The sequence below is a fragment of the Streptomyces sp. RKAG293 genome (assembly GCF_023701745.1).
Lineage (GTDB): Bacteria > Actinomycetota > Actinomycetes > Streptomycetales > Streptomycetaceae > Actinacidiphila.
In genome coordinates this window covers 5,908,328-5,965,343 of the sequence record NZ_JAJOZB010000001.1, presented here as the reverse complement: position 1 = coordinate 5,965,343, position 57,016 = coordinate 5,908,328, and the positions used below count along the sequence as shown (strand labels likewise).

49 protein-coding genes and 1 pseudogene (1 of these 50 only partly in view) are annotated in these 57,016 nt (G+C 71.6%); 27 read left to right on the top strand and 23 right to left on the bottom strand.

Features of this window, described 5'->3' with window-relative positions:
- Both LNW72_RS26770 and LNW72_RS26765 read left to right on the top strand, forming a co-directional pair.
- A protein-coding gene (locus tag LNW72_RS26770) for an FtsW/RodA/SpoVE family cell cycle protein (RefSeq protein WP_250977686.1) crosses the window boundary here: on the top strand, positions 1-97 show its final stretch. 1,253 nt of this gene lie to the left of the window's left edge; 97 of the gene's 1,350 nt are visible here — the last part of the coding sequence; the start codon falls outside the window, past its left edge; the stop codon is at positions 95-97.
- Positions 94-1,545 carry a penicillin-binding transpeptidase domain-containing protein gene (locus LNW72_RS26765; RefSeq protein ID WP_250977685.1) on the top strand — a complete coding sequence of 484 codons (1,452 nt, stop codon included), beginning with the start codon at positions 94-96 and terminating at the stop codon, positions 1,543-1,545. The genes LNW72_RS26770 and LNW72_RS26765 overlap by 4 nt, the downstream gene beginning before the upstream one ends.
- A 31-nt stretch (positions 1,546-1,576) precedes the next feature.
- Here the strand turns inward: LNW72_RS26765 and LNW72_RS26760 are convergent, their stop codons facing one another.
- The 3 genes from LNW72_RS26760 to LNW72_RS26750 form a co-directional block, all read right to left on the bottom strand.
- Positions 1,577-2,347, bottom strand: a complete 771-nt coding sequence (locus LNW72_RS26760) for a polysaccharide deacetylase family protein (RefSeq protein ID WP_250977684.1) — start codon at positions 2,345-2,347, stop codon at positions 1,577-1,579.
- 106 nt (positions 2,348-2,453) lie between these two features.
- Positions 2,454-3,593: a CapA family protein gene (locus tag LNW72_RS26755; RefSeq protein WP_250977683.1), complete on the bottom strand. Its 1,140-nt coding sequence runs from the start codon at positions 3,591-3,593 to the stop codon at positions 2,454-2,456.
- A gap of 60 nt (positions 3,594-3,653) precedes the next feature.
- Entirely contained in the window at positions 3,654-4,769 is a 1,116-nt protein-coding gene (locus tag LNW72_RS26750; protein ID WP_250977682.1) for a ferritin-like domain-containing protein, read from the bottom strand.
- 172 nt (positions 4,770-4,941) lie between these two features.
- Between LNW72_RS26750 and LNW72_RS26745 the strand changes: the two genes are divergently transcribed.
- The 6 genes from LNW72_RS26745 to LNW72_RS26720 all read left to right on the top strand — a co-directional run bounded on the left by LNW72_RS26745 (position 4,942) and on the right by LNW72_RS26720 (position 11,391).
- The gene (locus LNW72_RS26745; RefSeq protein ID WP_250977681.1) at positions 4,942-5,832 is read left to right on the top strand and encodes a diiron oxygenase; all 891 of its coding nucleotides are present in this window, start codon (positions 4,942-4,944) and stop codon (positions 5,830-5,832) included.
- Positions 5,833-5,902: 70 nt separating this feature from the next.
- Positions 5,903-6,658: a TetR/AcrR family transcriptional regulator gene (locus LNW72_RS26740; protein ID WP_250977680.1), complete on the top strand. Its 756-nt coding sequence runs from the start codon at positions 5,903-5,905 to the stop codon at positions 6,656-6,658.
- A complete protein-coding gene (locus LNW72_RS26735; protein ID WP_138350875.1) occupies positions 6,655-6,951 on the top strand; it encodes a hypothetical protein in 297 nt (98 codons plus the stop codon). Before LNW72_RS26740 ends, LNW72_RS26735 begins: the two co-directional genes overlap by 4 nt.
- A gap of 162 nt (positions 6,952-7,113) precedes the next feature.
- Positions 7,114-8,751: a chitinase gene (locus LNW72_RS26730; RefSeq protein ID WP_374117332.1), complete on the top strand. Its 1,638-nt coding sequence runs from the start codon at positions 7,114-7,116 to the stop codon at positions 8,749-8,751.
- Between the two features lie 114 nt (positions 8,752-8,865).
- Positions 8,866-10,095 (top strand): PQQ-binding-like beta-propeller repeat protein, encoded by a 1,230-nt coding sequence (locus LNW72_RS26725; RefSeq protein ID WP_250977679.1) that lies wholly within the window; start codon positions 8,866-8,868, stop codon positions 10,093-10,095.
- A 177-nt stretch (positions 10,096-10,272) separates the two neighbouring features.
- Positions 10,273-11,391: a C40 family peptidase gene (locus LNW72_RS26720; RefSeq protein WP_250977678.1), complete on the top strand. Its 1,119-nt coding sequence runs from the start codon at positions 10,273-10,275 to the stop codon at positions 11,389-11,391.
- A gap of 63 nt (positions 11,392-11,454) precedes the next feature.
- Here LNW72_RS26720 and LNW72_RS26715 read toward each other — a convergent pair whose 3' ends face one another.
- From LNW72_RS26715 to LNW72_RS26695, 5 genes are read right to left on the bottom strand one after another with little or no spacing between them, the layout of a single operon-like run.
- Positions 11,455-12,735: a styrene monooxygenase/indole monooxygenase family protein gene (locus LNW72_RS26715; RefSeq protein WP_250977677.1), complete on the bottom strand. Its 1,281-nt coding sequence runs from the start codon at positions 12,733-12,735 to the stop codon at positions 11,455-11,457.
- Between the two features lie 43 nt (positions 12,736-12,778).
- Positions 12,779-13,387 (bottom strand): ATP/GTP-binding protein, encoded by a 609-nt coding sequence (locus LNW72_RS26710; RefSeq protein WP_138350878.1) that lies wholly within the window; start codon positions 13,385-13,387, stop codon positions 12,779-12,781.
- The gene (locus LNW72_RS26705; protein WP_138350879.1) at positions 13,368-13,763 is read right to left on the bottom strand and encodes a DUF742 domain-containing protein; all 396 of its coding nucleotides are present in this window, start codon (positions 13,761-13,763) and stop codon (positions 13,368-13,370) included. The genes LNW72_RS26710 and LNW72_RS26705 overlap by 20 nt, the downstream gene beginning before the upstream one ends.
- Complete coding sequence (locus LNW72_RS26700) at positions 13,763-14,275, bottom strand: roadblock/LC7 domain-containing protein (RefSeq protein ID WP_250977676.1); 513 nt, start codon at positions 14,273-14,275, stop codon at positions 13,763-13,765. The genes LNW72_RS26705 and LNW72_RS26700 overlap by 1 nt, the downstream gene beginning before the upstream one ends.
- The gene (locus LNW72_RS26695; RefSeq protein ID WP_250977675.1) at positions 14,272-16,647 is read right to left on the bottom strand and encodes a nitrate- and nitrite sensing domain-containing protein; all 2,376 of its coding nucleotides are present in this window, start codon (positions 16,645-16,647) and stop codon (positions 14,272-14,274) included. Before LNW72_RS26695 ends, LNW72_RS26700 begins: the two co-directional genes overlap by 4 nt.
- Positions 16,648-17,015: 368 nt before the next feature.
- On the opposite strand from LNW72_RS26695, the gene LNW72_RS26690 reads away from it, so the two are divergent.
- Complete coding sequence (locus LNW72_RS26690; protein ID WP_250977674.1) at positions 17,016-17,786, top strand: hypothetical protein; 771 nt, start codon at positions 17,016-17,018, stop codon at positions 17,784-17,786.
- Positions 17,787-17,819: 33 nt separating this feature from the next.
- Here the strand turns inward: LNW72_RS26690 and LNW72_RS26685 are convergent, their stop codons facing one another.
- Complete coding sequence (locus LNW72_RS26685; RefSeq protein WP_250980326.1) at positions 17,820-18,245, bottom strand: MarR family transcriptional regulator; 426 nt, start codon at positions 18,243-18,245, stop codon at positions 17,820-17,822.
- A gap of 211 nt (positions 18,246-18,456) precedes the next feature.
- On the opposite strand from LNW72_RS26685, the gene LNW72_RS26680 reads away from it, so the two are divergent.
- Positions 18,457-19,314 carry a lysozyme gene (locus LNW72_RS26680; protein ID WP_250977673.1) on the top strand — a complete coding sequence of 286 codons (858 nt, stop codon included), beginning with the start codon at positions 18,457-18,459 and terminating at the stop codon, positions 19,312-19,314.
- A 150-nt stretch (positions 19,315-19,464) separates the two neighbouring features.
- On the opposite strand, the gene lon is transcribed toward LNW72_RS26680, so the two are convergent.
- The gene (lon, locus tag LNW72_RS26675) at positions 19,465-21,882 is read right to left on the bottom strand and encodes an endopeptidase La (RefSeq protein WP_250977672.1); all 2,418 of its coding nucleotides are present in this window, start codon (positions 21,880-21,882) and stop codon (positions 19,465-19,467) included.
- 202 nt (positions 21,883-22,084) lie between these two features.
- Here lon and LNW72_RS26670 point away from each other — a divergent pair, with 202 nt between their 5' ends.
- The 3 genes from LNW72_RS26670 to LNW72_RS26660 all read left to right on the top strand — a co-directional run bounded on the left by LNW72_RS26670 (position 22,085) and on the right by LNW72_RS26660 (position 27,887).
- Positions 22,085-22,801, top strand: coding sequence for a response regulator transcription factor (locus LNW72_RS26670; protein WP_250977671.1), 717 nt, complete (start codon positions 22,085-22,087; stop codon positions 22,799-22,801).
- Positions 22,798-23,874: an ATP-binding protein gene (locus tag LNW72_RS26665; RefSeq protein ID WP_250977670.1), complete on the top strand. Its 1,077-nt coding sequence runs from the start codon at positions 22,798-22,800 to the stop codon at positions 23,872-23,874. The genes LNW72_RS26670 and LNW72_RS26665 overlap by 4 nt, the downstream gene beginning before the upstream one ends.
- Before the next feature lie 230 nt (positions 23,875-24,104).
- Positions 24,105-27,887 carry a multifunctional oxoglutarate decarboxylase/oxoglutarate dehydrogenase thiamine pyrophosphate-binding subunit/dihydrolipoyllysine-residue succinyltransferase subunit gene (locus tag LNW72_RS26660; RefSeq protein ID WP_250977669.1) on the top strand — a complete coding sequence of 1,261 codons (3,783 nt, stop codon included), beginning with the start codon at positions 24,105-24,107 and terminating at the stop codon, positions 27,885-27,887.
- A 91-nt stretch (positions 27,888-27,978) separates the two neighbouring features.
- Here the strand turns inward: LNW72_RS26660 and fxsT are convergent, their stop codons facing one another.
- The 7 genes from fxsT to LNW72_RS26625 form a co-directional block, all read right to left on the bottom strand.
- Positions 27,979-30,975 (bottom strand): FxSxx-COOH system tetratricopeptide repeat protein, encoded by a 2,997-nt coding sequence (gene fxsT / locus LNW72_RS26655; RefSeq protein ID WP_250977668.1) that lies wholly within the window; start codon positions 30,973-30,975, stop codon positions 27,979-27,981.
- A 58-nt stretch (positions 30,976-31,033) separates the two neighbouring features.
- Complete coding sequence (locus tag LNW72_RS26650) at positions 31,034-32,476, bottom strand: HEXXH motif-containing putative peptide modification protein (protein ID WP_250977667.1); 1,443 nt, start codon at positions 32,474-32,476, stop codon at positions 31,034-31,036.
- Complete coding sequence (locus LNW72_RS26645) at positions 32,473-33,573, bottom strand: FxsB family cyclophane-forming radical SAM/SPASM peptide maturase (protein WP_250980325.1); 1,101 nt, start codon at positions 33,571-33,573, stop codon at positions 32,473-32,475. The genes LNW72_RS26650 and LNW72_RS26645 overlap by 4 nt, the downstream gene beginning before the upstream one ends.
- 256 nt (positions 33,574-33,829) lie before the next feature.
- Positions 33,830-34,021, bottom strand: a complete 192-nt coding sequence (gene fxsA, locus LNW72_RS26640; protein ID WP_250977666.1) for an FxSxx-COOH cyclophane-containing RiPP peptide — start codon at positions 34,019-34,021, stop codon at positions 33,830-33,832.
- A gap of 99 nt (positions 34,022-34,120) precedes the next feature.
- Complete coding sequence (locus LNW72_RS26635) at positions 34,121-37,522, bottom strand: SAV_2336 N-terminal domain-related protein (protein WP_250977665.1); 3,402 nt, start codon at positions 37,520-37,522, stop codon at positions 34,121-34,123.
- A gap of 4 nt (positions 37,523-37,526) precedes the next feature.
- Entirely contained in the window at positions 37,527-38,576 is a 1,050-nt protein-coding gene (locus LNW72_RS26630; protein ID WP_250977664.1) for a MoxR family ATPase, read from the bottom strand.
- 100 nt (positions 38,577-38,676) lie between these two features.
- Entirely contained in the window at positions 38,677-40,953 is a 2,277-nt protein-coding gene (locus tag LNW72_RS26625; protein WP_250977663.1) for a trypsin-like peptidase domain-containing protein, read from the bottom strand.
- Positions 40,954-40,956: 3 nt separating this feature from the next.
- Here LNW72_RS26625 and LNW72_RS26620 point away from each other — a divergent pair, with 3 nt between their 5' ends.
- The 3 genes from LNW72_RS26620 to LNW72_RS26610 all read left to right on the top strand — a co-directional run bounded on the left by LNW72_RS26620 (position 40,957) and on the right by LNW72_RS26610 (position 43,187).
- The gene (locus LNW72_RS26620) at positions 40,957-41,142 is read left to right on the top strand and encodes a DUF6104 family protein (protein WP_250977662.1); all 186 of its coding nucleotides are present in this window, start codon (positions 40,957-40,959) and stop codon (positions 41,140-41,142) included.
- Between the two features lie 169 nt (positions 41,143-41,311).
- The gene (locus tag LNW72_RS26615) at positions 41,312-42,193 is read left to right on the top strand and encodes a DUF4097 family beta strand repeat-containing protein (RefSeq protein WP_250977661.1); all 882 of its coding nucleotides are present in this window, start codon (positions 41,312-41,314) and stop codon (positions 42,191-42,193) included.
- 1 nt (position 42,194) lies between these two features.
- Positions 42,195-43,187, top strand: coding sequence for a PadR family transcriptional regulator (locus tag LNW72_RS26610; RefSeq protein ID WP_250977660.1), 993 nt, complete (start codon positions 42,195-42,197; stop codon positions 43,185-43,187).
- 80 nt (positions 43,188-43,267) lie between these two features.
- Here LNW72_RS26610 and LNW72_RS26605 read toward each other — a convergent pair whose 3' ends face one another.
- Positions 43,268-44,233 (bottom strand): zinc-binding dehydrogenase, encoded by a 966-nt coding sequence (locus LNW72_RS26605; protein ID WP_250977659.1) that lies wholly within the window; start codon positions 44,231-44,233, stop codon positions 43,268-43,270.
- A gap of 182 nt (positions 44,234-44,415) precedes the next feature.
- Here LNW72_RS26605 and LNW72_RS26600 point away from each other — a divergent pair, with 182 nt between their 5' ends.
- Together LNW72_RS26600 and LNW72_RS26595 are read left to right on the top strand one after the other, a co-directional pair.
- Complete coding sequence (locus LNW72_RS26600; protein WP_250977658.1) at positions 44,416-44,922, top strand: SigE family RNA polymerase sigma factor; 507 nt, start codon at positions 44,416-44,418, stop codon at positions 44,920-44,922.
- Positions 44,919-45,662, top strand: coding sequence for a hypothetical protein (locus LNW72_RS26595; protein ID WP_250977657.1), 744 nt, complete (start codon positions 44,919-44,921; stop codon positions 45,660-45,662). Before LNW72_RS26600 ends, LNW72_RS26595 begins: the two co-directional genes overlap by 4 nt.
- Positions 45,663-45,743: 81 nt before the next feature.
- Here the strand turns inward: LNW72_RS26595 and LNW72_RS26590 are convergent, their stop codons facing one another.
- Entirely contained in the window at positions 45,744-46,940 is a 1,197-nt protein-coding gene (locus LNW72_RS26590; protein ID WP_250977656.1) for an NADP-dependent malic enzyme, read from the bottom strand.
- Between the two features lie 505 nt (positions 46,941-47,445).
- On the opposite strand from LNW72_RS26590, the gene LNW72_RS26585 reads away from it, so the two are divergent.
- Genes LNW72_RS26585 through LNW72_RS26575 form a run of 3 tightly spaced genes read left to right on the top strand, consistent with a single transcriptional unit; the run spans position 47,446 to position 50,153 of the window.
- Positions 47,446-48,402, top strand: coding sequence for an ABC transporter substrate-binding protein (locus LNW72_RS26585; RefSeq protein ID WP_250977655.1), 957 nt, complete (start codon positions 47,446-47,448; stop codon positions 48,400-48,402).
- A 30-nt stretch (positions 48,403-48,432) separates the two neighbouring features.
- Complete coding sequence (locus LNW72_RS26580; protein ID WP_250977654.1) at positions 48,433-49,389, top strand: amino acid ABC transporter permease; 957 nt, start codon at positions 48,433-48,435, stop codon at positions 49,387-49,389.
- Complete coding sequence (locus LNW72_RS26575) at positions 49,386-50,153, top strand: amino acid ABC transporter ATP-binding protein (protein ID WP_285369757.1); 768 nt, start codon at positions 49,386-49,388, stop codon at positions 50,151-50,153. The genes LNW72_RS26580 and LNW72_RS26575 overlap by 4 nt, the downstream gene beginning before the upstream one ends.
- A gap of 194 nt (positions 50,154-50,347) precedes the next feature.
- On the opposite strand, the pseudogene LNW72_RS26570 reads toward LNW72_RS26575, so the two are convergent.
- A pseudogene (locus tag LNW72_RS26570) lies at positions 50,348-50,557 on the bottom strand (SAM-dependent methyltransferase); the annotation flags it as partial.
- A 154-nt stretch (positions 50,558-50,711) separates the two neighbouring features.
- Between LNW72_RS26570 and LNW72_RS26565 the strand changes: the two are divergent.
- Entirely contained in the window at positions 50,712-51,341 is a 630-nt protein-coding gene (locus LNW72_RS26565; RefSeq protein ID WP_250977653.1) for a CGNR zinc finger domain-containing protein, read from the top strand.
- On the opposite strand, the gene sodX is transcribed toward LNW72_RS26565, so the two are convergent.
- Positions 51,245-51,667, bottom strand: a complete 423-nt coding sequence (gene sodX / locus LNW72_RS26560) for a nickel-type superoxide dismutase maturation protease (RefSeq protein WP_250977652.1) — start codon at positions 51,665-51,667, stop codon at positions 51,245-51,247. The genes LNW72_RS26565 and sodX overlap by 97 nt on opposite strands.
- A 140-nt stretch (positions 51,668-51,807) precedes the next feature.
- On the opposite strand from sodX, the gene sodN reads away from it, so the two are divergent.
- Positions 51,808-52,203 (top strand): superoxide dismutase, Ni, encoded by a 396-nt coding sequence (sodN, locus tag LNW72_RS26555; protein WP_138350904.1) that lies wholly within the window; start codon positions 51,808-51,810, stop codon positions 52,201-52,203.
- Positions 52,204-52,331: 128 nt separating this feature from the next.
- Here the strand turns inward: sodN and LNW72_RS26550 are convergent, their stop codons facing one another.
- Positions 52,332-52,727, bottom strand: coding sequence for a helix-turn-helix domain-containing protein (locus LNW72_RS26550; RefSeq protein WP_250977651.1), 396 nt, complete (start codon positions 52,725-52,727; stop codon positions 52,332-52,334).
- 93 nt (positions 52,728-52,820) lie between these two features.
- Here LNW72_RS26550 and LNW72_RS26545 point away from each other — a divergent pair, with 93 nt between their 5' ends.
- The gene (locus LNW72_RS26545; protein ID WP_250977650.1) at positions 52,821-53,660 is read left to right on the top strand and encodes an NAD(P)H-binding protein; all 840 of its coding nucleotides are present in this window, start codon (positions 52,821-52,823) and stop codon (positions 53,658-53,660) included.
- A gap of 56 nt (positions 53,661-53,716) precedes the next feature.
- Here LNW72_RS26545 and LNW72_RS41745 read toward each other — a convergent pair whose 3' ends face one another.
- Entirely contained in the window at positions 53,717-54,637 is a 921-nt protein-coding gene (locus LNW72_RS41745) for a MurR/RpiR family transcriptional regulator (protein ID WP_250977649.1), read from the bottom strand.
- Positions 54,638-54,766: 129 nt separating this feature from the next.
- Between LNW72_RS41745 and LNW72_RS26535 the strand changes: the two genes are divergently transcribed.
- Genes LNW72_RS26535 through LNW72_RS26525 form a run of 3 tightly spaced genes read left to right on the top strand, consistent with a single transcriptional unit; the run spans position 54,767 to position 56,996 of the window.
- Entirely contained in the window at positions 54,767-55,666 is a 900-nt protein-coding gene (locus LNW72_RS26535; RefSeq protein WP_374117331.1) for a 1-aminocyclopropane-1-carboxylate deaminase/D-cysteine desulfhydrase, read from the top strand.
- A gap of 28 nt (positions 55,667-55,694) precedes the next feature.
- Positions 55,695-56,417: an AAA family ATPase gene (locus LNW72_RS26530; RefSeq protein WP_250977648.1), complete on the top strand. Its 723-nt coding sequence runs from the start codon at positions 55,695-55,697 to the stop codon at positions 56,415-56,417.
- Between the two features lie 9 nt (positions 56,418-56,426).
- Entirely contained in the window at positions 56,427-56,996 is a 570-nt protein-coding gene (locus LNW72_RS26525; RefSeq protein WP_250977647.1) for a GNAT family N-acetyltransferase, read from the top strand.
- Positions 56,997-57,016: the final 20 nt, after the last annotated feature.

Below are 57,016 nucleotides of genomic sequence, written 5' to 3'. Positions count from 1 at the left end.
CGGTTCGTCCGTCGTCACCAACTGGATCATCGTCGCGCTGCTGATCCGGCTCAGCGACAGCGCGCGCCGCCCGCTGCCGGACGCGGGTGCCTGGTGATCCGCTACATCCGGCGGGCCGCCGCCTGCTGTCTGGTCCTGCTGGTCGCGCTGCTGATCAACACCAGCCGGGTGCAGATCTTCCAGGCCGACTCGTTCAACGCCAATCCGGCCAACCGCCGCGCGCTGATCGCCCGCTACGACCAGCCGCGCGGCGACATCCTCGTCGCGGGGAGGTCCGTCACCGGCTCGCTCGCGACCGACGACCAGCTGACGTATCTGCGCACCTACACCCAGGGGCCGCTGTACGCGCCCGTCACGGGCTATGTGTCGCAGCTGTACGGCACGAGGATGCTGGAGGGCACCGAGGACGCCGTGCTGTCCGGCACCGACCCGCAGCTGGCCTCGCTCCCGCTGTGGAACGAGATCACCCGCGCCCGGCAGAAGGGCGGCGACGTCCACACCACGATCAACCCGGCCGCCCAGGAGGCCGCCTTCACCGGGCTCGGCGACCGCACGGGCGCCGTCGCGGCGCTCGACCCGGCCACCGGGCGGGTCCTGGCGCTGGTCTCCACGCCCTCCTACGACCCCTCGGGGATCGCGGGGACCGGCCGCGACGTCAACGCCGAGTGGGCCCGGCTCACCGCCGATCCCGAGCAGCCGATGCTGGACCGGGCGATCCGCCAGACGTACCCGCCGGGTTCCACCTTCAAGGTCGTCACCGCCGCCGCGGCCCTGGAGAGCGGCAAGGTCGCCGATCCGAAGGCCCCGACGAAGACCCCCGAGCCCTACACGCTGCCCGGCACCACCACCCAGCTGGAGAACGAGGCGGCGGGCTGCGCCGACGCCAGCCTGCTCGTCGCCTTCACCGTCTCGTGCAACACCGTCTTCGCGAAGCTCGGCGTGGACGTCGGGCTGAAGGGGATGGTGCAGCAGGCGCAGGCGTTCGGCTTCAACGACCGCCGGCTGCGGATCCCGCCGAGCGTCGCACCGAGCAACTTCGACACCAGGATGGGCCCCGACCAGGTCGCCCTGTCCTCCATCGGCCAGTTCGACACCACCGCGACACCGCTGCAGATGGCGATGGTCGCGGCGGCGGTCGTCAACGGCGGCGAGCTGATGTCCCCGTACCTCGTGGACCGGATCACCAACTCCAACGGCGTCACGGTCGCCGCTGCCGCCGGCCGCCCCCTGCACCAGGCCGTCAGCTCCGGCACCGCCGTGCGGCTCCAGCAGATGATGGAGGCCGTCGTCACCAAGGGCACCGGCACCAACGCGGCGATCCCCGGCATCACGGTCGGCGGCAAGACCGGCACCGCGCAGCACGGAGTCGGCAACAAGGGCATGCCCTATGCCTGGTTCATCTCCTACGCCAAATCCGCCGCCGGCCAGCCGGCCGTCGCGGTGGCCGTCGTCGTCGAGGACGCCGAGGCGGTCCGTGCCGACATCTCCGGCGGCGGCAGCGCGGCCCCCATCGCCCGCGACGTCATGCGGGCCGTCCTGGGCTGACCGGCGCCACCGGCGAACAGGGCGCCTGGGCCTAGTAGACCTTCGGGAAGCTGAACGCGTAGCCCTGCTGCTTCAGCCACGGGAGCACCTTCTCCAGGGCCGCGACCGTCTGGTCGCGCTTGCCGCCACCGTCGTGGAAGAGGAGGGTCGGGCCGCCCGCCACCTCCTTCTTGACGGTGCTCACGATGGTGCTGACACCGGGCTTCTCGAAGTCCTTGGAGTCCACGTTCCAGCCCAGCGGGCGCATTCCGTGCGCCGCGGCGAGCTTGCGGTTGAAGGGGGTGAACGCACCGCCCGGGGCCCGCCAGTACTGCACCTTCACACCGCCGGAGGCCTCCTCGATCATCCGCTGCGCGTCGAGGATCTCCTGGCTCTGGTACGCCTCGGGCTTCTTGTCCATGCCCGTGTCGTGGGTCATGGAGTGGTCACAGAGCCGGTGGCCGGCCGCCACGATCTGCCGGATGAGGTCGGGGTGGGCCTTCGCCTGCGGACCGATCACGCAGAAGACGGCCTTCACATCGTTCTGCTTCAGCACCTCGAGCACCCTCGGCGTCCAGGTGGGGTCGGGGCCGTCGTCGATGGTGATGTTGACGGCCTTGCCGCCGCTCTCCGGCATGTGCACGATCTCGATCGGCACCGGCCGGGCGGGCTTCGCGTCCACCGCGGGCTTGGATTCCTTCGCCTCGGCCTGTGCCTTGTTGTATCCGGACACCGCCAGGGCGCCGGCTATCGCGGCTATCAGGGCGATGACCGAGGCCACGGTTATCGCTATGTTCCGCTGGCTCGCGGTGAGTCGCGCCATGGGTTGAGTCCCCTTCTCTCGTCGCGTCGCAGCACGGCAGGACTGAACACACAGCCAAACCCCCGCACATCTGCAGTGATAGATGCCGGTGACAGCGCGGCGGTTCCTACTTCTTCGGCGCCGCTGACAATCCCGTGCAGCCGCGCAGCCCGGCGCGGCGGTCGTTGATGCGTTTCGCCCCGGCGTCCTCCTGGGGCATGGGCACACCGCGGTTGTCGACGAAGGCCGGCGTGAAGCGCTCGCCCGCGACCTTGCCCTTGGCGATGGTCAGGGTGGTGACGCCGGTGTCGTTGGAGTTCGGGTAGGGCGAGGTGCCGTACCAGAGCAGATTGCCCATGCCGTAGGCGACATAGGTCTGCCGCAGCATCCCGGAGCCCAGCATCACGTGCGCGTGCGTGCCGACGACCGCGGTGGCCCCGGCCGCCGCCAGCTTCGCCGCGATGGACTTCTGCTCGGGCCCCGGGCAGGACTGCCCCTCGGTGCCCCAGTGCAGATAGACGACCACGACGTCGGCCTTCTTCTTCGCCGCCTTGACCGCCGCCACCAGCTTGGTCTGCTCCAGCGCCGAGGCGATGCCCGGCTTGGTCGCCGTGGCGCGCCAGTTCTGGTTGGTGATGTCCTGCACCTGGCTGGCCGCGAGGACGGCGAGCTTCACCCCGCGGATCGTCTTCAGATACGGACGGTAGGCCTGGGCCTCGTTCGCACCGATGCCGACGACCGGGATCGGCGCGTCCTTGACCGCATCGAGGGTGTCCGTCAGCCCCTGCGCGCCGTAGTCGACGGCGTGGTTGTTCGCCATCGAGACCGCGTCCACGCCCGACTTCTTGAGGACGTCGAGCGCGGTGGCGGGCGTCCTGAAGTGGTACGTCTTGGGCTGCGGGGTGCCCCGCGTGGTGATCGCCGTCTCCAGGTTGACCATGGAGAAGTCGGCCGCCGCGAGGGTCTTGGAGAGCGGACCGATCGCCGGCTCCGTCATCCCGTTGACCAGCCGGGGCTGCGTACGCTCCGTGAAGTGCACATCACCGCCGAACGCGAGAGTGATCGTCCCCGGTGCGGCCGGTGCCGTCGCCTCCGGCGCCACCGAACCCTCCGGCAGGCCGTCCACCTGTGCGGTGGGCGCGCCGGACACCGGCGCGAGTACCTCGGGCGACGGCGTCGAGCCGGATCCACAGGCGGCGCTGAGGGTCAGCAGTGCGAGCCCCAGCGCCATGCGTACGCGCCGTCGCGCTCTCGGTCCTTCAAGCATCGAGCAAGCGTACGACTCCCGAGCGGATGTTTTCGACGTCCTGGGAACTCTCCCCGGGATTCAGCCGGTCTCCGTTCCCGAGCCGAGGGTGATCGCGTCGGCGACCTCCGCGACGCGGGCCGACTCCTCGGCGGCGAAGCGTTCGGCGTCGAGCTTCTCGGCGATCTCCTCGTCCTCGGCCATGAGCAGATCGAGATTGGAGTCGCCCATGTCGAAGACGCCCATATCGACATAGGCCTGTTGCAGCCGGGGGCCCCACAGACCGATGTCCTTCACGCAGGGCACGATCCGGCTGAAGAGCAGCTTCCGGAACAGGTGCAGGTACTCGGAGTTCTCGCTGAGTTCCTCGGCGTCCTTTCGCGGAATTCCGAAGTTCTCCAGCACCTCGACCCCGCGCAGCCGGTCGCGCATCAGATAGCAGCCCTCGATGACGAATTCCTCGCGCTCCCGGAGTTCACCTTCGCTGAGCTGCTGGTAGTAGTCCCGCAGTGCCATCCGCCCGAAAGCGACGTGCCGGGCCTCGTCCTGCATGATGTAGGCCAGGATCTGCTTGGGCAGCGGTTTGTCCGTGGTGTCGCGGAGCATGCCGAACGCGGCGAGGGCGAGTCCTTCGATGAGGACCTGCATTCCGAGATAGGGCATGTCCCAGCGGGAATCGCGCAGGGTGTCGCCGAGCAGTCCCTGCAGGGAGTCATTGATCGGATACAGCATCCCGACCTTTTCCTGCAGGAACCGGGCGTATATCTCGGCGTGCCGGGCCTCGTCCATGGTCTGGGTCGCGGAGTAGAACTTGGCGTCCAGATCGGGGACGGATTCGACGATGCGGGCCGCGCAGACCATGGCGCCCTGTTCACCGTGCAGGAACTGGCTGAACTGCCAGGACGCGTAGTGCCGTCGCAGGTCCTTCTTGTTCTGTTCGTCCATCTTGTCCCAGTAACGGGTCCCGTAGACGGTGAGCGCCTCGTCCGGGACGCCGAGCGGGTCGTAGGGATCGACCTCCAGGTCCCAGTCGATCCGCCGGACGGCGTCCCACTGCTTGTCCTTGCCCTTCTGGTAGAGGGCCAGCAGCCGGTCGCGCCCGTCGTCGTACTCCCAGGAGAAGCGGGCCGCGCCGCTCGCCGTGACCTCCCAGAGAGCTTCGGTCGGTGCTGTCGTGTAGAGCTCGTGCGTCGACACTGACGCCTCCTCGTGGCTCGCCCGAAATGCGTTACGGGGTCCGGTCGTTGGCCGTGCTGTCGTTGGCGGTCGTTGGCAGACTCACACGCCGGTTACCGCCGGGTCAACAAGTTCTGCGCGAGGGATTGACGTCCTTGCTGACACGCAGTCTCATAAGCGTATGGCCCCCATCATGACCAAAATCACGGAGCGCGAGAAGGTCGCGGAGCGGCTGCTCGACGCCTCCGCCAAGCACTCCTTCGACCCCGACACCGAGCTGGACTGGGACGCCCCGTTCGAGGACGGCAAGTGGTTCTGGCCCCCGGAGCTGTGCTCCCTCTACGACACCCCGCTGTGGAAGCACATGTCGCAGGAGCAGCGGATCGAGCTGAGCCGGCATGAGGGCGCGAGCATCGCCTCGATGGGCATCTGGTTCGAGATCATCCTGATGCAGCTGCTCGCCCGGCACATCTACGCCCTCGACCCGACCAGCCAGCACGTCCGGTACGCGCTGACCGAGGTCGCCGACGAGTGCCGGCACTCGATGATGTTCGGCCGGCTGGTCAAGAAGTCCGGCACCCCGGTCTACCGGCCGCGCAAGCTCCATCTGCACCTCGGCCGGATCCTGAAGACGTACTCGACGACGCCCGGCGCCTTCACCGGGACGCTGCTCGTCGAGGAGATCCTCGACTGGATGCAGCGGCTGACCTTCCCGGACGAGCGCGTCCAGCCGCTGGTGCGCGGGGTGACCCGCATCCATGTGATCGAGGAGGCCCGGCACGTGCGGTACGCCCGTGAGGAGCTGACCCGCCAGATGGCCACCGCCCCGCGCTGGGAGCGCGAGCTCACCCGGCTGACCTCCGGGGAGACCGCGAGGATCGTGGCGGGCTCGCTGGTCAGCCCGAAGGTGTACGAGGCCGTCGGGCTCAATCCGGCCTACGCCATGGAGCAGGTGCGGGCCAGCGGCCACCGCCGGGACGTCATGCTGCAGTCCTCGAAGCGGCTCGTCGAGTTCCTGGAGGAGATCGATGTGCTGCGCGGCCCCGGCCGCCGGCTGTGGCGCGCCTCGGGCCTGCTCGCCTGAACGACCCGTTACGGTCTGGCGCGCGGCCGTCACCGGACCCGCGCCGGGCCCCACCGGTTAGGCTGCGCCCATGAACGGCAGCGCGGCGCCCGCATACCGCCGACTCAGCGTCGAGCAACGCCGCACGCAGTTGCTCGCGGCAGCGGTGGACCTCTTCGGGCACCACCGCCCCGAGGACGTGTCGGTCGACGACGTCGCGGCCGCCGCCGGGGTGTCACGGCCGCTGGTCTACCGGTACTTCCCCGGTGGCAAACAGCAGTTGTACGAGGCCGCGATGCACAATGCCGCCGATGAGCTGCGGAAATGCTTCGTCGAACCGTCACAGGGCGCACCGACGCAGCGGCTGGCGCACGCCCTGGACCGTTATCTCTCGTTCGTCGACGAGCACGACGCCGCCTACTCGGCACTGCTGCGCGGCGGCAGCGTCGCCGAGACCAGCCGGACGGGCGCGATCGTCGACGGGGTGCGGCGGAGCGCGGCCGAGCAGGTGCTGCTGCACCTGGGGGCGCCGGATCCGGGCCCGCGGCTGGCGATGATGGTCCGCTCCTGGATCGCCTCGGTGGAGGCGGTGTCGCTGACCTGGCTGGACGAGGGCAAGCAGCCGCCGCTGCCGGAGCTGCGCGGCTGGCTCGTCGACCATCTCACCGGTCTGCTGGTGATCACCGCGACGACCGACCCGGAGACCGCCGGGATCGCCGCGGCGGCGCTGGCCCTGGAGACCCCGGACAGCCCGGCCGGTGAACTGGCCCGGCGGCTTGCCCCGATCGTGGAGGCCGTCGCGCATCTGCTCCCCGACGACGACGGCCGTGGGATGCTGGGCGCGTGAGAAGCGAGAACACGGAGTTCGTCGGCGGCCCGCTGGACGGGCGCCTGATGGGCGTCCTGGTCGGGGCGACCGGACAGCCGCCGAAGGTGTACACCGTGCCGGTGCCGGACGCCGACGGGGGCAAGCCCGTGGTGCACGTGTACCACCGCGAGCCGAGCCCCGGCCCGCGCGCGGCGCGGCAGACCCGGTGGGTCTTCGTGTACGACCCCGAAGGGACCGTGCCGGACACCCGGCTGAAGTGGCCGTGGTCGAAGAGCGTACGGAACAAGGGGACGCGTCCGCCCGGGGATTGACGGCACAACGGCAGGTGACGGCCGCGCGGGGGCGCGGTGGCCACCGGACGTCGCACGGGTGTTGGTTCAGACCATTGACAGGATTGGTCCAGACCTGTTTGCTGCGCCTTGTCATGCGCACTGCGTCATGCGCACTCCTTGAAGCAGAAGGAGCATCCCCCCGTGCTCACATCCCCCTTCCGCGGCCGGTCGCGATCCGCCATCGCCGGCGCAGCCACCCTGGCCTGCGCGGCCACCCTCGGCGGCCTGGTCGCGCTCGCCCCCTCCGCCTCCGCCGGTGAGTTCCTGACCAACGGCGGCTTCGAGACCGGATCCCTGTCCGGCTGGACCTGCGACGCGAGCGCCAAGGCCGTCACCGGCCAGGCCAAGAGCGGGAGTTACGCGCTCGCCGGCACCCCCGGCGCGAGCGACACCGCCCAGTGCAAGCAGACCGTCGCCGTCGCGCCGAACACCGCCTACACCTTCTCCGCCCAGGTCAAGGGCTCGTACGTGTACATCGGCGTGGACGGCGGCACCAGCACCTGGACGCCGGGCACCGGCGGCGCGTACCAGCAGCTGAGCGTCAACTTCACGACCGGCGCGAGCCAGACCAGCGCCACGGTCTATCTGCACGGCTGGTACGGCCAGCCGGTCTACTACGCCGACGACGCCTCGCTCAGCGGGCCCGGCGGCCCGACCAACCCGCCCACGACACCGCCGACCACCCCGCCGACGACGCCCCCCACCACGCCGCCGACGACCCCTCCCACCACGCCGCCCACCACCCCGCCGCCCTCCGGCGGACTGCCCACCCACGCGCTGGTCGGCTATCTGCACGCGAGCTTCGCCAACGGGGCGGGCTACACGCGCATGGCCGACGTTCCCAGCACCTGGAACGTCATCGACCTCGCCTTCGGTGAGCCGACCTCCGTCACCTCCGGGGACATCCGCTTCAACCGCTGCCCCGCGACCGAGTGCGCCGGCGTCGAGTCCGACGCCGAGTTCAAGGCCGCCATCCAGGCCAAGCAGGCCCAGGGCAAGAAGGTCGTCATCTCCATCGGCGGCCAGAACGGCCAGGTGCAGCTGACCACCGCGGCGGCCCGCGACACCTTCGTCTCCTCGGTGAGCGCGATCATCGACAAGTGGGGGCTCAACGGCCTCGACATCGACTTCGAGGGCCACTCGCTCTCCCTCAACACCGGCGACACCGACTTCAAGAACCCGACGACACCGGTCGTGGTGAACCTGATATCCGCGCTGAAGACCCTCAAGGCCAAGTACGGCAGCGGCTTCGTCCTGACGATGGCCCCGGAGACCTTCTTCGTCCAGCTCGGCTACCAGTACTACGGGTCCGGCCCGTGGGGCGGCCAGGACCCGCGCGCGGGCGCCTATCTGCCGGTGATCTACGCGATGCGCGGCGATCTGACCCTGCTGCACGTCCAGGACTACAACTCGGGCTCGATCATGGGCCTGGACAACCAGTACCACTCCATGGGCGGCGCGGACTTCCACATCGCCATGACCGACATGCTGCTCACCGGCTTCCCCGTCGCGGGCAACACCGCCAACATGTTCCCGCCGCTGGCGCCCTCCCAGATCGCCATCGGCCTGCCCGCGAGCACCAACGCCGGCAACGGCTACACCGCCCCGGCCGAGGTGAACAAGGCACTGGACTGCCTCACCAGGAAGACGAACTGCGGCAGCTACTCCACCCACGGCACCTGGCCGGCGCTGCGCGGCCTGATGACCTGGTCGGTGAACTGGGACAAGTACAGCAACTGGGAGTTCTCCAACAATTTCCGCTCGTACTTCGGAAGCTGAGATCAATCAGGAGCAACCAGAAGTAACCACGCACCGCCCCCGGCCGGACTGGATTCCGGCCGGGGGCGGTCGTAGTCTCCGTCGACAGGTCCAGGCCGGAGGGGGCACGCACGCATGTCGGACCAGCCCGCCGGGATGTCGCGCCGGGCTCTGCTGACGGTGTCCTTCGGCGGTGCCGCGATGGCGAGCGCGGCCGGGATCACCTGGCTGCGCAACGCCCCCGGCGGCCCCCGCGGGGACGCCGGCCCCTCCCCCTCCGGCAGCCCGTCCTCGCAGCCCCGCCCCAGGCGATCCCGCCCGCCCGGCAGCGCGCCGCCCCCGCTGTGGACGTACGACGGGCCCGAACTGGTGGACGTCGCGCCGGTGGCGGTGAGCGACACCCTCCTCGTCCTCAAGGGCTACGACGGCCTGATCGGCCTCGACACCCGCACCGGGCGCCCGCTGTGGACCGCCGGCGGCTTCGAACCCGACGGCGCTCCGGTGCCCACCGGCGACGGACTGCTGGCGGACGTGGCCTACACCGTGGGCGCCGCGGCGCCGCGCGCGGTCGACCCGGCCGCCAAGGGCCGGGTCCGCTGGACCCTGGAGCCCGCGGCCGGTCTGCGGTTCGCCCAGGACGCGCTGCTGGCCTCCGACGGCGGCGCGCTGTACCTGACGGCGTCCCAGGGCAGCCCGCTCGACGACGACTACGCCGCTCTGCTGCTCGCCTACGACCTCAAGGACCGCCGCGAACTGTGGCGGGCCACCGCCGGGCACATCCCCTCCGAGGCGCCGACGGCGGTGCTGCCCGGAGACCGGTTGCTGTACTGCGACGGCGACGCCCTGACCTCCCTCGACCGGCGGACCGGCGAACGGCAGTGGACGCGCGCCCTGCGGGGCACCGGCAACGGCCGCCCGGCGGTCGCCGGTCCGCGCGCCTACGTGGCGGGCGGCGGGGTCACCGCGGTCGCGCTGGACGACGGCACCGTCGCCTGGCGGCACGCTCCCCGTGACCGGACGTACAGCGATCCGGTGATCGCCGACGGCGTCCTGTACGCCACCGGGTCCGCCGCGGGCGTCCTCGCCCTCGACGCCCGCACCGGCGGCCCGCTGTGGGAGAGCGGCCCCGCGACACCGCTGGGCACGCAGTGCGCGCCGGTGGTGCACGGCGGGGTGCTGCACGCACCCACCGCCGGCGGCCGGCCGTGCGTCGCGGCGTTCGACCTCCGCACCCGCAAGGCGGTGTGGAGCTACCGGGTTCCGGGAGCGGGGACCGGCGCCGCCACCGGCATACGGCTCGCCGCCCGGGGTAGCGTCCTGTTCGTCCAGAACGGAAACACGGTGACGGCCCTGCCGATGGGCTGAGCAGGCGAGGGGAAGGCACCCGCGGGGGTGACCGGATTGAGCGGAATCGCCTATTCCCACTGTCGAAGATACGACAATCCGTGACAGGATCTTGGCGCAGCAGGTGATCACCTCTGTGCAACCGAAGGTGAGGGGATGTCAGTGGCCCGACGGAACCGTGGGTGGATCCATCGAGCGGTGATATGCGGTGCGCTCCTCGCGGCCGCCGCACTCTCGCTCCCCGCCCAGCAAGCGGCCGCCGCGCCCCATGACCCCCCGTCACAGCCGCTGCCCCAGCTGCTGACCCAGCTCCAGACGCTCTATCTGCAGACCGAGCAGGCGACCGAGGCCTTCAACAAGGCCAAGGAAGCCGCCGCCAAGCAGCGGACCACGGCCGTTCTGCTGGACAAGCAGCTGGCCGACCAGCGGGTCGCGGTCGCCGAGGCCCGCGACCAGATCGGGATGCTCGCCCGCCGGCAGTACCAGGACGGCGGAGTCTCGCCGTACCTCAACCTCCTGGTCGGCGACGACCCGCAGCAGCTCTTCTCCCAGAAGCACCTGCTGCAGCGGGCCGCCGGGAGCGAGGCCGACGTCCTGGAGCAGCTGAAGACCGGCGAGGCGCGGATCGCGGTGCTGAACGCCGGCGCCCAGAGCGCGCTCGGCCAGGCGCAGCTGCTGCAGACCCAGCAGGGCGCCGCGAAGGTCCAGGTCGAGGAGCACCTCAAGCGCGTCGAGACGATCATCGCGGGTCTGACAGGCGTTCAGCTCGACGAGCTCCAGAAGCTCGAGGAGCAGGGCATCAACCAGGCCCAGAGCGACTTCCTGGACTCCAAGGCCCTCGGTGCGGGCAGCCGGACGCCGTCCGAGGCCGGCAACCGTGCGGTCGGCTATGCGTTCCTGCAGCTCAGCAAGCCGTATGTCTGGGGCGCCGAAGGGCCGGACGCGTACGACTGCTCGGGCCTCACGTCGCAGGCCTGGCTGCACGCCGGGAGGGCGATCCCGCGCACCAGCCAGGAGCAGTGGGCGCAGCTGCCCAAGGTGCCGTTGAGCCTGCTGCGCCCCGGTGACCTCGTCATCTACTTCCCGGGCGCCACGCATGTCGCCATCTACATCGGCGACGGTCTCGTCATCCAGGCGCCGCGCCCCGGCTCCGTCGTGAAGGTCTCGCCCATCGCCGCCAACCCGATCCTGGGGGCGGTCCGGCCCGACTCCGCGCAGGGCCCGATGAAGAACTACGTCCCGCCGGCCGTCCCCAAGGCGGACGCCAGAACGCCGATCGACGGCGGCGGATCCGACCAGGGCAACAACGTCGGCTAGGGGTAGCGGGAAAACTCCGGGGCCGGGCGGGCTCGTGTCACGAGCCCGCCCGGCCCCGCCGCGTTACGCGCTCTGCGCGCTCTGCGCGGGCTGCGCGGGCTGCGCGGCCTGTCCGGCCTGGACCTCGCCGAGGTAGGCCGCGGCCAGCTCCGGGTCGAAGAACCACTGCTCGTAGTCGGCCGGGTCGTTGAACCCGTTGGCGAAGCGGTCCGCGACGGGCTGCAGCCCGCCCGCGGCGCCGATCAGCTGGAGAACGTGCTCGGGCGGCGGCGCGAGCATCGCGTTCGTCCACTTGGTGACCGGCTCGGCGATCCGCCAGTACCGGTCGAAGGCGGACTGCATCCACGCGCCGTCGAAGGGCTGGTCGCCGCGCTCCGTGATGCTCTCCAGATAGGACGCGGCGCACTTGGCGGCGCTGTTGGAGCCCTGCCCGGTGATGGGGTCGTTCGCGACCACGACATCGGCGACGCCGAGGACGAGACCGCCCGACGGCAGTTCGGCGACGCCCTGCCGCACCGTCGGCGCGTACCGGCCGGCGAGAGTGCCGTTCGCGTCGGTGAGTTCCACCGAGCGGGCCCGGTCGTACTCCCACGGGGTGAACTGCCGCATCAGGTCGAGGGTGAGGCGCAGGTGCTCCTCGGGGTCCTTGACGCCCTGGAAGACGTCGAGGGGACCGCCGGGGACGCCCTCCCAGAAGAGGATGTCGGCGGGACCCGAGGTGGTGAGGGTCGGCATGACGAAGAGTTCGCCGACGCCCGGCACCAGGTTGCAGCGCACCGCCAGGAAGTCGGGGTGCTCGGGGCGCGGGCCGAGACCGTGCACGTACGCGACCGCCAGTGCGCGCTGCGGGGCCTCGTAGGGCGAACGGGACGCGTCGCGGCGGAACATGGAGACCAGCTCGCCCTTGCCCGCGGCGACCAGCACCAGGTCGTAGGCGCGCGAGAAGTAATCGAGGTCGGAGACCGCGACACCGTGGATGACGAGCTTGCCGCCGCGCTCGGCGAAGGTCTCCATCCAGCCGGCCATCTTCACCCGCTGGTCGACGGACTGCGCGTAGCCGTCCAGGCGGCCGACCCAGTCGATGGGACGCGACGCGTCCGGGGCCGCGACCGAGACACCGAGACCCTCGATGCGCGGCGCCTGCTCCTCCCAGAAGTTGATGCCCAGATCGCGCTCGTGCCGCAGCGCGGTGTCGAACATGCACTGGGTGGACATCACCCGGCCGTCGCGTATCTCGTCGGCCGTGCGGTTGGACATGAGGGTGACTTCATAGCCACGGCCCTGCAGACCCAGGGCCAGTTGGAGCCCGGCCTGACCGGCTCCGACGATGAGTATCTTGCGCATGATGAAGGTCCGGCTTTCGTGAAAAAATGCGGGAACGGATCGCTCAGAGCGGCTGTTCGGCCAAGGCGTGCGCCACCAGCGCCATGAGTGCCTCCACTACCGAATACCGCTTCCGGGCGTCACAGATCAACACCGGTATGTGCGGCGGTACGGCGAGCGCCTCGCGGACGTCCTGCTCGGTGTATTCGGGAGTGCCCTCGAACTGGTTGACCGCCACGGTGTACGGGAGTCCGCAGCCCTCGAAGTAGTCGAGCGCGGGGAAGCACTCGGCCAGCCGCCGGGTGTCCGCCAGCACGATCGCGCCGATCGCGCCGCGCACCAGGTCGTCCCACATGAACCAGAAGCGCTGCTGGCCCGGCGTGCCGAAGACGTACAGCACGAGGTCCTGGTCCAGGGTGATCCGGCCGAAGTCCATCGCGACGGTGGTCGTCGTCTTGTCCGGGGTCGAGCCCAGGTCGTCCACGGACTCGCTGGCCCGCGTCATCACCGCCTCGGTGGTGAGCGGCGTGATCTCCGAGATCGAGCCGACGAAGGTCGTCTTGCCCACGCCGAAGCCGCCCGCGACCACGATCTTGGTGGAGACCGGCGCGCGCCCGCGCTCCGTCTGCCACTCCTGCGTGCCGCCGGTCTCCTCAAAGCCTGCGAAGTCCACCGAGCACCCTTTCCAACAGCGCGCGATCCGGGCTGCCGGGGCCGTGCCCGGTGCCGTAGACGCGGATCCTCCCCTGATCAGCCAGGTCGCTGAGCAGTACGCGGACGACGCCGAGCGGCATCCGCAGCAGTGCCGAGATCTCGGCCACCGACCGCATTCTGCGGCACAACTCCACGATCGCGCGCATCTCCGGCATCACCCGCTCGGCCCAGCGGCCGGCGGTCAGCACGAAATTCGGCTCCTGGCCGTCGATGCTCGCCACGAAGGTCTCGACGAACAGCACATGGCCGAAACGGGTGCGTCCGCCGGTCAGTGCGTACGGGCGGACCCGGGCGGTGCGGCGGTCGAGGCCGCGCTGGGGCAGGGACATGGACATCAGCGGGCCCCGCTCTCGGAGGCGGCGGCCTCCTGGGACCGGCGCAGCTCGTTGCGGAGCGCCGGGGTCAGCACGTGTCCGGCCCGGCCGACGAAGAGGGCCATGTGGTACCCCACGACGCTCATGTCGCAATCGGCGGAGGCGTGGACGCCGAGCAGCGAGCCGTCGCTGATCGACATCACGAAGAGACTGCCCTCGTCCATCGCGACCGCGGTCTGCCGGACCCGGCCGCCGTCCATCAGGCGCGCCGCGCCGTCGGTCAGCGAGGCGAGGCCGGAGACGACCGTGGCCAGGTCCGCACGGGCGTCCGCGGGGCCGGCCGGCGGCTGCTGCCCGCCGGGTTCCGCCGCTGCCGCCGGATCCGGGTCGGAGTTGATCAGCAGCAGTCCGTCGGAGGAGACCACGGCGACCGAGTGGACGCCCGGCACCTCCTCGACGAAGTTGCTCAGCAACCACCGGAGATTCCGGGCTTCATGGCTCAGGTCCTTCGTATCCGTACTCGCCGCGTTCAACGGCTCGCCTCCTCGATGGTTCCAGCTGCGCCTGTGCCCCCCGTTGGGCCTGCCTTCCCCGGGTCTGCCGCCCGGGTCTCCTCTTCCGCGTCCCGTCGTCCGTCCCGAAGTCCTTGCTGCAATCCGCCGAACTTACGCCGTAGCGCCTCCGCGTCCACCGGCCCGGTCCTTTCCGGCCGCCGCGCGGCCGGCTCGCCGGTCAGCCCGCTGCTGCGCGGCACGCGCTGCGGCAGGCCCTTGCCGGTGATGGATCCGTCGGATGCGGCGGGTTCCGCTTGCGCGTCGTCGGGCGTGTGCCGCGGCCGTACGACACCGCCCGTGGGCCGGTCCCCGGCCGGGTCCCGCTCGGGTCCCGTGTGCTGCACGGACGCGTCTCCCGAAGCCTCAGCCACGACCGGAACCGCTTCCGGGCTCCCGGCCGCCGGCTCCGGAATCTCCGACGCCGGCACCGGCATCGGCTCCGCGATCGCGGCCTCCACCGGGTTGGCCGGAGCCTCGTCGGGCCGGGCGGCGGGCAGCAGCCGGCGCGGCAGGATGACGACGGCCGCGATGCCGCCCTGCTTCTGTTCGCGCAGCTGGACGCGGATCCCGTGGCGGGCGGCGAGCCGGGCCACGACGTACAGCCCCATACCGGTCGCGTTGCCGGGCGCGGCCGGCTCGGGGTCGGTGAGCAGCGCGTTCAGCTCGGCGAGCCGCTCCGGCGGAGCGCCGATGCCCTGGTCCTCGACGGAGATCATGGCCTCGCCGTTCTCCAGCATCCAGCCGGAGAGCTGCACTTCGGACTGCGGAGGCGAGAAGGCGGTCGCGTTGTCCAGCAGTTCGGCCACCAGGTGGCTGGTGTCGTCGGCCGCGTGGCCGGCCAGCTGCCCGGCGGGCAGCACCTGGATCCGCACCCGCTCGTAACGCTCTATCTCCGAGATCGCCGCCCGGGCCACGTCGACCAGCGGCACGGGCTTGGCGGTGGCGCCGCCGTGGCTGTGCTCGGTGCCGGCGAGGACCAGCAGGTTCTCGCTGTTGCGGCGCATCCGGGTGGCGAGGTGGTCCAGCCGGAAGAGCGTCTCCAGCCGGTCCGGGTCCTGCTCGCGCTCCTCCAGGCCCTCGATCAGGGCGAGCTGGCGCTCCACCAGGCCCAGGGTGCGCAGCGACAGGTTGACGTACGTGGTGGGCCCGCCGGTCCGGTCGGTGCCGGTTCTGGCGCTCACGGCGGGCGCGGCGCTCACGGCGTCCTGCCGGCGCAGCAGGCTGTCGCGCTCCGCGGCGAGCGCGTCGCGGATGCCGAGCAGCCGGGTCTGTTCCGCGCCGAGTTCGAGGCCGCGGGCCTGTACGGCGCGCAGCTCGGTGACGAGCACGTTGATACGGCGGGCGACCGTCGCGAACTCGTCGTCGCCGACGACGCGTGCCTCCTCGGACCCGCCCTTGGCGAAGCGGTGCAGTGCGGCGAGCGGCCGGGTGAGGGAGCGGGCGGTGGAGACGAGGACGCCGACGGCGACCAGCAGGCACACCGCGGCGAGGGCGACCCGCAGTTCGAGGGCGGTCACCGCGTCGTCCCGCCGTTCGCCCGCCGCGTCGGCCTCGGCGGTGGCGAGCGAGGACTCGACGCTGCGCATCAGGTCGATCCTGGCGGTGAGCGCGGACTTCACCCCGGCCGTGCCGAGCGCCCGGTCGGAACCGGTCATCTGCGGCTGGTCGGTGAGGAGCCGGAGGTCGCTCTCGGCCTCGGTGACATCCGCGCCGGTGACGGTCTGGCTGTACTGGTCGCGGAGGTCCTGGGGCGCGGTGGCGCGGAAGTCGGCGAGCGCGGCCCGCTCCTGGACCGCGGCGGTCTGCGCGTCGGTGGCCAGCGGCCGCTGGGAGCCGGTGCCGGTGAGCGCGCTCACCAGCAGCCCGCGTTCGGTGGCGGCCAGCGCGGCGGCGCGGCTGAGCGGTGCGGTCACCGGACCCGTCACCCTGCCCAGGGCGTCCAGCAGCGGGCCGTACGCGGCGACGACGGCCTGCGGTGTCCCGGTGCCGGTCAGCGCTTCCTGCCGGATCTGCGGGAGGGTCGCCAGCACTTCGCGCAGTTCCGCGCCGGTGTCCTCGTCGGCCGAGAGGCTCTGCGCCTGCCGGTCCACCCGGCTGCGCTGCGATTCGGAGAGCCCGGGGGCGCCGGTGCCGGGCGCGGTGGAGCGGCCGCCGGCGACGAAGGCGGCCATGTCGTCGCGTTCGTCGGCCAGGGAGTGCGACAGCGAGATCGCCCGGATGGCCAACTCGGCCCCCGTCACCTCGTCCTGCGCGTCGGACACGTCGCGCACGGCGACCGCCACCCCGGGCGCGGCCGCGGCCGGCACGATGACAGCACAGATCAACAGGGCGGCCAGCAAGCGGCTGCGCACCCGTCCTTTGCCCGCCGCGGGGGCGACCCCGTCGCGCGGTTCACGTCGTCTTCGCACCGGAGCTCGCAATCCCGTCTCGCCTGGTCAATGGGCCCGACCTTCTCAGCCCGTTGTAGACGGGGCCGCGCGTCCCCTCCCCCGACACCCGAACGAGTGAATCGCACCCATGAGTTGACGGACAAGTCCGGCGCGGAACGTCTCAATCCGTGATCGCGGAACGGGTTTGGCGTCCCGCCCGAGCCCTGGCAGGATGCCCGCCCGCATCCCATCCGCCCATGTCAGGCGCCATGGGATCCGGACCGGGCGCGGTTCGGGTCCCACCAGGTACGGACCAAGAGGTTCGAACGGTGCTCCGGCAGAATTGAGCCATGCGCATCGATAGCAGCACCGAGCCCGGCACCCCCGACCACCCCAACGAGGACTTCCTTTCGCTGGCCCTGCCCGCTTCCGGGCACGGTGGCGTGCTGGTTCTGCTGGACGGCGTGACGCCGCGGCCCGGCAACGGGGACTGCATCCACTCGGTGCCCTGGTTCGTGGCACGGCTCGGCGGGGCCCTGCTCGAACTGTCCGTTTCGCGACCGGAGATGACTCTCTCCGACTGTTTGGCGTCCGCAATTGCCCGTACGGCGGACGCACACTGCGACACCTGTGATCTTTATCACCAGCTCACACCGCAGGCCACCGTGGTCACGGTCCGGTGGAACCAGGACACCGTGGAGCATCTCGTGCTCTCCGATTCGGTGCTGCTCCTCGAAGCCCCCGACGGCAAGATCACACCGGTGCTGGACGACCGCATCGACCGGCTGGTGGCCGAGGGCCGCGCCGTCCCCGCGCTGCGCAACGCCGAGGGCGGCTTCTTCACCGCCGCCGCCGATCCGGCGGTGGTCTCCCGCGCGGTCACCGGCACCACCCCGCGCGGCGACGTCCGCGCGTTCGCGGCGCTGAGCGACGGGGCGACCCGGCTGGTCGAGGTCTTCCGCACGGACGACTGGGCCGGCACCTTCGCGCTGCTGCGCGACGAGGGACCGCAGACGCTGATCCGGCGGGTGCGCTCCGTGGAGGCCGCCGACCCCGAGGGCCGCGCCGTCCCGCGCGGCAAGCCGTTCGACGACGCGACGGCCGCGCTCGTGGAGCTCTGACCCGCCGGGTCGCTCCCGTCCGTCCGGACGGCTCTAGTCTTCCGAGCCCTGCAGTTCGTTCAGCCGCTGCAGCAGCCGGGCCAGTTCGCTGACCTCGGCGCGGTCCCAGGCCGCCAGCCGCCGGAGGTAGCGGGAGCGCCGGGCGGCGCGCACGCGGGAGAAGCGCTCGCGGCCCTCGGCCGTCATCCGCATCAGGAAGGCGCGGCCGTCGGCCGGATCCGGCTCGCGGGTGACGAGTCCCAGCACCTCCAGCGCGCGCAGCTGCCGGCTCATGGTGGCCTTGCCGACGCCGAAGTACGCGGCGAGGTCGGTGGCACGCTCGGGCTCGCACTCCTGGAGCCGGACCAGGAGCCCGTAGGCGGCGGGTTCCAGTTCCGGGTGCAGCTCACGCGCCATCTCACCCGAGGACGCGCGGGCCCGCCGGTAGAACACCGTCAGCTCGCGTTCCAGGGCTTCCATCTGCTCGTCCACAGCGCTCCCGCTTTCAGGGGGCTGAAAGTTTCTTTCAGCGATCGTCGTTCCCGCAGCTGCTCAAGTATTTCGTAGGTGTAGACCAACGGCGGTTCCCGGGGACCCTTCCACGCGCGTAGTTTCCGCCCCTACCTTCATCCTGTCATGGCCATCCCAAGGCCATGGTGCGCGTCAGGCCCCGTCCCCCATGGAGGAACGTATGTCCTTCGGAGCCCAATCCGCCGTGCACAGATCAGGATTCTTCCGCACCGGAACCGCCTTCACGGCCGGACTGCTCGGCACTGTGCTCGCCCTCTTATTCACCCTGCCGAATGCCGCGGGCGCGGTCGGCAGCGGCCCGATGACCCACCCCGAACTCGACTGGATGGGCTCGACCATCCGCGCCCACGAGGGCGGCAGCACCACCGGAGGCGTGGCCACCCCACTGGTCACCCAGACTCCGGGCATGGACGTCAGCGGCTACCAGGGCAACGTCAACTGGTCCGCGGCCTGGTCCAACGGCGGACGGTTCGCCTACGTCAAGGCCACCGAGGGCACCTCGTACACCAATCCCTACTTCGCCCAGCAGTACAACGGCTCGTACAACGTCGGGATGATCCGCGGCGCGTACCACTTCGCGCTGCCGGACAACTCCGGCGGCGCCGCCCAGGCCGACTACTTCGTCAACCACGGCGGCGGCTGGTCCGGTGACGGCAAGACGCTGCCGGGCGCGCTCGACATCGAGTACAACCCGTACGGCGCCACCTGCTACGGCCTGAGCGCGGGCAGCATGGTCAACTGGATCGCCGCGTTCAGCAACGAGTACCGCGCCCGTACCGGCCGTTACCCGACGATCTACTCCTCCACCAACTGGTGGACCCAGTGCACCGGCAACAGCAGTGCCTTCGCCGCCGACGACCCGCTGTGGATCCCGCGCTACTCCACCAGCGTCGGCACCCTGCCGGCCGGCTGGGGCTTCCACACCATCTGGCAGTACGCCGACTCCGGCGTCTTCCCCGGTGACCAGGACCGCTTCAACGGGGCCTACGACCGGCTGCAGGCCTTCGCCAACGGATAACCGCCCGGCCCGCGGAACCACACGGCACACGGAACAGGGCGCCGCCCCTCCGCACGGGGGGAGGGGAGCGCCCTGCTCTGTGCACCGTGTTCCGTGCACTGTTCTGTTCTGTGCACTGTTCTGTTCTGTGCACCGCCGGAGCGGCAGTGGTCAGGCGGCGACCGGGATCCGGTCGTCCGCCACCGACTGCTCCAGCGCCAGCTTCAGCACCTGCCGGACGTCGGAGACCGGGTGCACCTCGAGCTTCTCCAGGATCTCCGCGGGCACGTCGTCCAGGTCGGGCTCGTTGCGCTTCGGGATGATCACCGTGGTGATGCCGGCCCGGTGCGCGGCCAGCAGCTTCTGCTTGACGCCGCCGATCGGCAGCACCCGCCCGGTCAGCGACACCTCACCGGTCATCGCCACATCGGTGCGGACCCGCTGCCCCGACAGGAGCGAGGCGAGCGCCGTCGTCATCGTGACACCCGCGCTCGGGCCGTCCTTCGGGATGCCGCCGGCGGGCACGTGGATGTGCACACCGCGCTCCTTCAGGTCGCCGACCGGCAGCTCCAGTTCGGCGCCGTGCGAGCGCAGGAAGGAGAGCGCGATCTGTGCCGACTCCTTCATCACGTCGCCGAGCTGGCCGGTGAGGGTCAGCCCCGATCCGCCCGTCTCCGGGTCGGCCAGCGACGCCTCGATGAACAGCACGTCGCCGCCCGCTCCGGTCACGGCCAGGCCGGTCGCCACCCCGGGGACCGCCGTCCGCCGCTCGTCCGGCTCCTGCGCCGACTCCGGGGTGTGGTGCGGCCGCCCGATCAGCGCCCGCAGATCCGCGTCGGTGACGGTGAACGGCAGCTTCTGCTCGCCCAGTTCGTGCCGGGCCGCGATCTTCCGCAGGATGCGGGCGATCGACCGTTCCAGGGTGCGCACGCCCGCCTCGCGGGTGTACTCCCCGGCGAGCTTGCGCAGCGCCGAGTCGTCGAGCGACACCTCGTCGGTGACGAGTCCGGCCCGCTCCAGCTGGCGCGGGAGCAGGTGGTCACGGGCGATGGTGACCTTCTCGTCCTCGGTGTAGCCGTCCAGCCTGACCAGTTCCATCCGGTCGAGCAGCGGCTCGGGGATCGAGTCCAGGACGTTGGCGGTGGCCAGGAAGACCACGTCGCTCAGGTCCAGTTCGACCTCCAGGTAGTGGTCCCGGAAGGTGTGGTTCTGCGCCGGGTCCAGGACCTCCAGCAGTGCCGCCGCCGGGTCGCCCCGGTAGTCGGAGCCGACCTTGTCGATCTCGTCGAGCAGCACCACCGGGTTCATCGACCCGGCCTCCTTGATGGCCCGGACGATCCGGCCGGGCAGCGCGCCGACGTAGGTGCGCCGGTGGCCGCGGATCTCCGCCTCGTCCCGGACGCCGCCGAGCGAGACCCGGACGAACTTCCGTCCCATCGCCTTCGCGACGGACTCGCCGAGCGAGGTCTTGCCGACCCCGGGAGGGCCGACGAGCGCCAGCACGGCGCCGCCGCGACGGCCGCCCACGACGCCCAGACCACGGTCCGAGCGGCGCTTGCGCACCGCCAGGTACTCGGTGATGCGCTCCTTGACGTCATCGAGGCCCGCGTGGTCCGCGTCGAGCACCGAGCGGGCGCCCGGGATGTCGTACACGTCGTCGGTGGTGGTGTTCCACGGCAGTTCGAGCACCGTGTCCAGCCAGGTGCGGATCCAGCTGCCCTCGGGCGAGGCGTCGGAGGAGCGCTCCAGCTTCTCGACCTCCTTGAGCGCGGCCTCGCGGACCTTCTCCGGCAGATCGGCGGCCTCGACGCGGGCCCGGTAGTCACCGGCCTCGTCCTCCGGCTCACCGTTCAGCTCGGACAGCTCCTTGCGGACCGCGTCCAGCTGCTGGCGGAGCAGGAACTCGCGCTGCGCCTTCTCCATCCCCTCCTGCACGTCCTTGCGGATGGTGTCGGCGACGTCCTGCTCCGCGAGGTGGTCGCGCAGCGTGGCGACGGCGATCCGCAGCCGCTCCACGGGGTCGCTGGTCTCCAGCAGCAGCACCCGCTGCTCGGTCGTCAGGAACGAGGAGTAGCCGGAGTTGTCCGCGAGCTGCGAGACGTCCTCGATCTGCTGCACCCGGTCCACGACCTGCCAGGCACCGCGCTTGCGCAGCCAGCTGGTGGCCAGTGCCTTGTACTCCTTGACGAGCTCGGCGACCGCGCCGGGCGCCTCGGTGACCGGCGGCTCCTCGACCTCGGTCGCCTCCACCCACAGCGCGGCGCCGGGCCCGGTGGTGCCGGCCCCGATCCGCACCCTGGTCACCCCGCGGATGACCGCGCCCGGGTCCCCGTCGGGCAGCCGGCCGACCTGCTCGATCCAGCCGAGCGTGCCGACCGCGGCGTACGTGCCGTCGATCCGTGGAACAAGCAGCACCTGCGGCTTGCTCTTACCTCCTGAGACGTGCGCGGCCTGCGCGGCTTCCACGGCCGCGCGCACCTCGGTGTCGGTCAGGTCCAGCGGCACCACCATGCCGGGCAGCACCACAGCGTCGTCCAGTGGCAGCACGGGCAGGGTGAGCGGTCCGGACGATGCGGTTACAGCAGCCATGATCTCTCCCTAAGCAAGCAAGTTGAGCTATGTGGACTCAATGCATCTGATGGCCCTGGTGTTCCCCAACGGATGTTCGCTCTGAGCGATCACGTTCGTGACGCCCGGAAAGGGCGCCGAGTGCCCTTTTTGGGCCACGTAGCCGAGCGCCTTGACCGCCCCGTACGCTGCATGCCAACCGGGACGACCTTGTGGGGCGGCAATGGACAGCACACAGACGACACCAGGCGCACAGCGCCGGGTGCTGGTGGTGGAGGACGATCCGACGATCGCCGACGCCATCGCGGCCAGGCTGCGCGCCGAGGGGTTCCAGGTACGCACGGCGGGCGACGGACCCACCGCGGTGGAGACCGCGATCGCCTGGCAGCCCGATCTGCTGGTGCTCGACGTCATGCTGCCGGGCTACGACGGCCTGGAGGTCTGCCGCCGGGTCCAGGCACAGCGGCCGGTGCCGGTGCTGATGCTGACCGCGCGCGACGACGAGACCGACATGCTCGTCGGCCTCGGGGTCGGCGCGGACGACTACATGACCAAGCCGTTCTCCATGCGCGAGCTGGCCGCCCGGGTGCACGTGCTGCTGCGCCGCGTGGAGCGCGCGAACATAGCCGCGCACAGCCCGCGCGGCGGCAGTCTGCTCCTGGGCGACCTGGAGATCGACAACTCCCAGAGACGGGTCCGGGTGCGCGGCACGGATGTGCACCTGACCCCGACCGAATTCGACCTGCTGGTGTGCCTGGCCCAGCAGCCGCGCGCCGTCCTCTCCCGTGAGCAGCTGCTCGCCGAGGTCTGGGACTGGGCCGACGCGTCCGGCACCCGCACCGTCGACAGCCATGTGAAGGCGCTCCGCCGCAAGATCGGCGCCGAGCGGATCCGTACGGTGCACGGCGTCGGCTACGCGCTGGAGACCCCGGCCCCATGAGGCTGTGGGCGCGCCTGTGGGCGGCGCTGAGGCCCTACGACCCGCTGCGGTCCATCAAGGCGGCCCTGCAGCTGCTGGTCGTCGTCTCGGTGCTGATCACGACACTGCTGGTGATCGTCGCGATCCACTCCGCCACCGAGCTGCGGGTGATCACGATCTTCTCGATCATCGCCTGTCTGCTGATCACCCAGTTCGTGGCGCACGGCCTGACGGCGCCGCTGCGGGAGATGACCGCGGTCGCGCGGGCCATGGCCCAGGGCGACTACAGCCGCCGGGTGGCGCGGGTACGGCGCGACGAGGTCGGTGAGCTGGCGGAGACGTTCAACCGCATGGCGGCCGATCTGGAGGCCGTCGACCAGCACCGCAAGGAACTGGTGGCGAATGTCTCACATGAGCTCCGGACGCCCATCGCGGCCCTGCGGGCGGTCCTGGAGAACGTCGTCGACGGGGTGTCCGAGGCCGATCCCGAGACGATGCGGACCGCGCTGCAGCAGACCGAGCGGCTGGGCAAGCTGGTCAGCCAGCTGCTGGACCTGTCGCGGCTGGACAGCGGCGCGGTGCACCTGGACGCCAAGCCCTTCGAGGTCTGGCCCTATCTGTCGGCCGTGCTGAAGACGGCCAGCCTGGGCATGGAGGGCGCCGCCCGCGCCGGCCAGCGCAGCCGCCCCCGCGCCGACGTGCATCTGCACCTGGACGTCTCACCGCCGGAGCTGACCGCGTACGCCGACGCCGAACGGCTGCACCAGGTGGTGGCCAACCTCGTCGACAACGCCGTGAAGCACAGCCCGCCCGGCGGCCGGGTCACCGTCCGCGCCCGGCGCGGGGCCGTGCCCGGGAGCCTGGACCTGGATGTGCGGGACGAGGGTCCCGGCATCCCGGAGTCCGAGCGCAACCGGGTCTTCGACCGCTTCAACCGGGGCGCCCACCCCGGCGGCGACGGCGGTACTGGGCTGGGTCTGGCCATCGCCCGCTGGGCGGTCGATCTGCACGGCGGGGACATCGAGGTGGCCGAATCCCCCCGTGGCTGCCGGATCCGCGTCACGCTTCCGGGTTCGGTTCCCGCGCAACGTTGACATAGGCTGGCAATACGGGTGCGGCGGACAGCGGGCCGTACTCGTACGGGGGGACGCCGTCACAACCCCTTAAGAGGGACCAATTTCCCGCCATGCACAGCGCCGAAACCCCTCTTCCGGTGTGACTTACGCGACGACTGACCCCCGGGCCTGCGCCGAACGGCCCGGTAGGCGTAGCCTTTATTCCCGCTGTCCACCATCTTGTGAAGCGGAAGAGGGCGGTTGCCGCCGTGTCGCCACAGTCCCCCAATAGCTCGAGCACATCGATCGAGACCAACGGTCAGGGCAAGAGCCCTGCCGCGGGCTTCGGCCCCAACGAGTGGCTCGTCGATGAGATCTACCAGCAGTACCTCCAGGACCCGAACTCGGTAGACCGAGCCTGGTGGGACTTCTTTGCCGATTACAAGCCAGGGACGGACACGGGTTCGTCCGTGGCCGCCCCGGCCGCGCCGGCTCAGGCCGCCCCGGTCACGGCTGCTGTCCCTGCCCCACAGGCCGCGCCGGCCGCCGCGAAGGCCGCCGCTCCGGCGCCGGCCGCCGCGGCAGCCACGCCCGCGGCCACCACCCCGGCCCCCGCCAAGCCGGCCGCCGCTCCCGCGAAGGCATCGGCCGCACCGGCCAAGGCCGCGGAACCGGCAGCGGCCGAGGGACCGGAGTACGTCACGCTGCGCGGCCCGTCGGCCGCCGTCGCGAAGAACATGAACGCCAGCCTCGAACTGCCGACGGCGACCAGCGTTCGCGCGATTCCCGTGAAGCTGCTGTTCGACAACCGCATCGTCATCAACAACCACCTCAAGCGCGCCCGGGGCGGGAAGGTCTCCTTCACGCACCTCATCGGGTACGCGATGGTGCAGGCCCTCAAGGCCATGCCGACGATGAACCACTCCTTCACGGAGAAGGACGGCAAGCCGACGCTGGTCAAGCCGGCCCACGTCAACCTGGGCCTGGCCATCGACCTGGTGAAGCCGAACGGCGACCGCCAGCTGGTCGTCGCGGCCATCAAGAAGGCCGAGACGCTCAACTTCTTCGAGTTCTGGCAGGCGTACGAGGACATCGTCCGCCGCGCCCGCGCGAACAAGCTGACGATGGACGACTTCACCGGCGTCACCGCGTCGCTGACCAACCCCGGCGGCATCGGCACCGTGCACTCCGTGCCGCGGCTGATGCCCGGACAGGGTCTGATCCTCGGCGTCGGCGCGATGGACTACCCGGCGGAGTTCCAGGGCACGTCGCAGGACACCCTGAACAAGCTCGGCATCTCCAAGGTCATGACGCTGACCAGCACCTACGACCACCGGGTCATCCAGGGTGCGGCGTCCGGCGAGTTCCTGCGCCAGATGAGCCTGCTGCTGCTCGGCGAGACCGGCTTCTTCGACGACATCTTCGAGTCGCTGCGGATCCCGTACGAGCCGGTCCGCTGGCGGACCGACATCGACACCGCGCACGACGACGACGTCACCAAGGCCGCGCGGGTCTTCGAGCTGATCCACTCCTACCGGGTCCGCGGCCACGTCATGGCCGACACCGACCCGCTGGAGTACCGCCAGCGCAAGCACCCGGACCTGGACGTCCTGGAGCACGGCCTCACCCTGTGGGACCTGGAGCGCGAGTTCGCGGTCGGCGGGTTCGCCGGCAAGTCGCTGATGAAGCTCCGCGACATCCTCGGTGTGCTGCGCGACTCGTACTGCCGCACCGTCGGCGTCGAGTTCATGCACATCCAGGACCCGAAGCAGCGCAAGTGGATCCAGGACCGCATCGAGCGCCCGCACAGCAAGCTGGAGCGTGACGAGCAGCTCCGGATCCTGCGCCGGCTGAACGCCGCGGAAGCGTTCGAGACGTTCCTGCAGACCAAGTACGTGGGCCAGAAGCGGTTCTCGCTGGAAGGCAGCGAGTCCGTCATTCCGATGCTCGACGCCGTCATCGACGCGGCCGCCGAGTCGCGCCTCGACGAGGTCGTCATCGGCATGGCCCACCGCGGCCGGCTCAACGTGCTGGCCAACATCGTCGGCAAGTCGTACGCGCAGATCTTCCGGGAGTTCGAGGGCAACCTCGACCCGAAGTCGATGCACGGCTCCGGCGACGTCAAGTACCACCTGGGCGCTCAGGGCACCTTCACCGGTCTGGACGGCGAGCAGATCACCGTCTCGCTGGCGGCGAACCCCTCGCACCTGGAGGCCGTCGACCCGATCGTCGAGGGCATCGCGCGCGCCAAGCAGGACATCATCAACAAGGCGGGCACCGACTTCACCGTCATGCCGGTCGCGCTGCACGGCGACGCGGCCTTCGCCGGCCAGGGCGTCGTCGCGGAGACGCTGAACATGTCGCAGCTGCGCGGCTACCGCACCGGCGGCACCGTGCACATCGTGATCAACAACCAGGTCGGCTTCACCGCCGCCCCGGCCGCGTCGCGCTCGTCGATGTACTGCACCGACGTCGCCCGCATGATCGAGGCGCCGATCTTCCACGTGAACGGCGACGACCCGGAGGCCGTGGTCCGCATCGCGCGGCTGGCCTTCGAGTTCCGCCAGACGTTCAACAAGGACGTCGTGATCGACCTGGTCTGCTACCGCCGCCGCGGTCACAACGAGGCCGACAACCCGTCGTTCACCCAGCCCCTGATGTACGACCTGATCGACAAGAAGCGCTCGGTGCGCAAGCTCTACACCGAGTCCCTCATCGGCCGGGGCGACATCACCCTGGAAGAAGCCGAGCAGGCCCTGCAGGACTACCAGGGCCAGCTGGAGAAGGTCTTCACCGAGGTCCGCGAGGCCGCCTCCACCCCCGTCGCCACCGAAATGCCGGTGCCGACGCAGGAGTTCCCGGTCAAGCTGGACACGGCGATCAGCCAGGAGACCATCAAGCGGATCGCCGCCGCCCAGGTCAACATCCCGGACCGGATCACCGTCCACCCGCGCCTGCTGCCGCAGCTGCAGCGCCGCGCGGCCAGCGTCGAGGACGGCACGATCGACTGGGCGATGGGCGAGACCCTCGCCGTCGGCTCGCTGCTCATGGAGGGCACCCCGGTCCGGCTCGCCGGCCAGGACTCCCGCCGTGGCACGTTCGGCCAGCGGCACGCGGTGCTGGTCGACCGGGAGACCGGCGAGGACTACACCCCGCTGCTCTACCTCTCCGAGGACCAGGCCCGTTACAACGTCTACGACTCGCTGCTCAGCGAGTACGCGGCGATGGGCTTCGAGTACGGGTACTCGCTGGCCCGGCCCGAGGCGCTGGTGATGTGGGAGGCGCAGTTCGGTGACTTCGTCAACGGCGCGCAGACCATCGTCGACGAGTTCATCTCCTCCGCCGAGCAGAAGTGGGGCCAGACGTCGGGCGTCACCCTGCTGCTGCCGCACGGCTACGAGGGACAGGGCCCGGACCACTCCTCGGCCCGCATCGAGCGGTTCCTGGCGATGTGCGCCCAGAACAACATGACGGTCGCCAGCCCCACCACGCCGGCGAACTACTTCCACCTGCTGCGCTGGCAGGTGCACAACCCGCACCACAAGCCGCTCATCGTCTTCACCCCGAAGTCGATGCTGCGACTCAAGGCCGCGAACTCCCGGTCCGAGGACTTCACCTCGGGCGGGTTCCAGCCGGTCATCGGTGACACGACGGTCAGCCCGTCCGCCGTCCGCAAGGTGGTCTTCTGCTCCGGCAAGGTCTACTACGACCTGATCGCGGCACGTGAGGCCAAGGGCGCGAACGAGGTCGCCATCGTCCGGATCGAGCGGCTCTACCCGCTCCCCGGCAAGGAGATCCAGTCCGAGCTGGCGCGGTACACCGGTGCCCAGAAGTACGTGTGGGCGCAGGACGAGCCGGCCAACCAGGGTGCGTGGCCGTTCATCGCGCTGAACCTGATCGACCACCTGGACCTGGTGCTGGGCGCCGCTCCCGACAACGCCGACCGACTGCGCCGGGTGTCCCGCCCGTCGTCCTCGTCGCCGGCCGTCGGCTCCGCCAAGCGCCACCAGGCCGAGCAGGAGTCCCTGGTCAACGAGGTCTTCGAGATCTGACCACGGGCGCGCGACACCGCGTGCGACAAGGGCCGGGCCCGCCACCTGATCTCAGGTGGCGGGCCCGGCCCTTGTCCGTGCCCAGGCGGTTCTAGGTGACCTGGGGCTCGAAGTCCCAGAACGGCCGGGTGCGGGACCGGGCCGAGACGGTGTGGACGTGCTGGGGACCGAGCGTCGCGGCCAGCGTCGCGATCGCCTCCTCCTCGACCTTCTCCGCCTCCTGGATCTTGCGCAGCGCCCGCAGGTCGGCGGCGAGCGCGATCCGGGCCGAGAGCGTCATCGGGTGGTCGCCGCCGAGGGTGGCCGCGGCACGGGCCGCGGTGTCGCGGCTGAGTTCGGCCGCCCCTTCGGGGTCTCCGGAGAAGTTGCGGGTGGCGGTGGCGTTGAGGGCGCAGCCCAGCGTCCAGGGATGGTCGGGGCCGACCACCTCGTTCATGCCCGTGAGCGTCTCCTCGATCAGCTCCTGGGCCTGCTGGCGCTCACCGGCCGCGCGCAGCACGAGCCCGTTGTTGGCGAGGCAGCCCAGTACGTACGGGTGGGCCGGCCCCAGGGTGGCGCCGTAGCGCCGGGCGACGCTCTCGCCGACGCTGCGGGCACGGTCCAGGTCGCCGTGTTCGCGTGCCACACAGGAGTAGCTGGAGGCGACCATCAGCGTCAGCGGGTCGCTCTCGCCCAGCACGCGCTCCACCCGTTCCAGCAGCCGCGCCAGCAGCGCCGGGGCGCGGCGTTCACCGGCCCGGTACTGGCCCATGACGAGGGTGTGCTCGGCCCGCAGGGTCTGCGGGTTGTCGGGGCCCATGACGTCCCGGTGGGTGCGGACGCTGCGCTCCTGCACCGAGACGGACTCGTCGTACCGTCCGAGCAGCCGCAGGTCCCACGCGTAGTTGATCTCGGAGAAGAGCGTCCAGGAGTGGCGTGGGCGCAGGGCGTCGCGGCGGATGTCGAGGGTCTGCCGGTCGAGTTCGAGCGCCTCCTGGTAGCGGCCGAGCAGCCGCACCGAGACGGCGAGGTTGTTGCGGGCGCTGAGGGTGCGCGAGTCGCGGTCCCCGACCAGCTCCAGATAGCCCTCCAGGACCAGCCGGGACACCTCGTGCGCCTCGTCGTACCGGGCGAGACCGCGCAGCGACGCGGCCAGGCCGGTGGCGGCGCGCAGCAGGTCGAGGTCCTGCTGGCCCCGCTCCTCCCGCAGATGGTCCACGGCGATCCGGCAGATCGCCTCGGCCTTGGCGTAACTGCCGGTGGCGTGCAGCAGGTTGGCGTAGTGCCGGGTGATGTCCCAGATGCGGGGGTGGAACTCACCGAGCAGTTCCTTCCAGGCGGCCAGCCCGCGTTCCGCGAGCTTGAGCCCGGAGGTGTACTCGCCCGACAGGTACATGTACCGCAGCGAGTTGAGCACCAGCTGCTGGATGTCCGGGTCGGTGCTCTCCAGCACCCCCGCCGCCTTCAGGTGCGGCGTGATCTCCGCGTACCGCGGCCACAGCCGGGTGTCGGTGGGGCGGCCCGGGTCCGCGGCGGCCAGCGCGCGGCGCACCACCACGGCGTACTCGCGCCGGTCGGCCTCGGGCATGCCGTCGCGCACGGTCTGGTGGACCATGCGGTGCATGTGCAGGATCTCGGAGCCGCCGCCCGGCTCGTCCGACCCCACGTCGTGCGACTCGCGGCGGACCACGGAGTACTGGACGAGCTTGGCGGTGGCGTCGTTCCAGCGCAGCGGGTCGTTCATCAGCCCGACGAGCTGCTCGGGGAGGTCACGGGCCGGCAGTTCGCGCAGCAGCCGGACCGGGATGGGACCCGGTGCGAAGAAGACGCACATCCGCAGCAGGTCGATGGAGGCGGGCTCGGTGTCACGGAGCTGGTTCAGCAGTATCGACCAGGCGGTCTGGAACGTCATCGGGAAGTCGGCGGCGACCTTCAGACCCGCTTCGCGGTTGTTCCCGGTGCTCAGCAGTCCGATGTACTCGTCGACGGACATGGTGGAGTCGCTGAGCCAGCCGGCGGTCTGGTCGAGCAGCAGCGGCAGGTCCTCCAGCGCCTCCGCCAGCCGGTCGGCGTCGGTCTCGTCGAGCCGGCCGGCGCGGCGGCGGACGAAGGCGACGCTCTCCTCGCGGGAGTAGACCGGGATCTCCATCAGGGCGGTGTTGTGTTCGCCCCAGGCCCGGTTCTGCGAGGTGATCAGGACGTGGCCGGGGCCGCTGGGCAGCAGGTCCGCGATGTCCCCGACCTGGTCGGCGCCGTCCAGGACGAGCAGCCAGCGGGAGTACGGGGTGCCGCGGCGCAGCGAGTCGAGGACGGCGCGCAGCCGCTCGCCGTACTCGGGCCCGGTGGTGAGGCCGAGCGCCGGGGCGAGTTCGGCCAGCCGCTGGCGCAGCGTGCCGCGCTGGTCGGCGGGGACCCACCAGACGGCGTCGTACTCGGAGCCGAAGCGGTAGACGTACTCGGCGGCGATCTGGGTCTTGCCGACGCCGGACATGCCGAGCAGCGTGACGACGGCGGCGCCCTGTTCGGCCTGCTGCAGCCGGTGGTAGACGCTGCCGAGCAGGTTCTCCCGTCCGGTGAACCGGATGTTGCGGCGCGGGACGCCGCCCCAGACCCGCGGCTGATCGGCGGGGAAGCGCGGGCCGGAGCGCCCCGGCTTCTCCTCCGGCGGAGCGGTGTCGGCGGTGCCGAGCCGGGCCAGCAGCCGGCGTTCGGCCTCGTGCGCGCCGATCCCCCACAGCGAGGAGGCGCTGAGTGCGGCGGTCGCGGTGGGGAGCGCGGCGTTGGTGACCGAGACCGCGGCGAAGCGGTCGGTGTTCGAGGCGACGACGGTGCGCAGCGCCTGGTTCCACTCCTCGTGGGTGCGCGGGCCCAGCTGGAAGTACCAGTCGCTGAGGATGACGAGGATGCGTCCCTCGGCGAGCATGAGGTCTTCCAGCGCCTGCTCGATGGAGGTGCCGGGCGGCGGGTCGAAGCGCTCGAAGGAGACCCGGTGCCCCTGCCGTTCGAGCCGGTCGCCGATCCACGCGGCCCAGGCCCGGTTGAATCCCGCGAAGCTGATGGTGACGGGCTGCCTTTCGGCCGTTGCCGCCGACTTCCGCACTACGGCCATGCGACCGTCTCCCTCGTGATGCGAACAAACGAACGGCCTCGACGGACCGTCAGATCCCTTAGCTGGGAACATACACCGGCGGTTCCCCTCCCGAGGTCTGCCTCCGCCACATCCTGCGGGCGGTCTCCACATAGGCGCTCGCACGGGCCAAGTGCCCCTCGGGCGGGGGATGATCCTTCAATCGGGTGAGCTGGCGGACCATCGCGTTGACGAACACCCTTCCCTCATGGGTGAGGCTCTGCGAGCCGGCCAGCGCGGGCATCGCGGCGCCGACCTGTTCGCGGCAGCGGGAGTGCTCGGCCCATGCCTTGTCGCGCTCCGCCGGGTCCTTGGCGCCCAGTGCGAACAGCTGCCAGTACTCGGCGAGCGCCAGGTGCGAGTACGCGCCCTGCAGCAGCCCGTCGAAGGGGCGCGGGTCGGGCCGCCAGGGTGCCCAGTAGCGCCGCTGGGCACCGGAGGTGTGCAGCAGGACGAGATCGGCGAGGGCGCCCAGCTTGGCGTGCTGCAGTTCGTGGACGAGCGTCGCGGCGAGATAGCCGGGGGTCCGCGGGGTGCTGCTGAGCACGGCGCCGAAGGCCTCGCGGCGGGTTCCACTGCAGTGCGAGACGCCGCTGCCGTGCGGCCCGGCGCCCGGCGGCGGGGCCAGCGGTACGAAGCACTCCAGCAGGGCCGCCACTTCGGCGGCGCGGGTCTCGCCGCCGAGGTGGATCACGGACATGGCGCCGGCCCAGGCGTCCTGCCACTGGTCGGACCCGGCGGCCGTCAGCCGGTCGTCGGCCCGCAGGCCGTGCCGTTCCAGACCGCTGTCCTCGGTCCGGAAGGGGTCGATCTCGTCGAGCAGCACCGGCCGCGGGCCGCCGGTGAGGACCCTCAGCGGGCACCAGCGCGGATCGCCGGACCGCCAGGATCCGTCGCGGTGCGGGCGGAGCACGGCGGGGGCGCCGTCCCGCACGATGACCGCCACCCGGCCGCCGGAGCCGCGCAGTTCGACCGGTTCGGGACCGGCGCCGCCGGGCGGCTCCGCGAAACGCAGCACGCCCAGCGTCGGCAGCACCACCAGGCCGTCGTGACCGATCGTCCTGAGGGTGAACGGCACGCGGGCGCGCGCCGCCGCCGCGGCGGCGAGGAGGCCGAAGTGCGACAGCTCGCGGTGGAGTTCCGGGCTCCGGTCCTGCCCGCCCTGCGCGACGCTGTCGAGCCGCCGCAGGCAGCGCCGGACCCAGGGGCCGACGAGGGGGTAGAACAGCACGCCGCGCGCCGCGTCCCGGTCCGCCCGGTCGGCGGCCTCCAGCAGCGCCCAGTGCCGCCGGAACGCCGCCGCACCCGGGCCGGGGCGCAGCGCGACCGCGTCGAACAGGGCGCGCAGCTGGAGCAGGCGCAGCCGCTGCTGGCCCGCCGTGAGAAGGGCGAACTCCGCGCGGCCGCCGTGGGTTCCGCCGAGTTCCCGGAGCACGGCGTCGGATACGCCGCCGGGCCCGCCGGAGAGGATCCCTGCGGTCATGCCGCGGCCGCCTCGGCGAGCCGGTCCGCGACATGGCGGATCAGCCGCTGCAGGTCCGCGCAGTACACCGACGGATGCCGGAACCCCTCGCCGGCGCGGTACCGGTGGGCGTAGTTGCCGCCGCCGCACACCTGGACCAGCGGGCAGCGGCGGCACTGTCCGGCCAGCGCGGCCAGTCCGCTCTGCCGGGCGGCGACACCCGGGTGCGCGAGGGCCTCGTCGAAGGAGTGGTGGAAGACGTCGAGCCCGGTGGCGGCGGCGCCCTCGTAGGCGGACTTGAGCGAGTCGACCTGTTCCATGCTGCCGTCGGTCTCCACCACGACGGCGTCGAACGGCCGCAGGCCCAGCGATTCGGTGGCCGCGGGGGCGCCGAGGAGCAGCGCGAGGCACTCCTCGAAGATCCGCACCCGGACCCGGCGGCGGTCGGCGCGCCACCACCGGTCGAAGACGGTGCACAGCCAGTCGCCGTACGGGGCCGGCCGCTCCGCGGGCGCGGGCAGGCCGGGCGGCGGCGCGCTCCAGTTGCCGTGCGGGAGGAGGAAGTCCAGGGCGGGCGGCGAGAAGTCGAGCAGCGACTCGTAGACCTCGGCGGGGTCGGAGGCGAGGTCGACGACGCAGAGCACCCCCGCGTAGCCGGCCCGGTGCCGGTCCTCGGCGAGCAGCCGCAGCCCGCGGGCGGCGGCCGGCCACGACGGGCGGCCCGCGTGGTCCACCCGCGCCAGGTTGTGGGCGGGCAGCCCGCCGTCGAGGCTCACCCCGACCCGGATCCGGTGCGCGGCCAGCGTCCGCAGCCGCTCGTCGTCGAGCAGCGTGCCGTTGGTCTGGACGGTGGCGTGCACGGCGCAGTCCGCGGGCACCGCGGCCCGCACCCGGTCGACGACGGCGCCCAGCGCTCCGGCCTCGGCGAGCAGGGGTTCGCCGCCGTGCAGGACGACGGCGATGTCGGTGAGCCCGTGCGCGGCGGCGTGTTCGGCGATCCGGGCGGCGGTGGCGTCGAGCACCGGGGCGGTGGGGGTGGCGGGACGGTGCCGCCAGCCGCTGTCCGGGCCCGCGTAGAGATAGCAGTAACGGCAGGCGAGGTTGCAGCGGCCGTTCATCTTGAGGATGAACTGGCGGAAGGGGACCGGGCGTGGACCGTCCGCCCCCGACGGTTCCGGCGGCTTCACCGGTCCTTCCGTGGCCTGCCTCACTGCGTGTCCCCTGTCCCCCGGTTCGTGGCGGAACCTTCCTTCTCCTGCGCCAACACAAACGCCGGCGTATCGGCATTGTCCGGATCGGTCGGCGATCCGACCGAAACCGGGCGGGGCACGGAGACGGCGCGGGACGGCCGCAGGCCGGAAGGCGCGGTCGAACTCAGAAGGCGCTGTTGAATCCCCAGAGGATCTCGGTGGGTTCACCGAGCCGGGTCCGCAGTCCCTCCAGTACTTCGGCCAGTACCGGATGGTCGGCCTCCCGCAGCGACTCCAGATCCAGCGTCAGCGGATCCGGCAGCTCCGCCGCGCCGTCCGGCAGGTCCGTACGCTCCGCGTTCTCTCCTTGACGCATCGTCACACCACCTTATTTTCCCCCGCAGTTGGGGGCCCATCTGGGATGCCCGCCCGCCGGGCGCCCAAAACCAGACGGGGCTGCCGGGCCGCCCCGCCGCTACCTTCCGCCGCCCATCCGGGCCAGCCGCTGCGCCGTCCACTCGGCGTCCCGGCCCCCGCCGTCCGGGAGTCTGCGCCACTCCTCCAGGGCCGCCCGGTACGCCTCCCGCGCGGCCCGCGGCCGTTGTGCCGCCTCGTACACCACACCGCGCCGGTGGTGCGCCTCGGCGGTCAGCCGCACCGCCGGGGACGGGTCGGCCAGCTGCTCCTCGGCCGCGCGGGCGGTCTCGGCCGCCCGGCGGAACGCGTCGGCGGCCTGGTCCAGCCGGTCGGGCCCGCCGATGTGCCGCACCTCGCCCAGCTCCAGCCAGGCGCGCGCCCGGACCAGCGGCGCGCCGCCGTTCCTGGCCGCGAGCCCGAAGATGTGCTCCGCCTCCCGGAGGTCGACCATGTCCTCCCGGGTCTGGTAGCGCAGCAGCAGCGCCCGCCCCAGCATCATCAGCCGTTCGGTGAGCCGGGGATGACCCGCCGGAGAGTGCATACGGCAGTCCCGCAGCACCCGGATGGCCCGGGAGACGAAGGCCGCACCGCCGTCCAGTTCGGCCCGCCGCAGCAGGACCCCGCCCCACTCCTGCATCAACTCGCCGTACTCGGGCCGGTCCCGCAGCATCAGCGGGGCCGCCTCCTCGAACCGGTCCGCCGCCTCGTCCAGATCCGGCGGCGGCCCGCCCGCCGCGTACCGGTGCACCCACATCCGGGCCGACCTGACCAGGACCTCGGCCCGGAGCGACTGCTCCCTGACGTCCTCCAGCGTCCGCGCCACCAGCGCGCCGGCCTGCTCGAGCCGGTCGCCCGTCAGCAGCAGCGCGTCGGTCAGCAGCAGCTGGGCCCTGACCCGCTCCTCCATCGGCCCCGGCCCGGCGGCCATGACGGCGCACGCGTACTCCAGGGACTCGGCGGCCTGCCCGGCGTAGACGCGGGCCCGTTCCAGGTCCTCGGCGGTCCCGGCCAGCATCAGCAGCGCCCGCCCGCGGGCCAGCGACAGCCCGGCCGGCTGCGGTTCGCTACCGCCGCCCCAGGGGCGCCCGTCGGAGAACGCCTCCAGCATGCCGATGGTCTCCTGCAGCGGCCCGGTGTCACCGCTGAGCCGCCACTGCTCCTCCAGCACCTCCGCGTGCTGCAGGGTGGTGCGCAGCGCCTCCTCGGGGTCCAGGTCGGTGGCCGCGCCGGCCGCCGTGAACTCCCGGTCGGCGCGCCGCAGCAGCTCCAGCGCGGCCTGCCGCTGGCCGAGCGCCCGCAGGTCGGAGGCGGCCGCGTGCAGCACCCGGGCCAGCACGGCGCGGGCCCGCACCACTCCGGGCGAGGCGACGGCGACCTCCGCGGCCTCCTGCGCCTCGCGCAGCAGACCGGCTCCGCCCTGCAGCCGCCACAGCCGCAGCAGGTTCTGCGCCAGCTCGCTCCAGAGCTCGGGATCGGCCGCGGTCGGCAGCCCGGCGGCCGCCGCCCGGCGGAGCAGCTGTACGGCGTCCAGCAGGCTCTGCACCATGCCGTCGGACTCGAAGCGCTCGACGAGCACCCTGGCCCGTTCCAGCGCCGCCTCCGAACGGGGAGCGCCGGCGCCGCCCTCGACGCCGATCTGCTCGGTCACGTCCGTCAGCGGGATGAAGCGTTCCAGCACCTTCGCCGCCACCTGGGCGAAGGGCTGCGCGGCCCGCCGGGCCGAGTCCTCCGCACCGCCGTCCAGCGCCGGCATCCGTCCCGGCACGGCTCCGCCACCGCGGCCGTCCGCCAGCTGGGCGATGGCCAGCGCCGGGAAGTTGGGGCCGCCGAGCCCGAAGCGCTGCTCGACGTACTCGGAGCAGTGCTTGAGCACCAGCAGCGCCTCGTCCCGCCCCAACGGACCCAGCAGGACGTCCTGGACGCCCTCGGCGAACGCGTACCACTGCGCCGGCGGCCGTGCCAGGGGCACCTCGCCGATCACGGTGCCGTACGCGGGGGTGTCCAGCACCGTCCCGTACGGGGGCGTCTCCGTCCCGGGACCTGCGGAGCCGCCCGAGCCGGACCGGGTGAGCAGCCCGCTGAGCAGCACCTCGGAGAGTTCCGCGGGTCCGGAGTCGGGCAGCATCGTGCGCTGCACCAGCTGCATCACCGGCAGATAGAGCGGGGCCGCGGCCACGTACACCGCGAGCTGCGCCGCGCCCGGGGAGGCGGCGGACCGGAACCGGGCGACGAGCTCGGCCGGGGCCAGCGGTCTGCGCGGCCGGGACGGCGGCGCGGCCGGCTGGTCGGCCCGCACCCAGCCCACCGCGGCCGGCACCGGACCCGTACCGGTGCCCGACAGCAGCCGCGCCCACGCGCCCAGCGCGGCGGCGGTCGGCGGCAGCACCGGGACCGGGATCATGCCGGGACGCTCCAGCGCGCCCTCCCCCTCGAAGTGCAGCGTCGCCGACTGGCCAGGGCCCTGGCCGCGCATCAGCAGCCCGTACGAGGTCGGCAGCCGGGTACGGGACCACAGCCGCTGCGGCAGCGGCTGCAGCACGGCGACGGGCGCGTGCCGGGACAGCCGGTGCAGCAGCCGGTGCGCCTCGCCGCTGCGCCACAGCGGGCCGGCGCAGTCGCTGACGAGGACCGTCACCTGACGTCCCGTCGGGTCGTTCAGCTGGTCCGCGGAGCGCAGCCCGGCGGCGCCGGGTTCGAAGCGGCGGCTCACCGCGGCGCCGCCGTCCGGGGTCTGGTGCAGGTACTGCACATGGACGTCGCGGAAGGCGCCCAACTGCCCGAAGACCTGCTGGAACTCGCCGAGCATGCGTTCCCACACGTACATCGACGACGAGGCGTCCATCAGCAGCTGCAGCGAGGCGTCGCCCCGCGAGATGCTGCGGAAGACCGGCATCAGCAGACCGCCGGCCCGCGCGCTGCGCTCCGCCGTCGCCGACTCGTCCAGCTCGCTGCGGATCGGCGGTGCGGCGCTGTGGTAGCGCTGCAACGGACGCAGGGCCCGCTGCAGTTCCAGCAGCCCCGGCAGTGCGGGCGCCTCGGGCACACCGATGGAGATGGCGCCGCCCGGCAGCGGCGAGCCCCGTCCGCCGCCGGCCGTGCGGTCCCGCTCCCCCGGATACAGCGCGATGCTGCCCCCGGGCAGGCCGCCGCCGGGATGGCCGGATCCCGCCCCCGGACCGTCGTCGCGGTCCGCCGCGTCGGCCGCCGGGTCCGCCGCCCGGTCCGCGGTGTCCCCGCCGGCCGTCCCGGACGCCCGGTCCGCCGGGCGCGGGCCGTCGGCCCACTCGCCGGGCTCCGCGCCGGCCCCGGCGGGCTGCGACCAGCGCGCCAGCCAGACGGCGTCGGCCAGTTCACCCAGGTCCGGATCGAGTCCCGCCCCGCGCAGCCGCTCGATGATCTCCGCGAGCGGATCACGGCGCGGCCCCGGCGAAGGTGGCGGGGAGGGGGGAGGCGCTGTCACACCCTCACCTCGGCCGGTCGAGTCGCTGGATGAGCATGTCGGCGAGCCGGTCGCGGGACGGCGGCGCGGCGTGGTGCGTGAGGTAGATCGCGTTCAACAGCTGGTCCGCGGCGAGGAGTTCGCTGCGCGAGCGCTCCAGGAAGCGGGTGATCAGATCGTCGCCGATCCGGGCCGCCTCGGTCCCCAGATGCGCCCGGACCACGGTGGCCAGCCGCTTGTGGTCGGGCTGCCCCAGTTCGAGATGGATGCAGCGCCGCAGCAGCGGCGCCGGGAAGTCACGCTCGCCGTTGCTGGTGAGCACGACGAAGGGGAAGGCCCGGCAGCCGACCCGGCCGTCCTCGACCGTCACCTTCGTGCTGTCGTCGGTGAGCACCTCGACCCGCGGTTCGCGCTCCGCGAGCCGTTCGAGTTCGGGGATGGCGAACTCGCCCTCCTCCAGCACGTTCAGCAGGTCATTGGGAAGGTCGATATCGCTCTTGTCCAGTTCGTCCACGAGCAGCACGCGGGGCCGCGCCGTCGGCAGCAGCGCCGTGCCCAGCGGACCGAGCCGGATGTAGCTGCCGATGCCGCCGGGCGTCTGGGACCGGCCGCTCGCCGCGATCTGGGTGTCCTGGAGCCGCGCGATGGCGTCGTAGCGGTAGAGGCCGTCCTGCAGCGTGGTGCGGCTGACGATGGGCCAGCGCAGCACCCGGCCGAGGCCGAGCTCGTACGCGACGGCGTGCGCCAGCGTGCTCTTGCCGGTGCCGGGACTGCCGGTGACCAGCAGCGGACGGCGCAGGTACAGCGCGGCGTTGACGATCTCCAGCTCTTCGGGACTCGGCCGGTGCAGCTGCGCCATGTGCCGGTACGCGCCGAGCCGGCGGGTCGAGGCGCTGTCCGTGCCGGGGCCGGGCTCGACGAGGGGGCCGCCGTCGAAATCCCGCCACGGCGGCGGATCGGGCAGCGCGCTGATCCCGTCGTGCGGCTCGCCGGCACCCCGGTAGATCAGCCACTCGTTCTCTTCGTTGCCGTCGGTCCCGGCAGTCCCGTCGGGCCTCGCGTTGATGTCAGGCACTACATGCTCCTCGTCGCTCGTACGTCGATGGCAGGAGCGCAGACCACGTGTCGACCGTCCCACGGAGTGGGGGCGGAACATAAGGGGTGTGTTCGGCCGGTCATGGCGTCTCCAGCGGCTGATCGGTGCCGGGCAGCGGGCGGGTGGGGTCGTCGTACAGCAGGATCAGTCCCTTGGAGATGTAGGCCTCGGGCTCACGGCGGGCGAGATCGGCACGCAGCTTACGCACCGCCTCCGGCAGCCGGTCCGCCTGCGCGGCGGCGGCCACCGCGTGTTCCACCCCCCGGTGGAAATCGGTGCACACCAGGTCCCGTTCGGTCCGTTCGCGGCGCCAGAGGACCACTCCGTACCCGGCGTTGGTGACCCGGCGCAGGTTCGCGGGGCCGTCCTCGGCGTCCGAGGCCCGGCACAGCGCGGGCACCGAGTACAGGCCCCGGGAGCGCAGTTCGTCGTCCGAGGGCACCGGCGCCGGCTCCCCGGCGTCGCAGTCCAGCACCACCGGCTCCATCGGCCCGGCCTGCACCCGCTTCCAGCGGGCCCGCCGCAGCGCCGCGTCCTCGCCGACCTCGTCCGGGTCGTACTCCGGGTCGGCCCGGCGCACCACGACCGGGCGCTGCTCCCCCAGCGTCGTCCCGTCCGCCGGCATCCGCCAGGTCTCCACCGGCAGTTCGAGCAGCGCTCTGACCACCGCCACCTGAAGGACCGCCCGGCGGTCCGGCTCGTCGCAGCGGCGGAACGCCTCGGCGAGCGGGGCGCTCAGCCGCACCGGCAGCTCGCCGAGGCGGGTGCCTTCGGCGCCCTCGGCCACCGGCCGGACGTCGCCCGCCGCGTCCACGATGGCGATCCGCCAGTCGTAGCTGTCCCGTTCCCAGCCACGGCGGTCGATCTCCAGCAGCACCGAGGGGTGCGAGACCGCCTCACGGGCGGGCGGACCGCCGGCGCCCGGGACCCGCACACCGGACGGGCCGGGGTCCGTCCTGCGGTCGTTGACCCGGGCGAGCCATTCGCGGCCCAGCTCGTTGCGGAAGCCGCGTGACAGGTCCCGTTCGCTCGCGGCGACGGCCGCCGCCCAGTTCCACAGCCGGCGCTCGGCGCCGTGCGCCGCCTCGTACGGGCGCTCCGCCGTCGCCGCGTGCACGCAGTAGCGCAGCACCGTTTCCAACTCGCTTTGCCCGCGCCGCAGTTCGTAGAGCAGCCCGAGCCCGTCGCGCCAGCCGCGCGGCGCCAGCGGCAGGTTCTCGCAGGGCTGGCCGCGCAGGTCGTTGACGGTCGCCAGCAGGCTCAACGTGCTGACCGGCGGCGGGAGTTCGGCGAGCAGCCCGAGCAGCTCGGTGCGCATCCCGGGCGAGAGGGCGCGCCCGGGGGTGGCGCCCATCAGGTTGTGGGCGTCGGTCCAGGTCGTGACGTTGGTGTCGGCGCGCCGGTGGCGGTCGGCGTGATGCCGGTCGTGGGCGTGCACCACCCGCTGGAAGAGGTCGTCGGACTCGGCGGCGACCGGCCGCCGCGGCAGTGGCAGCCCGCGCAACTGCACGACGGATATGGCCAGTCCGCCGTCCTGCCCGCCGCGCCGGGCCTTGAGCACACCGATCACCTCGCCGCGCGCGAGGTCGACGACCGGGCCGCCGGAGGCGCCCGACGGGATCTCGTCCTCGTTGCCGAGGCGGAGCTTGCCGTCCCTGCCCAGCTCGCCGCGGATGGTGCACCGGCCGCTGACGTCCTCGACCTCGCCGTCCACCTCCATGCAGCCGAAGAAGGCGACTTCCTTGCGGGTGAAGACCTTCGAGGTGCGCTCGGTGAGCCAGACGCAGGCGTGCGGCACCGGTTCCAGCAGCCGGATCAGCGCCAGGTCGGGGGCCGGCCATAACCCCGGTCCGGGATTCGCCGTCGGTTCGGCCCATTCGACGCGGCCGCGGACCGTGCGTCCGTCGAAGGTGATGCCGACCTCGCGCCCACCGTCAGCCACCGCGCCTCCCTCGCCCCGGAGCGCCACATGGGCGCAGGTGAGCACCCAGTTGGGGGCGACGAAGAAGCCGCTGCCCCATGGGCGGACGGCGACGTCCCCGGCGGACGGACCGCCGGACCCGTCCGGGGCATACCCGGACGGAGGGGCATGAACACGTACGGTGGCGGCTCTCACCAGGGGCGCCAGGGTCTCGAAGGGATCCGAGTCCTCGTCCTGTGCGTCCTGTGCGCCCCCATACCCCCTGTCACGCCGCGCCACCCCCCGTTCGGCCAGCAGTAACGAAAGGCTAGCGGCCTGCGAGGACCCGCGCGAGGGAGTGTCGGAATGCTGCCTATCCTTGCCTGGAATGTCCCACCGTCCCCGTGTCGCGGTGTCCGTGCGCACCGGTGACCCCTGCTTGGAGCTATGGAGCATCCCGTGTACTTCACCGATCGCGGTATCGAGGAGCTGGAGAGCCGGCGCGGCGAGGAGGAGGTCACTTTCGAGTGGCTCGCCTCCCGGCTGCGGGAGTTCGTCGACCTCAATCCCGACTTCGAGATCCCCGTGGAGCGGCTGGCCACCTGGCTGGCCCGGCTGGACGACGAGGACGACGAGGACGAGTGACGGCCCGCGCGGGCGCCGCACCGGCGCCCGCCGACGCCGCTCGGGAACGACTCGCGTGAGGCTCAAGACCGCGGAACAGGCCGCTTGACTTCTCCAGTACGCGATATATCGTGTCTACCAAGAGACGCGATATGTTGCGTTGCCTGACGTACCACCGAGGAGGGTCGACATGAGCGGCACGTCGGAATGGACCGTGACGGAACCACAGAAGCTCGTCTTCGACGCGCATGTCGACACGGTGCGCGTGCGCATCGTCGGCGGCGCGGTGAACGTCGTCGGCGTCGAGGAGGGCCCGGCCCGGCTGGAGGTCAGCGAGCTCGACGGACCGCCGCTGCTGGTCAGCCTGAAGGGCGGCGTCCTCACCGTCGGCTACGACGACCTGCCCTGGAAGGGCTTCCTGAAGTGGCTCGGCGGCAAGGGCTGGGAGCGGCACGCGGTCGTCTCGCTCGCCGTGCCGCAGCGCACCCGCGTCGAGGTCGGCGTGGTCGGCGCCAGCGCGGTGATCTCCGGCATCTCCGAAGCCACCCAGGTACGCGGGGTCAACGGGGACGTCACCCTGGTCGGCGTGGCCGGCGCGGTCAGCGCCAACACCATCTCGGGCAACGTCGAGGCCCAGGCGGTCTCCGGCGACCTGCACATCAACACCGTCTCCGGCGACCTGACCGTCGTCGAGGGCAGCGGCGCCCGCATCAAGGCCGACTCCGTCAGCGGCAACATGGTGCTCGACCTGGCCCCCGTCGAGACGCCCCCGGGCGCCGACGTCCGGCTGAACACCGTCTCCGGCGAGATCGCCATCCGCATCCCGGACCCCGCGAACGCCGAGGTCGACGCCAACACCGCCAGCGGCGCCGTGTCCTGCGCCTTCGAGGACCTGCGGGTCACCGGCCAGTGGGGCGCCAAGCGCATCACCGGACGGGTCGGCACCGGCGGCGCCCATCTGAAGGCCACCACCGTCTCCGGCGCCATCGCCCTGCTGCGCCGCCCACCGGTCGACGACGAGCCGGCCGGTGCGTCGACCGACGGGACCCCCTCGCTCCGGAAGGACATCTGACATGGCTCCCGTCTTCGCCCACGGCCGCCTGCGGCTGTACCTCCTCAAGCTCCTGGACGAGGCCCCGCGCCACGGCTACGAGGTCATCCGGCTGCTGGAGGAGCGTTTCCACGGCCTCTACGCGCCCTCCGCCGGCACCGTCTACCCGCGGCTGGCCAAGCTGGAGAAGGAGGGCCTGGTCACCCACAGCACCGAGGGCGGCCGCAAGGTGTACTCCATCTCCGACGCCGGCCGCGCCGAACTGGCCGCCAGGGCCGACGAGATCGCCGACCTGGAGAACGAGATCCGCGAATCGGTCTCGACGCTGGCCGCCGAGATCCGCGAGGACGTCCGCGGCGCCGCCGGTGATCTGCGCCGGGAGATCCGGGCCGCGGCGCAGGAGGCCCGCAACTCCCCCGCGGGCAACGGTGTCGGCACCGACTTCCGCGCCATGAAGCAGGAGTGGAAGGACCAGGCCCGCCGCGCCAAGGAGGAGAGCCGCCGGGCCAAGGAGGACGCGCGCAACGCCCGCCTCCAGGCCAAGGAGGCGCAGGACTTCGCCCGGGTCGAGGTGCAGCGGATCGCCAAGCAGGTCCAGGAGCAGGTGCAGTCCCACGTCCGCGAGGGCGACTGGCAGGGCGGCCTCAAGGAGGGTCTCGCCGAGCTCAACCGCGAACTGGGCGCGCTGGGCCGGGCCACCGGCCACATCTCCACCGCCTGGCCCGGCTACCTCAAGGCCGATCCGGACGCCACGGCGGGCAGCACCGCTGACGCGGGCGCCGCCTCGGCCGAGGTCCCGGCGGACGCGCCCGACTGGGCCAGGGAGAACGACTCCGAGGACGCCGTCGCCGACCCGGGCCGCGAGCTGGAACGCCTCCTGGACCGTTTTCGCGACGACATCCGTGACGCGGCCCGCGACCGGGGCGTGGACGCCGGTCAGCTGCGCGAGACCCGCCGCCATCTGTCGACGGCGGCGGCTCAGATCGGCGCCGTGCTGCGCGGCCGCAAGGACTGACGCGGGGACGACGAGGGGACACGGACGGCGGGCTCCCACCGGTGGGAGCCCGCCGTCCGTCGGCCCGTCGTCAGCCGTCGTCAGCCCGTTGTCAGCACGATCTTTCCGAACAGCTCGCCGCCCGCCATCTTCTCGAAGCCCTCGCGGGCCCGTTCGAGCGGCAGTACCGAGTCGATCACCGGCCGGACGCCGGTGGCCGCGCAGAAGCTGAGCAGATCCTCCAGCTCGTCCTTGGTGCCCATCGTCGAGCCGACGACCTTCAGCTCCAGGAAGAAGATCCGGGTGAGTTCGGCGGCCGGCGGGTTCGAGCCGCTCGTGGCGCCCGAGATCACCAGCGTGCCGCCGGGCCTGAGCGACTTCACCGAATGCGACCAGGTGGCGGCGCCCACCGTCTCGATCACCGCGTCGACCCGCCGCGGCAGCCGCGCGCCCGGCTCGAAGGCCGCCTCCGCGCCCAGCTCCACCGCGCGCTCGCGCTTGGCCTTGTCCCGGCTCGTCGCGAACACCCGCAGCCCGGCCGCCTTCGCCAGCACGATCGCGGCCGTCGCCACCCCGCCGCCCGCGCCCTGCACCAGGACCGAGTCGCCCGGCCGCACGCCCGCGTTGGTGAAGAGCATCCGGTACGCGGTCAGCCACGCGGTCGGCAGACAGGCCGCCTCCTCGAAGGAGAGCTCGGCGGGCTTGGGCAGCACGTTCCAGGCCGGCACCGACACCCGCTCGGCGAACGTCCCCTGGTACCGCTCGGTGAGGATCGAGCGCGGCTCGTCCGGTCCGACGCCGTGCCCTGACTGGCCGATGACGGAGTGCAGGACGACCTCGTTGCCGTTCTCGTCGACACCCGCCGCGTCACAGCCGAGGATCATCGGCAGCCGCTCCTGCCCGAGCCCCACCCCGCGCAGCGACCACAGGTCATGGTGGTTGAGCGACGCGGCCCGCACCGTGACCGTCGTCCACCCCTCCCGGCGTTCCGGCTCGGGGCGTTCCCCCAGCTCCAGGCCGTTCAGCGGCTGGTCACGGTCGATACGTGCGGCATAGGCAGCGAACATGCCCAGAAACTATCGGCGCGATCGACATCCGGTGAAGACCCCGCCGCACGAAGCGACATACGTCACCCTGGTCCCGTCACCCCGGACCCCTCGCCCCCTGCCCTCGGTGCAACCTCCAGGGCCTCCCAGCGCACTGACACAGTGACGGGCGATCCGCCCACGCGGCACGGGGAGGGGACGACATGCGGCAGGACGGCAGCGCCGGCGGAGGCGACGACGACGCGTTGCACGCGTTCGTCGCCGGCAGACGGTTCGCGCTCTTCCGGAGCGCGTTCCTGCTGTGCGGCGACAACGACGAGGCCGACGACCTCGTCCAGACCACCCTGGTGAAGGTCATCCTCGGCTGGCGCCGGCTGGAGCGCCTGGACAACGTCGAGGCGTACGCCCGCAAGACCCTCGTCAACACCTTCATCGCCTCCCGCCGCCGCTTCTGGCACCGCGAGCAGCCCTACGGCGAACTCCCCGAGCGGACGGGCCCGGAGACCGATACCGACACCGGAGTGGCCGTCCGCGTCGCCCTCGCCCGGCTCACGCCGCGGCAGCGCGCCGTGCTCGTCCTGCGGTACTGGGAGGACCTGAGCGTCGAGGCCACCGCCGAGGCGCTCGGCATGCGCGAGAACACCGTCAAGAGCCATACGGCGCGCGGGATGGCGGCGCTGCGCGCCGAGATGCGGGAGGAGCGGGTATGAACCAGGAGCAAGCGGTCAGGGAGCTGTTGCGGCGGGCCGTCGACGGTGTCGTCCCCGTGCCGGACGGTACGAACGAGCGGATCTTCGCCCGGGCCCGGAGCATACGGCGGCAGCGCCGGCGGGCCCGGATCGCCCTTTCCGCACTGGCCCTCGCCGGCGCGGTGACCGCCGGCCTGCTGCTGATGCCGGGCACGGGGGACGCCCGGCGGGTGCAGAACGCCGCCGGGTACAGCGGGCCGGCGCAGACCGCGCTGCTCAGAGAGCTGCTCCCGCCGGAGGTCGGCCGGATCGAACTGAACAGCAAACCCGGCGGCGGCAAGGACGTCGCGATCGGCGACGGGATGTATCTGGTGGCCAAGGACGGGAAGTACGGCGAGATCTCGATCCAAAATTTCGCTCCGGACGGGTCCGGGGCGCACGACGTCTGTGCCGAATTCGACACGAAGCCCTGGACGGCGGACTGCGGGAAGGTGGCGCTGAGCGGCGGGCGCACGTTGTGGACCTGGCGCATCGTGGCCGGCATCCAGATGTACGACGACGGCACGAAGAGCGTCGCGGGATACCGCGCCGGACTGATGCTTCCCGACGGCCGGTCGATGTTCATCCAGGTCAACGCCGGAGACTCGCTGTCCGGCCGTCGCTCCGATCCCACCTGGATGGCCGCGCCGCCGCTGACCATGGCGCAGCTCCGCGATCTCACGCTGCGCCCGGAGCTGCTCGTACCGCTGTCCGGGTCCTGACGCCGGCGACGGCGGGCCGGCACCCATGGGTACCGGCCCGCCGTCATGCCCTTGTCCTGCGACAACCCGCCCGGAGGGCGGTCAGCGGCGGGCGACGCCCTCCGCGCGGGCGGCGGCGGCGACCGCGGCGGTGACGGCCGGGGCGACCCGCTCGTCGAAGGGCGACGGGATGACGCAGTCGGCGCTGAGCTCGTCGGCGACGACGGCGGCCAGCGCCTCGGCGGCGGCGATCTTCATGCCCTCGGTGATGCGCGAGGCGCGCACCTGGAGGGCGCCGGCGAAGATGCCGGGGAACGCCAGGACGTTGTTGATCTGGTTCGGGAAGTCGCTGCGCCCGGTGGCGACGACGGCCGCGTACTTGTGCGCGACGTCCGGGTGGATCTCCGGCGTCGGGTTGGCCATGGCGAAGATGAAGGCGCCCTCGGCCATGGTGGCCACCGCCTCCTCGCGCACGGTTCCGCCGGACACGCCGATGAAGACGTCGGCCCCGTCCAGGGCGGTCTCCAGCGAACCGGAGAGACCAGCCTTATTGGTGTACGAGGCCAGCTCGCGCTTGACGGAGTTCAGGTCGTCACGGCCGCCGTGCACGATCCCCTTGCGGTCGGTGACGGCGACGTCGCCGATTCCCGCCTCGACGAGGATCTTGGCGATCGCGACCCCGGCCGCTCCCGCGCCCGAGATCACCGCGCGCAGCTGGCCCAGCGACCGGTTGGTGAGCTTGGCGGCGTTGCGCAGCGCGGCGAGCGTCACGACGGCGGTGCCGTGCTGGTCGTCGTGGAAGACCGGGATGTCGAGGCGCTCCTGCAGCTTCCGCTCGATCTCGAAGCAGCGGGGGGCGGAGATGTCCTCCAGGTTGACGCCGCCGAAGGACGGCGCCATCCGCACCACGGTTTCGACGATCTCGTCCACGTCCGTGCAGGCCAGCGCGATGGGGACCGCGTTGACCCCGCCGAACTGCTTGAAGAGGATGGCCTTGCCCTCCATCACCGGCAGGGAGGCTTCCGGGCCGATGTCACCGAGTCCGAGCACCGCGGTGCCGTCCGTGACCACGGCCACGACGTTGGACTTCCAGGTGTAGTCGTTCACCAGATCGGGCTGCTCGGCAATGGCCGTGCACACCTTCGCGACACCCGGCGTGTAGGCGAGGGACAGATCGTCCGCATCGCGCACCGGCACGGTCGCGGCCACCTCCATCTTTCCGCCACGGTGCAGGGCGAAGACCGGATCGATGGGAAACGTGTCCGTATCGGTCCGAGGATTGACGATCTCCGCTGCCACAATTGACCCCTTTGTCTGATTTGGTTTCGAGGGTACTACCTCCAGAAATGGAGATAGGCGGGCTCGGCATCGGTACACCCAGGCACTTGAGTGGTCCTGAAGGCACCGGCGCCAGGCATGCCGCACGCATGCCATGGGCCCCGGGATGAGGGGTAAGGATCCGTTCTACCGGAAGACCGATTCCGCTGACGAGTCCATTCGGCTCCGCCAGCAGGGAGCGAATCGGAAATAACGGCATACAGCGCGGCAAAAAGCCCGAATAGGGGAGAAACCGCGGATACTGTGTGCGACTGGTCGGCGTGGCCCCACCGTGGTCCGGCCTTGGTGTGCCGGCCCGGTGAGAGCCCGGGGATCGCCCGTTATCCGATTTTGACACAACTGGACCACTGACTGGGTCTGTCCGGATGGCAAGATGCGCACATCACACCGGGTGGCGACACTCGAATAAGGGTTCCCCACCCACCGTCTTCCCCACTCCGCCCACATTCCGCAGGAGGAACCAGCAATGACCGCACGCACCACCCGTCGCTCGGCCGCCACATCTCGGATCACAGCGGTCGGCGCGATCGCGGTCGCGGGCACCCTGCTGCTCAGCGGCTGTGGCGACCAGACCAAGAAGGACAGCGGCACCGACACCTCGACGAAGTCGAACAGTGCTCCGCTCTTCAACAAGCTCCCCAAGAAGTTCCAGGACGCCGGCGTCATCGAGGTCGGCACGGACGCCACGTACGCCCCGATGGAGCTGAAGCAGAGCGGCACCATCGTCGGTGTCGACCCCGACATCGCCGCCGCGCTCGGCAAGCAGCTCGGCGTGACGTTCAAGTTCACCAGCGGCACCTTCGACGGTCTCCTCGCCGCGATGCAGACCGGCCGCTACGGCGTCGTCATGTCCTCCGTCAGCGACACCAAGGCCCGCCAGGAGGGCCTCGACGACAAGGGGCAGAAGACCGGTAAGGGCGTCGACTTCGTCGACTACTTCACCGCGAGCACCGGCATCCTGGTCAAGAAGGGCAACCCGGAGCACATCACCTCCGTCGACGACCTGTGCGGCAAGAAGCTCGCCGTCCAGCGCGGTACGACCTTCGAGGCGGCCGCCAAGGACCTCTCGAAGAAGTGCACGACGGGCGGCAAGGCCGCGCTGTCCATCGAGTCCTTCCCGACCGACGCCGAGGCCCAGACCCGCGTCAAGGCCGGCGGAGCGGTCGCCGACCTGAACGACTCCCCGGTCGCGGCGTACATCGCCAAGACCGCGGGCGGCGGCAACGACTTCGAGTCCGTGGCCAACAAGTCCGACGCCGGGCCGTTCGGCATCGCCGTGGACAAGAGCAACACGCAGCTGCGCGACGCGATCAAGCTGGCGATGGACGCGATCATCGCCGACGGCAGCTACAAGGCAGCCCTCGACAAGTGGGGCGCCGGCGACGGCGCGATCACCAAGGCCGCGATCAACGGCGGCTCCTGACCCCACGCGCTCCACTGAAGGGCAGTCGCAGTGACTGACAAATTCGAGAAGGAACCCGCCGACGCTCCGGCGAGCGGGACCGCCGGGACCGCCACCGCGATCCCGGCGGAGGCTATCCGGGCGATCCCCGTACGCCATTACGGGCGCTGGATCAGCGCGGTCGTCGTCGTGGCCGTGCTGGCCGCACTCGTGTTCTCGTTCTCCCAGGGCGATGTGCGCTGGGCGACCGTGCCGGAAAAGCTGTTCGACCACTCCATCCTGACCGGTATGTGGCACACCATCCTCATCAGCGTCCTGTCGATGCTGATGGGCCTGCTGCTCGGTGTGCTCTTCGCCGTCATGCGGCTCTCCAAGAACCCGGTGACAGGCGGCGTCGCCTGGCTCTACATCTGGTTCTTCCGCGGCACCCCGGTCTATGTGCAGCTGCTCATCTGGTTCAACCTGGCGCTGATCTTCCCGGTCCTGAACCTCGGCCCGATCTACAAGAACAACATGGTCGACGTCATGACCCCGTTCGTGGCCGCCCTGCTGGGGCTCGGTCTGAACGAGGGCGCCTACATGGCCGAGATCGTGCGGGCCGGCATCCAGTCGGTCGACGAGGGCCAGACCGAGGCGTCGCACGCCCTGGGCATGAAGCAGGGCCAGACCATGCGCCGCGTGGTGCTGCCGCAGGCCATGCGGGTGATCATCCCGCCGAGCGGCAACGAGTTCATCAACATGCTCAAGACGTCCTCGCTGGTCGTCGCCGTCCAGTACCAGGACCTGCTGCGCAGCGCGCAGGACATCGCCGCGAGCTCCTTCGCGACCATGGAGATGTTCTTCGTCGCGTCCATCTGGTACCTCGCCCTGACCAGCGTGTTCAGCGTCGGCCAGTACTACCTGGAACGCCGCTTCGCCCGGGGCTCGCTGCGCAGTCTGCCGCTCACCCCGTGGCAGAAGATCAAGGCGAATCTCAGCACGTTGCGCCGTCCGGAGGTGGCCCGATGACCGTTCAGCCCATGGTCAAGGCCGAGGCCGTCCACAAGTCGTTCGGCCTGGCGCACATCCTCAAGGGGATCGAGCTGGAGGTCGCGCCGCGCGAGGTGTTCTGCCTCGTCGGCCCGTCCGGCTCGGGCAAGTCCACCTTCCTGCGGTGCATCAACCACCTGGAGCAGATCAACGCCGGCCGCCTGTGGGTGGACGGCGAGCTGGTCGGCTACCGGCAGAAGGGCGACAAGCTCTACGAGCTGAAGGACAGCGAGGTCGCGGCGAAGCGGCGGGACATCGGCATGGTGTTCCAGCGCTTCAACCTCTTCCCGCACATGACGGCGATCGAGAACGTCATGGAAGCCCCGATGCAGGTCAAGGGCGAGTCGAAGGCGACCGCCCGGGCCCGTGCCGAACGGCTGCTCGACCGGGTCGGCCTGGCCGACAAGGCGGCCAACTACCCCGCGCAGCTGTCCGGCGGACAGCAGCAGCGGGTGGCCATCGCCCGCGCGCTGGCGATGGAGCCGAAGCTGATGCTCTTCGACGAGCCGACCTCCGCCCTCGACCCGGAGCTCGTCGGTGACGTCCTCGACGTCATGCGCGGGCTCGCCGAGGACGGCATGACGATGATCGTCGTCACCCATGAGATGGGCTTCGCCCGCGAGGTGGGCGACGCGCTGGTCTTCATGGACGACGGCATCGTCGTCGAGGCGGGGAACCCCCGCGACGTCCTGAGCAACCCGCAGCACGAGCGCACCAAGGCGTTCCTGTCCAAGGTGCTGTGACCCGAACGGACGAGGCCGGACGGCCGGGCCGCGAGCCCGGCCGTCCGGCCTTCTTCATGTCCGGGGCGGCGCGCGTCGTTCCGCGCGTTACTTCAGGCCGAGCACGAGTGCGTCCAGGACCGAGCGCCAGACGCCGTCCGCCCTCTCCCGCGCCATGCGCGCGTGCCGCAGCGCCCGCTCCGCCTCCTTGATCACCCCCGGGCGATGGCCGGCAGGGCCGGATCGAGGTCGATGTTGGTGGATCGCGCCTCGGGGAAGCGCCGCAGCACGCGGTCCGAGATACTGCCGGTGCCGCACGCGAGGTCCAGCACCTTGGGCGCGGGCCCGACCAGTGCCTCGACCATGTCCAGCATCACCCGGAACCGCTCCTCGCGGTCCGGCAGGTACCACTCCTTCTGACGGTCTCAGCTCTTCTGCCGGCTCTGCCGGTCCGCGGTGCGCACCGCGGGTGCCGGCGGCGCCTCCGGTGTACCCGTCATCGCCGTCTCCCCAGTTCGTAATACCCTGATAGCTACCTCGACCATTACTGAGCCTAGAACGCACGCGTAAGGATCACAAGTGGAACTGGCCTATTACTCGGATTACGCCGTGCGCCTGGTGAACAGCGAGGAGCCGGAACGCGGAACGGACGACCTCACCGGCGTCGACGCCGTCCGCGCGCTCTTCGGCGCCAGCACCCAGGCCGCCGCGCGCAGCACCGACGCCGACGTGCCCCGGCTGCGCGCCGTACGCACCCGGCTGCGCGGGGTCTTCGAGGCAGCCGACGAGGGCGACGAGGTACGCGCCGTGGACCTGCTCAACGCGCTGCTGCTGGAGTTCCCGGTCAGCCCGCAGATCTCCGGGCACGAACACCTGGACGAAACCGGCCGGCCCGACTGGCACATGCACCTCGCCGACCACGCCGCGACCGCCACCGCGGGATACGCCGCCACCGCCTGCATGGGGCTGGCCTTCCAGCTGACCGAACTCGGCGTGGACCGGCTGGGCATCTGCGAGGCGAGCCCCTGCCGCAACGCCTATGTCGACACATCGACCAACAGGTCCCGCCGCTACTGCTCCGACCGCTGCGCGACCCGCGCGAACGTGGCGGCCTACCGTGCCCGCAAGCGCCTGGAGAACGAACGGTCCGCGCTCAGCGGCCGTACACAGGACGCCGCCCACGACAGCACCCCGGCCACCGACCTCTGAAGCTCCCGGGGCGGCCGGAACCGCACCAGGGCCCGGGCGAGCATCAACTCGTCCGGCACCGTGCCGAACACGCTGCTGTCCGCGATCGGCCCGAAGGGATTGTCGGCGAGCACCCACCAGCCGCCCTCACGGCGCTCGACCGCCCGCTTCACGATGAGCAGGTCCTGTTGCAGCGGGTGCCGCAGGACCACGACGTCACCCTCCCGGACGTCCGCCGGGCCGTTGACGTTTCGCACGAACAGCCGATCGCCCTCGTAGAGCGTCGGGACCATCGAAGGACCGGTCACCTCGACCGCGTAGACCGGTCGGACTCGCCGTTCCCGCATGCTGCGCCTCCTCGTCCCTTCCTCCACCAGTCCCAGGGTGACACCAGACTTTTGTCCTAAGCCACATGGGGCACCCGAGAAAACGACTCTCCCAGGGAGTAATCTCCCACCTGGAAAGACGATCACAAGGAAGGACAGCCATGTTCTCTCGCCTGTTCGCGCCCAAGGTTAAGGTCAGCGCCCACTGCGACCTGCCCTGCGGCGTATACGACCCGGCCCAGGCCCGCATCGAGGCCGAGTCGGTCAAGGCCGTCCAGGAGAAGTACCAGGCCAACGAGGACCCGGACTTCCGGACCCGCGCCATCATCATCAAGGAGCAGCGCGCGGAGCTCGCCAAGCACCACATCTCGGTGCTGTGGAGCGACTACTTCAAGCCGCCGCACTTCGAGAAGTACCCCGAGCTGCACCAGCTCATCAACGACGCCCTCAAGGCAGGCAGTGCTGCCAAGGCGTCGAACGACCCGAAGACCGGCGAGAAGCTCCTCGAGCTGATCGCCCAGATCGACACCATCTTCTGGGAGACCAAGAAGGCCTGATCTTCTTTCAGGTCTTTCGACCAGACATTTTTTCGACCTGCGACGACACCACCGACACAGGTCGATGATCCGCACCCGGTCCGTCGGGGATTCCAGCTCGGAGTCCCCGATGGACCGGGTGCGGTCGTTCAGCCACCGCCCGCGCTATCCGCGCTATCCGCGCTGTTCGGCGGCAGCCGCCGGGTGATCCGGTCGAACAGCTCGGTCAGCGGCTCGCCGACCTCCCGGCCGAACTCGGTCAGCCCGTAGGTGACCTGGGGCGGCGACGTCGGCTCGACCTCCCGCCAGACCAGGCCGTCCGCGACCAGCGCGCGCAGCGTCTGGGCGAGCATCTTCTCGCTGATGCCCTGGATGCTCTCGCGCAGCTCGTAGAACCGGAGGCTGTTGCTCCGCAAGGAGATCAGCACCCAGACGCCCCACCTGCTGGTCACATGGTCGACCACATCGCGCGCGGGGCAGTCGGTGTGAAACACGTCATACCGCTGTGCCGCCTCGCCCTGTCTGTCCTGCACGCTTCCCGCCATGTCATGAGCTTACCTCGGGGTATGTCCTTACCAAAAGTAAGCCCGTGCTCCTAGCGTGCGGGCCACAGAGGAACACCTGACAAGGAGCTGACCATGATCGTGGTGACCGGGGCCACCGGAAACATCGGCCGACCGTTGACGCAGGCGCTGGCCGAGGCGGGCGGGCAGGTGACGGCCGTTTCACGGCACACGGCGACGGTGCCGGACGGCGTCCGCCACGTGGTGGCCGACCTGGCCGAGCCGGCCGGCCTCAAGCCCGCGCTGGCCGGGGCGAAGGCGCTGTTCCTGCTGCTCTCCGGCGACCTGCACGCCGCCGGAGCCAACCCTGCCGACATCATCGGCGAAGCCGCCGCCGCCGGGGTCCGCCGAGTCGTACTGCTCTCCACGCAGGGCGTGGTGACCAGGCCCGCCGGCCGGACGCGGATCGCCATGCGCGCGCTGGAGGACACGCTGCGGGAGTCCGGCCTGGAGTGGGCCGTCCTGCGGCCGGGCGGCTTCGCCTCCAACGCCCTGTGGTGGGCCGAGTCCGTCCGCACGCGACAGGTCGTCGCCGCGCCCTTCGGCGACGTCGGGTTGCCGGTCATCGACCCGGCGGACATCGCCGAGGTCGCGGCGGCCTGCCTGCTGGACGACCTGCACACCGGCGGGGTGTACGAGCTGACCGGCCCGGAGGTGATCTCTCCGCGCCGGCAGGCGGCGGCCCTCGCCGCCGCGCTGGACTCGCCGGTGAGGTTCCACGAGCTCACCCGCGACGAAGCCAGGGCCGGCATGTCCCGGAGCATGCCGGTGGAGCTCGCCGACGACACTCTGGACATCCTCGGTTCCCCGAACCCGGCCGAGCTGCGCGTCAGCCCGGACGTCCAGCGGGTCCTCGGCCGCGCCCCGCGCCCCTTCGCCGACTGGGCCGCCCGCAACATCGCCGCATTCCGCTGAGACCCGTCAGCTGAGACCGGTCAGCGCCGCTGACCTGTCGCCCGGGCCCGGGGAGTTCAGGCGCGGTCGCTCTCCAGGGCCTGGTGCGTGACCCGCAGGGCGTGGTCGGACTTCTCGTAGGTGCGCTGCGCGACGCAGACGAAGAGGCAGTCGACGACGACCAGTTGGCTGATCCGGCTGGCCATCGCGCCGGGCCGGAAGGTCGTCTCGCGGCCCGCCGACGCCAGCACGAAGTCGGCGAGCCGGGCGGCCGACGACTGCGGGTGGTTGGTGATGACGACGGTCGTCGCGCCCTCGGCGGCGGCCCGGCGCAGCGGCTCCAGGACGTCGCGGCTCTCGCCGGAGTGCGACACGGCGAGGAAGACGTCGCCGGAGCCGAGCAGCACCGCGCTGGTCAGCGCGGACTGCGAGTCGCCGTGCGCGTGGCAGGGCCGTCCTATGCGCTGCAGCTTCTGGTGCAGGTCCTGCGCGACCAGCCCGGACGCGCCGACGCCGGCGATGTGCAGCTGGCCGTCGCCGCACACCGCGAGCACGGCGCCCAGCAACTGCCCCGGATCGAGCTGCGTCTCGGTCTCCAGGACGGCCTGGGACTCGGTGTGCACCAGCTTGGCCATCACCTCCGCGGGTGAGTCCTGCCGGGTGATCCCCGAGGTCAGGGTCGAGCGCGGGGGCTGCCGCGCCGCCGAGGCGGCCAGCGCCAGCCGGAGCTCGGGGTAGCCGGAGAAACCCAGCGCCCTGGCGGTCCTGACGATCGAGGAGTCGCTGGTGCCCGCCAGCGCGCTCAGTTCGGAGATCGTGCTGCGGGCGACCTGGGCCGGGTCCTCGACGATCAGCCGGGCGATGCGCGCGGAGGCGGGCGTCAGCGAGGGCAGCAGCCCGCGTATCGTCGCGGCGAGCCCGTCACCGGGCCCGGCCGGGGATTCCCGCTCCCGCCCCGGGTCCGGGCCGCCGGAGAGGTCTATGCCGTTCGTCTTCACGTGAGAAGAATGCACCGGGGGCGGCCCTTTTCGGGAGCTTCTTCCGCGGCCAGGGGGACCGATGAGGCCATTGCGGCGGTTTGCGACCCGCGGGCTGCCGACCTCACCCGTGCGGGTGACAATGACGAGGTGACCGCCACCGGCCTGCCGCTCGACGCGCTGCGACCCCGGCTGCCCTCACCGCTGGTCGCGATCGAGGACGCCCGGCTCGCACGGCACGGCGTCCGGTTGCTGCTGAAGCGGGACGACCTGATCCACCCGGACCTGCCGGGCAACAAATGGCGCAAGCTGCGGCTCAACCTCCAGGCCGCCGCCGACGCCGGCCACGACACCCTGCTGACGTTCGGCGGCGCCTACTCCAACCATCTGCGCGCGACCGCCGCCGCCGGACGGCTGCTGGGCTTCACGACCATCGGCGTCGTCCGCGGCGACGAGCTGGCCCGGCGCCCGCTGAACCCCTCGCTGACCCGCGCCGCGGCCGACGGCATGCGGCTGGCCTTCGTCGACCGGACCACGTACCGCCGCAAGGCGGAGCCGGACGTCGTCGAAGAGCTGCGGGAGCGCTTCGGCCGCTGCTACGTGGTGCCCGAGGGCGGCAGCAACGCGCTGGCGGCCCGCGGCTGCGCCGAGCTGGGCAGGGAGCTGCGCGGCGCGGCGGACGTCGTCGCGGTGGCCTGCGGCACCGGCGGCACGCTGGCCGGGCTGGCCGCGGGGCTGGCGCCCGGCAACCAGCGCGCGATCGGCTTCCCGGTCCTCAAGGGCGGCTTCCTCGGCGGCGCCGTCCAGCGGCTGCAGGAGGACGCGTTCGGCGGGCGGACCGGCGACTGGACGCTCGACGAGCGCTTCCACCACGGCGGCTACGCCCGCACCACCCCCGGCCTCGACGCCTTCGCGGAGGACTTCGCCGACCGGCACGGACTGGTCCCGGACCGCGTCTACGTGGCGAAGATGCTGCACGGCCTGTTCACCCTGGCGGACGAGGGCGCCTTCTCCCCCGGCACCCGCCTCGCGGCCGTCGTGACCGGATGAGGACGGGCCGGATGAGGACGGGTCGCGCATGCTGATCGAACGCGCCTACGCGCATGTTCCCGCCACCGACGAGTTCCCGCCGGGCGCCTGGCCCTGGCGGGTCCCCGCCGTCGCCCAGCTGCTCGACGGCGGGCTGCGCTTCACCTCGCCGATCACGTTCCTCGTCGGCGAGAACGGCTCCGGCAAGTCCACCCTCGTCGAGGCGCTCGCGGAGGGCTTCGGCCTGGACCCGTACGGCGGCCGGGCCGGGTACAAGTACGCGAGCAACCGCGAGAAGTCCGATCTGGGCCAGCGGATCCGCTTCGACGCCACCCGGGCCGGCCGCCGCATGCTCGACGGCCCCCGCACCCGCCGCAAGGGCTTCTTCCTGCGCGCCGAGACCGCCCTGGACGCCCTGGAACGCGAGGACGTCGCCGTGCACACCATGAGCCACGGAGAGGGCTTCCTGACGGCCTTCCGCGAGATGTTCCGGCAGCCCGGCCTGTACGTGATGGACGAGCCGGAGGCGGCGCTCTCCTTCACGTCCTGTCTGCACCTGGTGGGCCTGATGCACGAGCTCGCCGGCACCGGCGCCCAGGTGATCTGCGCCACTCACTCCCCGCTGCTGACCGCGACCCCGGGCGCCACGATCCTCGAGATCGGCGAGGACGGAGCGCGTTCCGCGCGCTGGGAGGACCTGGCGATCGTCGACCACTGGCGCCGGTATCTGACCGATCCCCAGGCTTACCTGCGCCACATCATCGGGACGTAGCCTGGGCTCATGATCCGAGCCGCCACCCCCGCCGACGTCCCGGCGATCCACGCCATGATCCGCGAACTCGCGGAGTACGAAAAGGCGCTGGAGGAAGCCCGCGCGACGCCGGAGCAACTGCACGACGCCCTTTTCTGCGAGCACCCGGCGATCTTCGCCCTGATCGCGGAGGACGAATCCGCGGACGCGCCCGCAGCCGGCTCCGGGGGCGTATCCGGTGATTCGTCCGGGGACCGCACGGTGGGATTCGCCCTGTGGTTCCGGAATTTCTCCACCTGGACGGGCACACACGGGGTGTACCTGGAGGATCTGTACGTAAAGCCCGAAGCGCGCGGCGGCGGCCACGGCAAGGCGCTCCTGGCGGAACTGGCCTCGATCTGCGTCACGCGCGGCTACGAGCGCTTCGAATGGGCAGTACTGGACTGGAACGATCCCGCGATCGGCTTCTACCGCTCCATCGGCGCCTTCGGACAGGACGGCTGGACCGTGCAACGACTGACCGGCGAACCGCTGCGCACCCTCGCCGACCTGGCAGTCCACCCGCGTGTCGGCAACGATGCGACATCTCTTTCGAATTGAGACCGCACACCCCTAGCCAC

Excerpts from the sequence above, each read along its gene's own strand:
- LNW72_RS26760 (WP_250977684.1), bottom strand. The coding sequence starts at position 2,347 with ATGGCGCGACTCACCGCGAGCCAGCGGAACATAGCGATAACCGTGGCC.
- LNW72_RS26755 (WP_250977683.1), bottom strand. The coding sequence starts at position 3,593 with ATGCTTGAAGGACCGAGAGCGCGACGGCGCGTACGCATGGCGCTGGGG.
- LNW72_RS26745 (WP_250977681.1), top strand. The coding sequence starts at position 4,942 with ATGACCAAAATCACGGAGCGCGAGAAGGTCGCGGAGCGGCTGCTCGAC.
- LNW72_RS26740 (WP_250977680.1), top strand. The coding sequence starts at position 5,903 with ATGAACGGCAGCGCGGCGCCCGCATACCGCCGACTCAGCGTCGAGCAA.
- LNW72_RS26725 (WP_250977679.1), top strand. The coding sequence starts at position 8,866 with ATGTCGGACCAGCCCGCCGGGATGTCGCGCCGGGCTCTGCTGACGGTG.
- LNW72_RS26715 (WP_250977677.1), bottom strand. The coding sequence starts at position 12,735 with ATGCGCAAGATACTCATCGTCGGAGCCGGTCAGGCCGGGCTCCAACTG.
- LNW72_RS26705 (WP_138350879.1), bottom strand. The coding sequence starts at position 13,763 with ATGTCCATGTCCCTGCCCCAGCGCGGCCTCGACCGCCGCACCGCCCGG.
- LNW72_RS26690 (WP_250977674.1), top strand. The coding sequence starts at position 17,016 with ATGCGCATCGATAGCAGCACCGAGCCCGGCACCCCCGACCACCCCAAC.
- LNW72_RS26685 (WP_250980326.1), bottom strand. The coding sequence starts at position 18,245 with ATGGAAGCCCTGGAACGCGAGCTGACGGTGTTCTACCGGCGGGCCCGC.
- LNW72_RS26680 (WP_250977673.1), top strand. The coding sequence starts at position 18,457 with ATGTCCTTCGGAGCCCAATCCGCCGTGCACAGATCAGGATTCTTCCGC.
- lon (WP_250977672.1), bottom strand. The coding sequence starts at position 21,882 with ATGGCTGCTGTAACCGCATCGTCCGGACCGCTCACCCTGCCCGTGCTG.
- LNW72_RS26670 (WP_250977671.1), top strand. The coding sequence starts at position 22,085 with ATGGACAGCACACAGACGACACCAGGCGCACAGCGCCGGGTGCTGGTG.
- LNW72_RS26665 (WP_250977670.1), top strand. The coding sequence starts at position 22,798 with ATGAGGCTGTGGGCGCGCCTGTGGGCGGCGCTGAGGCCCTACGACCCG.
- fxsT (WP_250977668.1), bottom strand. The coding sequence starts at position 30,975 with ATGGCCGTAGTGCGGAAGTCGGCGGCAACGGCCGAAAGGCAGCCCGTC.
- LNW72_RS26650 (WP_250977667.1), bottom strand. The coding sequence starts at position 32,476 with ATGACCGCAGGGATCCTCTCCGGCGGGCCCGGCGGCGTATCCGACGCC.
- LNW72_RS26645 (WP_250980325.1), bottom strand. The coding sequence starts at position 33,573 with ATGAACGGCCGCTGCAACCTCGCCTGCCGTTACTGCTATCTCTACGCG.
- fxsA (WP_250977666.1), bottom strand. The coding sequence starts at position 34,021 with ATGCGTCAAGGAGAGAACGCGGAGCGTACGGACCTGCCGGACGGCGCG.
- LNW72_RS26625 (WP_250977663.1), bottom strand. The coding sequence starts at position 40,953 with ATGCTCCATAGCTCCAAGCAGGGGTCACCGGTGCGCACGGACACCGCG.
- LNW72_RS26615 (WP_250977661.1), top strand. The coding sequence starts at position 41,312 with ATGAGCGGCACGTCGGAATGGACCGTGACGGAACCACAGAAGCTCGTC.
- LNW72_RS26610 (WP_250977660.1), top strand. The coding sequence starts at position 42,195 with ATGGCTCCCGTCTTCGCCCACGGCCGCCTGCGGCTGTACCTCCTCAAG.
- LNW72_RS26605 (WP_250977659.1), bottom strand. The coding sequence starts at position 44,233 with ATGTTCGCTGCCTATGCCGCACGTATCGACCGTGACCAGCCGCTGAAC.
- LNW72_RS26600 (WP_250977658.1), top strand. The coding sequence starts at position 44,416 with ATGCGGCAGGACGGCAGCGCCGGCGGAGGCGACGACGACGCGTTGCAC.
- LNW72_RS26595 (WP_250977657.1), top strand. The coding sequence starts at position 44,919 with ATGAACCAGGAGCAAGCGGTCAGGGAGCTGTTGCGGCGGGCCGTCGAC.
- LNW72_RS26585 (WP_250977655.1), top strand. The coding sequence starts at position 47,446 with ATGACCGCACGCACCACCCGTCGCTCGGCCGCCACATCTCGGATCACA.
- LNW72_RS26575 (WP_285369757.1), top strand. The coding sequence starts at position 49,386 with ATGACCGTTCAGCCCATGGTCAAGGCCGAGGCCGTCCACAAGTCGTTC.
- sodX (WP_250977652.1), bottom strand. The coding sequence starts at position 51,667 with ATGCGGGAACGGCGAGTCCGACCGGTCTACGCGGTCGAGGTGACCGGT.
- sodN (WP_138350904.1), top strand. The coding sequence starts at position 51,808 with ATGTTCTCTCGCCTGTTCGCGCCCAAGGTTAAGGTCAGCGCCCACTGC.
- LNW72_RS26550 (WP_250977651.1), bottom strand. The coding sequence starts at position 52,727 with ATGGCGGGAAGCGTGCAGGACAGACAGGGCGAGGCGGCACAGCGGTAT.
- LNW72_RS26545 (WP_250977650.1), top strand. The coding sequence starts at position 52,821 with ATGATCGTGGTGACCGGGGCCACCGGAAACATCGGCCGACCGTTGACG.
- LNW72_RS26530 (WP_250977648.1), top strand. The coding sequence starts at position 55,695 with ATGCTGATCGAACGCGCCTACGCGCATGTTCCCGCCACCGACGAGTTC.
- LNW72_RS26525 (WP_250977647.1), top strand. The coding sequence starts at position 56,427 with ATGATCCGAGCCGCCACCCCCGCCGACGTCCCGGCGATCCACGCCATG.